Annotated in this window: 42 protein-coding genes (1 of these 42 cut by a window edge); 13 read left to right on the top strand and 29 right to left on the bottom strand. The window is 36.4% G+C overall.

The annotated features are described in order from the left end of the window. Window positions 1–66: 66 nt before the first annotated feature. The 10 genes from DRF61_RS13585 to DRF61_RS13540 form a co-directional block, all read right to left on the bottom strand. A complete protein-coding gene (locus DRF61_RS13585; protein ID WP_111957896.1) occupies window positions 67–708 on the bottom strand; it encodes a hypothetical protein in 642 nt (213 codons plus the stop codon). A 271-nt stretch (window positions 709–979) separates the two neighbouring features. Further along, complete coding sequence (locus DRF61_RS13580; protein WP_111957894.1) at window positions 980–1372, bottom strand: hypothetical protein; 393 nt, start codon at window positions 1370–1372, stop codon at window positions 980–982. Window positions 1373–1799: 427 nt separating this feature from the next. Further along, window positions 1800–2264 (bottom strand): hypothetical protein, encoded by a 465-nt coding sequence (locus DRF61_RS13575; RefSeq protein WP_111957892.1) that lies wholly within the window; start codon window positions 2262–2264, stop codon window positions 1800–1802. A 140-nt stretch (window positions 2265–2404) separates the two neighbouring features. After that, window positions 2405–2800: a hypothetical protein gene (locus DRF61_RS13570; protein ID WP_111957890.1), complete on the bottom strand. Its 396-nt coding sequence runs from the start codon at window positions 2798–2800 to the stop codon at window positions 2405–2407. After that, on the bottom strand, window positions 2797–6288 hold the full coding sequence (locus DRF61_RS13565) for a DUF6443 domain-containing protein (protein WP_111957888.1): 3492 nt from the start codon (window positions 6286–6288) through the stop codon (window positions 2797–2799). The genes DRF61_RS13570 and DRF61_RS13565 overlap by 4 nt, the downstream gene beginning before the upstream one ends. A 29-nt stretch (window positions 6289–6317) precedes the next feature. Beyond that, the gene (locus DRF61_RS13560) at window positions 6318–9935 is read right to left on the bottom strand and encodes a DUF5977 domain-containing protein (RefSeq protein ID WP_146896864.1); all 3618 of its coding nucleotides are present in this window, start codon (window positions 9933–9935) and stop codon (window positions 6318–6320) included. A 7-nt stretch (window positions 9936–9942) separates the two neighbouring features. Further along, on the bottom strand, window positions 9943–11502 hold the full coding sequence (locus DRF61_RS13555) for a T9SS type A sorting domain-containing protein (protein ID WP_111957884.1): 1560 nt from the start codon (window positions 11500–11502) through the stop codon (window positions 9943–9945). Window positions 11503–11744: 242 nt separating this feature from the next. Further along, window positions 11745–12563, bottom strand: a complete 819-nt coding sequence (locus tag DRF61_RS13550; RefSeq protein ID WP_111957882.1) for a DUF2314 domain-containing protein — start codon at window positions 12561–12563, stop codon at window positions 11745–11747. 146 nt (window positions 12564–12709) lie between these two features. After that, entirely contained in the window at window positions 12710–13348 is a 639-nt protein-coding gene (locus DRF61_RS13545; protein WP_111957880.1) for a hypothetical protein, read from the bottom strand. Between the two features lie 526 nt (window positions 13349–13874). Further along, window positions 13875–14303, bottom strand: coding sequence for a DUF4268 domain-containing protein (locus DRF61_RS13540; RefSeq protein WP_111957878.1), 429 nt, complete (start codon window positions 14301–14303; stop codon window positions 13875–13877). A gap of 131 nt (window positions 14304–14434) precedes the next feature. Between DRF61_RS13540 and DRF61_RS13535 the strand changes: the two genes are divergently transcribed. From DRF61_RS13535 to DRF61_RS13525, 3 genes are all read left to right on the top strand, one after another. Continuing rightward, window positions 14435–14842, top strand: coding sequence for an RrF2 family transcriptional regulator (locus DRF61_RS13535; RefSeq protein WP_111957926.1), 408 nt, complete (start codon window positions 14435–14437; stop codon window positions 14840–14842). 186 nt (window positions 14843–15028) lie between these two features. Next, window positions 15029–15916 (top strand): sulfite exporter TauE/SafE family protein, encoded by an 888-nt coding sequence (locus tag DRF61_RS13530; protein ID WP_111957876.1) that lies wholly within the window; start codon window positions 15029–15031, stop codon window positions 15914–15916. 87 nt (window positions 15917–16003) lie between these two features. Further along, window positions 16004–16294: a putative quinol monooxygenase gene (locus DRF61_RS13525; protein WP_111957874.1), complete on the top strand. Its 291-nt coding sequence runs from the start codon at window positions 16004–16006 to the stop codon at window positions 16292–16294. Window positions 16295–16471: 177 nt separating this feature from the next. Here DRF61_RS13525 and DRF61_RS13520 read toward each other — a convergent pair whose 3' ends face one another. Beyond that, on the bottom strand, window positions 16472–17767 hold the full coding sequence (locus tag DRF61_RS13520) for a T9SS type A sorting domain-containing protein (RefSeq protein ID WP_111957872.1): 1296 nt from the start codon (window positions 17765–17767) through the stop codon (window positions 16472–16474). 201 nt (window positions 17768–17968) lie between these two features. Continuing rightward, window positions 17969–18787 (bottom strand): T9SS type A sorting domain-containing protein, encoded by an 819-nt coding sequence (locus DRF61_RS13515; protein ID WP_111957870.1) that lies wholly within the window; start codon window positions 18785–18787, stop codon window positions 17969–17971. A 93-nt stretch (window positions 18788–18880) separates the two neighbouring features. Between DRF61_RS13515 and DRF61_RS13510 the strand changes: the two genes are divergently transcribed. The 9 genes from DRF61_RS13510 (at window position 18881) to def (ending at window position 28409) form a co-directional block, all read left to right on the top strand. Continuing rightward, the gene (locus tag DRF61_RS13510; protein WP_111957868.1) at window positions 18881–20986 is read left to right on the top strand and encodes a TonB-dependent receptor plug domain-containing protein; all 2106 of its coding nucleotides are present in this window, start codon (window positions 18881–18883) and stop codon (window positions 20984–20986) included. A gap of 12 nt (window positions 20987–20998) precedes the next feature. Further along, entirely contained in the window at window positions 20999–22108 is a 1110-nt protein-coding gene (locus DRF61_RS13505; RefSeq protein ID WP_111957866.1) for an HmuY family protein, read from the top strand. A 20-nt stretch (window positions 22109–22128) separates the two neighbouring features. Then, on the top strand, window positions 22129–23007 hold the full coding sequence (locus DRF61_RS13500) for a heme/hemin ABC transporter substrate-binding protein (RefSeq protein ID WP_111957864.1): 879 nt from the start codon (window positions 22129–22131) through the stop codon (window positions 23005–23007). Next, window positions 22991–24031, top strand: coding sequence for a FecCD family ABC transporter permease (locus tag DRF61_RS13495; RefSeq protein WP_111957862.1), 1041 nt, complete (start codon window positions 22991–22993; stop codon window positions 24029–24031). The genes DRF61_RS13500 and DRF61_RS13495 overlap by 17 nt, the downstream gene beginning before the upstream one ends. Continuing rightward, the gene (locus DRF61_RS13490; RefSeq protein ID WP_111957860.1) at window positions 24031–24804 is read left to right on the top strand and encodes a heme ABC transporter ATP-binding protein; all 774 of its coding nucleotides are present in this window, start codon (window positions 24031–24033) and stop codon (window positions 24802–24804) included. Before DRF61_RS13495 ends, DRF61_RS13490 begins: the two co-directional genes overlap by 1 nt. A gap of 2 nt (window positions 24805–24806) precedes the next feature. After that, window positions 24807–25457 carry a class I SAM-dependent methyltransferase gene (locus tag DRF61_RS13485; RefSeq protein ID WP_111957858.1) on the top strand — a complete coding sequence of 217 codons (651 nt, stop codon included), beginning with the start codon at window positions 24807–24809 and terminating at the stop codon, window positions 25455–25457. A gap of 4 nt (window positions 25458–25461) precedes the next feature. Then, on the top strand, window positions 25462–26490 hold the full coding sequence (locus DRF61_RS13480; protein WP_111957856.1) for a hemin-degrading factor: 1029 nt from the start codon (window positions 25462–25464) through the stop codon (window positions 26488–26490). Between the two features lie 132 nt (window positions 26491–26622). Next, complete coding sequence (locus DRF61_RS13475) at window positions 26623–27495, top strand: ChaN family lipoprotein (protein WP_111957854.1); 873 nt, start codon at window positions 26623–26625, stop codon at window positions 27493–27495. A gap of 284 nt (window positions 27496–27779) precedes the next feature. Beyond that, a complete protein-coding gene (gene def / locus DRF61_RS13470) occupies window positions 27780–28409 on the top strand; it encodes a peptide deformylase (RefSeq protein ID WP_111957852.1) in 630 nt (209 codons plus the stop codon). Window positions 28410–28427: 18 nt separating this feature from the next. Here def and DRF61_RS13465 read toward each other — a convergent pair whose 3' ends face one another. The 5 genes from DRF61_RS13465 to DRF61_RS13445 form a co-directional block, all read right to left on the bottom strand. Continuing rightward, complete coding sequence (locus tag DRF61_RS13465; RefSeq protein WP_111957850.1) at window positions 28428–28988, bottom strand: YdcF family protein; 561 nt, start codon at window positions 28986–28988, stop codon at window positions 28428–28430. Between the two features lie 41 nt (window positions 28989–29029). Next, window positions 29030–29752, bottom strand: coding sequence for an NERD domain-containing protein (locus DRF61_RS13460; RefSeq protein ID WP_111957848.1), 723 nt, complete (start codon window positions 29750–29752; stop codon window positions 29030–29032). A gap of 115 nt (window positions 29753–29867) precedes the next feature. Then, window positions 29868–30290 carry an organic hydroperoxide resistance protein gene (locus DRF61_RS13455; RefSeq protein ID WP_111957846.1) on the bottom strand — a complete coding sequence of 141 codons (423 nt, stop codon included), beginning with the start codon at window positions 30288–30290 and terminating at the stop codon, window positions 29868–29870. Next, a complete protein-coding gene (locus DRF61_RS13450) occupies window positions 30287–30724 on the bottom strand; it encodes a MarR family winged helix-turn-helix transcriptional regulator (protein ID WP_111957844.1) in 438 nt (145 codons plus the stop codon). Before DRF61_RS13450 ends, DRF61_RS13455 begins: the two co-directional genes overlap by 4 nt. A gap of 31 nt (window positions 30725–30755) precedes the next feature. Continuing rightward, complete coding sequence (locus DRF61_RS13445; RefSeq protein WP_111957842.1) at window positions 30756–31388, bottom strand: NAD(P)H-dependent oxidoreductase; 633 nt, start codon at window positions 31386–31388, stop codon at window positions 30756–30758. A 249-nt stretch (window positions 31389–31637) separates the two neighbouring features. Between DRF61_RS13445 and DRF61_RS13440 the strand changes: the two genes are divergently transcribed. Continuing rightward, window positions 31638–32390 carry an SDR family oxidoreductase gene (locus tag DRF61_RS13440; RefSeq protein ID WP_111957840.1) on the top strand — a complete coding sequence of 251 codons (753 nt, stop codon included), beginning with the start codon at window positions 31638–31640 and terminating at the stop codon, window positions 32388–32390. A 98-nt stretch (window positions 32391–32488) separates the two neighbouring features. Here DRF61_RS13440 and DRF61_RS13435 read toward each other — a convergent pair whose 3' ends face one another. From DRF61_RS13435 to DRF61_RS13380, 12 genes are all read right to left on the bottom strand, one after another. Next, window positions 32489–32764 carry a hypothetical protein gene (locus DRF61_RS13435; RefSeq protein ID WP_111957838.1) on the bottom strand — a complete coding sequence of 92 codons (276 nt, stop codon included), beginning with the start codon at window positions 32762–32764 and terminating at the stop codon, window positions 32489–32491. A 105-nt stretch (window positions 32765–32869) separates the two neighbouring features. Then, entirely contained in the window at window positions 32870–33823 is a 954-nt protein-coding gene (locus DRF61_RS13430; protein WP_146896859.1) for a protein-glutamine glutaminase, read from the bottom strand. Window positions 33824–34125: 302 nt separating this feature from the next. Continuing rightward, a complete protein-coding gene (locus DRF61_RS13425; protein WP_111957834.1) occupies window positions 34126–35172 on the bottom strand; it encodes a serine hydrolase domain-containing protein in 1047 nt (348 codons plus the stop codon). A gap of 178 nt (window positions 35173–35350) precedes the next feature. Then, window positions 35351–36079, bottom strand: a complete 729-nt coding sequence (gene lipB / locus DRF61_RS13420) for a lipoyl(octanoyl) transferase LipB (RefSeq protein ID WP_111957832.1) — start codon at window positions 36077–36079, stop codon at window positions 35351–35353. A gap of 80 nt (window positions 36080–36159) precedes the next feature. Further along, entirely contained in the window at window positions 36160–36894 is a 735-nt protein-coding gene (gene trpA, locus DRF61_RS13415) for a tryptophan synthase subunit alpha (RefSeq protein WP_111957830.1), read from the bottom strand. 84 nt (window positions 36895–36978) lie between these two features. After that, window positions 36979–38163, bottom strand: coding sequence for a tryptophan synthase subunit beta (gene trpB, locus DRF61_RS13410; protein WP_111957924.1), 1185 nt, complete (start codon window positions 38161–38163; stop codon window positions 36979–36981). A gap of 532 nt (window positions 38164–38695) precedes the next feature. Next, the gene (locus tag DRF61_RS13405) at window positions 38696–39220 is read right to left on the bottom strand and encodes a hypothetical protein (RefSeq protein WP_111957828.1); all 525 of its coding nucleotides are present in this window, start codon (window positions 39218–39220) and stop codon (window positions 38696–38698) included. Window positions 39221–39246: 26 nt separating this feature from the next. Further along, the gene (locus DRF61_RS13400; protein WP_111957826.1) at window positions 39247–39906 is read right to left on the bottom strand and encodes a phosphoribosylanthranilate isomerase; all 660 of its coding nucleotides are present in this window, start codon (window positions 39904–39906) and stop codon (window positions 39247–39249) included. 18 nt (window positions 39907–39924) lie between these two features. Beyond that, window positions 39925–40704 carry an indole-3-glycerol phosphate synthase TrpC gene (trpC, locus tag DRF61_RS13395; protein ID WP_111957824.1) on the bottom strand — a complete coding sequence of 260 codons (780 nt, stop codon included), beginning with the start codon at window positions 40702–40704 and terminating at the stop codon, window positions 39925–39927. Window positions 40705–40817: 113 nt separating this feature from the next. After that, entirely contained in the window at window positions 40818–41807 is a 990-nt protein-coding gene (trpD, locus tag DRF61_RS13390) for an anthranilate phosphoribosyltransferase (protein WP_111957922.1), read from the bottom strand. A gap of 32 nt (window positions 41808–41839) precedes the next feature. Continuing rightward, complete coding sequence (locus DRF61_RS13385; protein WP_111957822.1) at window positions 41840–42448, bottom strand: anthranilate synthase component II; 609 nt, start codon at window positions 42446–42448, stop codon at window positions 41840–41842. 42 nt (window positions 42449–42490) lie between these two features. Then, a protein-coding gene (locus DRF61_RS13380) for an anthranilate synthase component I family protein (protein ID WP_111957820.1) crosses the window boundary here: on the bottom strand, window positions 42491–43537 show its 3' portion. Its footprint extends 378 nt past the window's final position; the window shows 1047 of its 1425 coding nt (coding positions 379–1425); the start codon falls outside the window, past its right edge — the gene reads right to left on this strand; it ends in the stop codon at window positions 42491–42493.

Here is a 43537-nt window from a genome sequence, read left to right as displayed (position 1 = left end):
ATATAAATATTGATAATATTTTTGTAGGATTTAAGAAATTAAGTATTTTTTTCATAACTAATTAAATTATTTTGATAAAAGAAATGCACGTCCATTAAATATAGATTTTGAATCCGCATTGGTATCTGCTCTACCGTTATAAATATATTCGTAAGTATTAACTCCACCGGTTACTTCATGATTAAACAATCCAATAAATTTTGACCATCCTCCCCACATAAAGTTGCCAGCATCCATTAGGCTATAAATAGTATTCGTATTTCCAAATCTCACATGGTAAAAAGCATTATTTTGATTAACATCATTTCCTATATCTAATTTCCTTGATAAATAATGTGCTGAAAAATCTGCTTCTCCATAAGTAGATTCATAACCAATCATAGCATAAGCCGAGAGTTGGGCACTTGGAGATATTACAGTATTTCCGAGTCTTCCCTGCGCTAGCAAAGTTCTAATTTTGTTAGTATGGGGAACACTTGCTATTACCTTCAAAAATTCATTGTAATCAATTGGATAATACACTTGATCTCCTATATTATATATTTCCCCTTGAGCAAGTTTGTCTACATTCCCTGGATCATTGAAGAACAGTTCCTGATTTCCATTACCTGCATCAAAAAATCTATTCGGCTTTGAATTTCTGAATACTGTAGAAACTTTCCCATTTTTATTTAAGTATATATCGTCTTTAGGTTTCTGCGAATTCATAGAACTTTGCAATAAACTAAAAGCGGTTTGAGCATCGGCCCCGTATAAGTAACATCCAATGTTTGATTAGCATACACCTTTTCAGTCCAGGGTACTGATCTATATATCTATGATTTTCAATATTTCAGATTTCCTATCTTTAATTTTCTTCTATTCCAGTTATATAAATATCATTTCAAATTTTATGTTTTATTTAATTTAAAAAAAATAAAACATAAAATATTGATAATCAATAATGTATTTTATTAACAACATGTTTGAAATATTATCACTAATCAAATTTCATTGAATTTTGTGTTTCTATAACAACATAATATTCTTTGCTATTCTTTATTAATTTCTGGAATCTTTTTTTGGATATTTTATTATAAATATTGAAAATATTTATAATAAAATATTCTTTATTTAAATAATCTTTAGGTATTGTTATATTATATTTCAATTCTTTAACCAAATCTTGATTTACAGTTAATATTGCTGAAAATGATATTTCAAAATCTTTAGTATTACTAGATTCTAATTTATTAAAATCATCAGATTCAAGAGTTAGATCCCCTGGAATATACTTTCCTTGAATAGGTTCATTTAAAGAATTATCATCAATAGGTCTAATTTTAAAATCGTAAATGCTTTTAGAAATTTCCCGATCATTTAAAATGATCAAGTTTATTTTTTTGGTTTGCGAAAAAAAGCAACCTGAAAAGATAAGAAACGATAGTAAAAAATATTGCTTTAAATGTTTATTTTGCATTTCTATTTAGTATATTATTTATAACTTTTTTTGTTAATGTCATTATAGGTTTAGAAATATTATTTCCTCTTCTACAACAAGAACATTTTTACAGTACAAAACCCTCCTTTAGGAGGGTTCTTCTTATCTAAGTTATAAGTGTTTGTTATCTTTTGAACCTTTTTCTCAACATCTATCCCATGAAACTTATTTAAAACTTCCTGTCCTATATTATGGTTTGATGTTGTACCTGTTTAAATTTGTACTTACATTCGTAATAACACGATTAATTTGGTTGCCATTTTTTGACTCCCCATATACAAGTCTACCACGTATATAGATATGGGCAGATACTTTTGTTTTATTTAATAAAAAATTCTTTAAGTTCTCCTTTCTTTATTAAATTGATATTGTTAGGAGTTATCATTTTATAAATATATCCGTATTGAATATCCTCGTCAAATGACCCTCTATTTTTTTTATCCTTTATAAAATCATTATCAAGAGCATTCTTTTTTTTAACAATATTATATTTGGGGTTATAAGATTCTGCTATAATAACTTTATTGTCTTTATATTTAAATGCTCCTAACTTACTAAGTCGATCAATAGGAAAAACTTCATTTTCTCTTGACGTAGCTAAAACAACTAATGTATCGTGTTTTGTAAAAATGTAAAAAAAATTTAAGTTTTTATTTTCTTTATTTTCTTTCTGAATACTTCCTAATATAATAGTATATATTTCATCCGATACAAAAAATTGATTGCTGTTTTCTTTACAAGAATAGAGAAATAAGAATAGTATAATTAGAGTGATTTTTTTCATCTTTCTAATGATTTAAGATTTAAATTACCAGTGATAATCATTCCTTTATTTTTAGAGTTAATTAAAAAAATAGCGTTGAAATTAACGCTATTTTTATTATCAATATGTGGAACATGATCCAGACTTCTTATAACAGGGGATTAATCAATTATTCTGATAAGCTCCCCTAAGTACAGTTTTTTATTACTCAAATTATAATTTGAAGGAACATTTAATAAATATTCTTTTTTATTTTTTAATTTTCCTTTTCTCAAGACTATGGCTGTGTTTTCTATTCCATTATAATTCTTAATAAAATCAGATACAGGAAGGCTATCTTTATCAACAACATACAATGTATCATTAGTATGGATATCTTTTACAAGATAAAAATTTGATTGCTTTTTATCTTTTGCTGGATAATAGTACAATAGCTCAATATAAATATTTTTTTGTGGTTCAGTTAAATTTGAAAAAAATATTTTTTTTTCAGTTAAATTATCTTTTTCTTTACAAGAAAAAGCAATTAAAAATAGTGTTAAAATTATGTTTTTCATTTTTCAAGTCTAGGTTCAATTTTTCTATTATTTAATTTACCTGCCTTATATAACCTATACATTCTATTTATTTGATGTACATTCAAACCAGTAGGTTTTCGTATAGCTCCTTGTATCATAAAATTACTTTTAAGTGTTGAAAATGTTTCAGGTAAATCAAACAGAGTTTCTCTTGTTGCCATGGCTGGGTGTTGTAATCCTCCTGTATGTCCTATTTCATGTGGTAGTGTTTTGCTATTCTCTCCACTCATTAAATCATTTATATATTTCTCATTTACATAAATTTCTTTTCCATTCATAGCTCTTCCTACAACATCTGTCTTTTTGTCTTTATAAACATCGAATTCTTTAGAGGAAGAATCTTTTATTTCAATTAGTGTATCCGTACTTTTAAGATCTTCTTTGTCATCAATAGTTCTAATATTTATATTTGCAGAAACTGTAATGTTAGGATTATTATCTATTTTATTAAAAATAGCCTCGGTTTGTGACTGTACAGTACTAGCAAATTTTTTCATATCAATTTTCTTATTTGAAGAACTATTTAAAACAGCTCCTGTAAATGTTATTTGATAATGGGTTGTATTTGTTTTTTTATCATAGGTTTGAGTAATACCCCAATCTCTACCATCAGGATCTATAAAAACTATAGGATTATTTGCGGCATACATCATCGGATTTAATTCAGGATGTTTTTCCGCCAATGGATCCACAACACCCCATCTTCCAATATCCGGCATATAAAATCTCGCTCCATAATCATACATTCCCGTTTCCTGCAATTCCTTACCATTATACTTATACTGATAAGCATTTTGAGTAGTAGCAGTATAATTGTGCATTAATCCAAAAGGATAATAATTGTTTACTTCTACAATTTCACCTGGCGTCCAGTAATCTATGCAGTTGGGTGGATTCCAAGGATCCCAAGGTCCATCACATTGCTGTACACGGTATTGCCTCGGCTGTATAATTCCATCTTTATTAGTGTCAGTATAACTCAATCTAACATTTCCTAAATGATCTGTAAAATTATAGATATACGAATTGCTTAGCACATCATAGTAGCCTTCTGATGTAGGAATAATTCTGAGTTTAATTGTTGCAACTTCATTAGGATCTGGTTCCGGAGTCAAGCCTCCTCCTGAACCTTCCTCCGATGGTCTTGTAGATTTATACTGAAACCCGTCCAGATAATTGGTTTCTATATCTCCAAAGAGCTTTTTCACTTTTACACCGTCTGCTCTGTATACGTAATTTGTTACCTGAGCATTCTGGGTAATCTGTTTGGGTAAATTTAAATAATTATACTGAATTGATGAAATGCCTTTATCTTTATGATTCAGCATGTTTCCGTTCAGATCATACCCTATGATTGTGGGAGTTACTACATAGGGGTAGCCTTTACTGTTTCCAATCTGTTCTTCGCTAACTTTTGTAAGTTGGTTTCCAACATAGTCATATTTAAGATTGTCTATCATCAGTGCTGTAGTACTGCCTGGCAGTAATCCCTCTGATCTTTTTAATCGGGTGATGTTTCCATTAAGATCATATTCCAGCTTTTCAAAATATTCCCTTCCTGTCTCATTTCCTGAGCTCTGATAAAAACCTGCTGTCAGCCTGTTTATAGGATCATACACATAACCATATCTTTTCAAAGGCTCATTTTCCTGAGTTAGTGTTTTCCAAGATACTTCAGCTATATTCCCATTGTATTTGGGTTTTACCATGAGTCCTGTGTCAGAAGCATCAGGAACTTCCAGTCCTTCAACCTGGTTGTAATTAATTTTATATCCAAACAAATCGGTTCCTAAGTTTGCCGGATCATTGATATTGGTCATCCAACCTCTGATATTGTACTTGTAATCGATGGTCTGTAAAGGGGACGCCAATGATACTCCGCCGACTTTTTTGGACTCCAGCTGAGAAAGCTCATTATACTTATTCTGAGCCAGATATTCAACAGGGTTGCTGCCTATCTGATGGGTATGGGTCAGAAGTCTGTTCTGGTGATCATAGGTGAACTTTTCTGCGATGCCCTTTTCAGCATCTGTGCTAAGTCTTTTGTGATAGGTATTGGTCTGAAGGACCATTCCCGCAAAATCAAGCTTATGATTAACGACAGTATATCCTCCCAAATGGTTGTTACTTCTTGAGCCTATATTTCTTCCTTTGGTATCATACCAGATAAAGTTCTTTGTCCATTGGTCATCTTCTATATTTTTGACATAGGAAGCAGTAAGCATTCCTTTAGTGGTTCGCGAATTGGACGGGTTATCTGTCAAAAGCTCCTGTGCAAATACATTGGTGACTGTTGGAGAGCCTGTGGGATAGGTGTCATAGTAGTTAACACTTAATAGTTTAGTAACAGAACTTGGATAACTGAAGGAACCATTATCATAGTAAACATCCAATCCACTGTTGGTAAAGCCTGCCGTAGAGGTTCTGGTTACATTGTTACTGCCTTTGGCATCTGCCAAGGCCTGTTCTGCTGCTCTTCCTGCCACACCATAAGCCTGGGCACTGGTGTATATTCCCGTGTAGGCTATTCTTCCAAACTGGTCATATTTGGTAAACAGCCACTGTTTTTGAGCTCCCATTACAGCATCCTGTGTCATGATCAGCCTGTCCTGTTTATCATAGACCATATATTCCCAGCCTTTTCCGGGGAGCTTTTTAAGCACCAGCCTGTTTCTCCCGTCATACCGGTACATATAGCATAAGCTCCCCAGTACTGTGTTGAGATCCGCAGTGGCAGATGCCTTAGGTGGAATCACAAAAGCCAGTTGGTTGTATTCATTATATACATAGTAAGTGTCAGCATTTTCTGTACTGCTTACCACTTTTCTGACCAATAATACCTGTCCCTGTCCGTTTTTAAATTCTATGGTTTTATTGCCGTCTTCATCGGTTATGGTATTTTTATACAGCTGGCTGGCTCCGTAGGTTCCTGATAATGTTATAGCGGAAGAAGTGGCACCTGCGGAAGTAGCAATATATCTCTTTACTTCGCTATCTATATTGGCATCATAGTCAAAATTTATGGGCTTCCCAGTCCAGTCATTTCCAACCTGGATCTGCTGCTGGATTCTGTCCAACGGAGAGTTTTCAAGTATTTTCTCAGCATAGATCTTTTCCGAGCCATAAATTCCGGGCTGGGTAGCATTGGCCAGAGGGGTAGGAACTATGGATCCATTTAAAGTTTGAGATTGTGGAACGGGTAAGTAATCTTTTACCTTTCTTCCGAATTGATCATGTTCTATGTGGGTGACAATGTCTCTTCCCAGTGGTGAGGCTTTGACATTAACGATTTGTTTTGGTCTTCCGAGTCCGTCAAAATACTGAACGGTTTCGGAGGTTTTAGTAGGGGTAGTTCCGTTATAGTCTAAATAGGTTTTGGAATAAACATAGTTTTCTGTAGATGAAAGCTGTGCATGGGCTAAACTCGTGACGAGCAAAGCTCCGATCGGGATTAATATCTTTTGCATTTAATGAGTGTTGTTTTAGCGATTGTTAATTAATAGGTAAATATTAAATCTACATTTGCCGATGCTGTTCCGCCTGTATTACCTTGATATTTCAGGGTTACCTCTCCCAAAGTATTTATGGTTACTGCCCATCTTCTGTTCAGTTCCGGTATATCAGTTAAATTTTTAATGACTGTCGGGACACAGCTTCCTGTAATCTTTCCAATTACCAATCCGGTGGTTAACTGATTAAGCAACACATTATCCTGATAAGGAAATAAAAAATTAAAACTGGCTTTTGAAGTGGTAGATGATATTTTTGTAATTGAACCGGATAAGTATTGGATAGTTCCTGTAGAACTGAATCCACATGCATCAGGAATACATGCTCCGAATAGGTTTGCTTGTGCTTGTCCATTGGTGATTAAATCATTGAAAGCCTTTTGATTCGCATCTGCCAGATCAATAGTTGAACTGTACTTTTCCTCAGGAACAACATACAGATATTGATCTCCCATAGAACCTGCAGGGCAGTTCTGTTTGGTATAATACATGATTTTCTCTTCACTATAATAAATCCCGGCAGTAGGTTGTGCAAAATGATTTTTAAATTCTTTTATAATTTCATTATCCTTAGTAGCGATTTTTTCGAGCCTGTTGCTGTCAACTTCATATTTATATAGATTACGTAGTCCCCCAGGGGAAGTAATGCTTGTAATTCCTATTAATGGATTATACGTATATGTCGTAACAAGATAACTCGCTATAGATTGATTCTTTCTGAAATTATCCAAAGCATTTATAAAGGTCTGTTCTGTCATTTCATCCACATCAGCTATGGACTTGGTCTGCAAATCGGAAACAGCAGCCGATATAGCCGGAAGTGCCATCAAAGAACCATAAGAAATTCCCTCGATTTTTGCGATAGGCAAAGTCTCATCATACCCCCATATAAGTGAAGTGGTTCCTGATTTTGTGGTATATTGAAGCAGATTGCCTTTCGCATCATATTGGTCATAGGTTATTTCGTTTTCTATATTTTCCGTAGCCGTATCAATCGTACCGAGTATAACTGATTGAATTTGTTTCGGAAGTAATCTGCCGGCAGCGTTTAAAGCATACTGATTATTTGTTTTAGAAAACGGATTATTGTTTTTATAAGTAGTTGTCTGCAAAGGAATACCTATCATATTTCGCTGAATAAAATCTCCGGATCCTGCTATATCTGATGCATACTTATAAGAAGATTTTACTTTTGTCATATCGGCAGAAGTAGATTCTTGTGACAGAAGATTATTGTTTCCTATGGTGTTATACTGGAATTCATTTCGCTCTTCTACTGCAGTACCGTTTAAATAGTCGGTGGTGATGGTAGAGGATAGCAATTGTTGATTCAATTTTATTTTATAAAAACGATCCATTAAGAAGTTAAATTTTGTAGTAGTAACAAAAGGATCTTTTGAGTTTAATTTTAGTTTGGTATAAATATTTTTTACAACTTTCAGAGAATCGCCATTCTCTCCAAAATAAACCGTCTTTAATAATCTACCCCTGTAATTTCCATAGTCAGTATAGGGCATATCTAAATTTTTTGCCATCTCATTAGGAAGATATGGATTAGTATAAAACGGCTGTTGTCTGTCAACGAATCCATCAGGTTCTTTTCTAAGATCAGAGAAAAAATATTTTTTTTGAAGCTTATTATTGACCAGCTCACTAACTTCCGAATAATTTACAGGAGTTGAGCTAAAAGTATTTGGAGTCATGCTTGAAGAATTTTCGACCAGCCATTTATCGTTACCTGAAACTGCGAGGTTCAGGTCTTCATCCTTGTACTTAACCATAACATAGGAAAAGAAAGAGTTATTGATTCCACTACTTGTAACTGAAGCTGAATTTTTAAAATCTTTAATATATTTGAAATCTCGAGTTATATATTTTTCACGGTCAAAATCGATAATTTTTTTGATTCTTGCCCCTCCCGTAATACCCGATTGGATTTTGATATATTGGTAAAAATTTGAAGATGCATCTCTTGCTATCGTTTCGGAATACGAAGGGGGTTCATAGTAAAAGGATGAGTACCCGCCAGTAGGATATTTTATTTTTCTCAAAAGTCCTACATCAAAAAGACCTGTGTTGGGGTTCCTTGAATCTCCGAAAAAATCAACATTTTGGTTAGTATCAGCATAGAAAGCATAGTCAGGAATCAATTTGTTGGTCTCTTCAGATCTTCCGTTCCAATATCCCCAATAATCTACTCCCAAAGTCGTTTGTTCGGGAAGATTATTGGTCTTATAATAATCCAGGGTGTATTGCTTATCATTATCCGTTACGGATGTAAGAAAGAAGTAATCCTTATTCCGATTATACCTGAAGCTTATACTTTTTATTTTCTTTTGCTGATTATTGTAAACTTGTATATCACTTACTTTATATGATTTGTATCCGTAAAATTTTGGTTTTGTAAAGTCGGTTCCTGTACTGTACTTGTCAAATTCGGAATAGTTAAATTTAATGGTAGCGACACTATCTACAATGATTTTATCAGGATATACTTTTTTTACCATATTCATCTGATATTTTGAAACATTATTCGCTATGGGACCATAATGAATAGGATGGGTGATCATATTGTTTGCCCATGGCTGCTCACGGTATAAATAGGGATAATGTCCGAAAATGTAAAAATTTAGGTCGAAAAATTTTTCATTAATACCATTGGAACTCAGACCGTCAGAGGGGGGATATGTATTGCTGTGGCAAAAAGACGAACTATCTAAATCATAAAAACCATTCAGGTATTTCTTATTTTCTATAACGATAAATCGGCCATTGCTATATTCAACTTTAGTAAGATACCAACCCATAATATTAAAAGATGGGGTCTGTGAAGAAGGGGGTGTAGATCCCATTACACCTAAATTATAAGATATCTCCAGATTGTCTGAGCTTCCTCCGAAATAGTATTTATTTCCTTTTCCATCGGTAATAATGATTTGTGAATTGTCTGGCTCACAATTTGTTTTATACTGTGAAGGAATACCCGTAATGTCAATTTTTAAATTAGTATCATTGGATACTATAACGGGTTTCAAATCAAACCCTATATAGAAGTAACCTGATATACCCATAAAATTAAAGTTAAACTTATCTGGAGCAAGTTCCCCAAACGTGTTCTGGAGACTGAAATAAGGTAGCCATCCCTCAGATTCCCGATTAGGATAATTTCCGTTTAAAATATCTTCACTAGTTAGACCTGATCCTACTGCTAAACGTGCTGTTGTCAGATATCCAGCTCTTGTAGAAGGACCTGATAAATCACCGGGATAAATGCGGTCATCATCTCCCTTATAATTAATTTCGCGGGTAATAGCTCCTCCATAATTCAAAAACCAATTCAGCCCAACATAATTAGACTTTTTGGCAGGCATAAATCCTGAAGAGTTATAAGCCAGATTCATATTAAATACATCTCCGACGCCGGGAATATCAGTTGAAAACAAAGGAATATTAGCATCAATTGCTCCTGCATAAAGATTGACGGGGATATTACCGAATCTTTCCATCTCATAACTTTGTGGAGATTTTAGGTTTATAGGAGTATATTTGTCCTGGGCATTTACGATTATTAATGGGATAAACAATAAAAAAAGTATTTTTCTCATCAGTATTTTATTTCTTAATTAGTTTTGCACTTGCTGTTTTATTTGTATCCGTTTTTATTGTCACCAGATAAGCTCCCTGTATCAAATTCTGAGTATTAATTTTAGTAATCTTATTCTTAGTTTTCAAACTCTGAAGCTGTCTCCCGCCCATATCGTACAAAGTAATATCAGCTTCTTTAAAATCAAAACCAATTTCTACATATGCATAATCTGAAACAGGATTCGGATAGATTTTAATATCCTGTTTTTCAATCAGCTGATCAAGCTGTTTATCTCCCAGCTTCACAATCTTCCAGTTCTCTTTTCCAAGTTCTTCTGCACTGGTTCCTGCTAAAATGATTGAGCCGTCTCTATTCAGTTTTATATCAGAGAGTCTTTCTTCTCTTTTCCTGGATTCTCCTTTTATGTGTTTTCTCCACTGCTCGTTTCCATCAGTATTGAGATAAAGCATCCAGAAGGTTTCATCATCTGCTTCAATCCTTCCTTTTGCCTGGGTATAACCTCCCAAAAGAATTCCTTTTGTGACATCTTGGTTCTTGGCTATTGAATCTTGACTCTGGATTACACTCGTTCCCATCAGAATATCTCTGTTCCCAAAATTGTAGGATTTTTGCCAGATTTCTTCACCTCTTTCGTTTAAAGAGATCAGCCACAAATCTGTTCCTTCTTCTATGCCTACGCTTTTATTTCCTGACCTCTCAGATCTAGATTCCCCGCCAATTAAATAACCTGAAGAGGTTAAAGCGAGTGTTCTTAGATGATCATCTGCTTTGCCCCCAAAGCTCTTTTCCCATTCTGTTTTTCCGGTTTTATCAAGCTTGATCACCCAGTAATCTCCTTCACCAAAATTTTCGGTTTTCTTTGATCCGCCTATAGTACTTCTGGAATAGATGCCTAGCAAGGCACCACCATCTTTAGTGGGAATCATTTTCTCTACTTCATCAAGACCTTTTCCTCCTAAAATAGACTGAGAGAGTTCTTTTCCATCTTTATCGAGTTTTACAATTAAAATATCTTTGGAACCATAACCTTTAGCTGAGTTTTGAACATTTCCTGCTAAGAAGAATCCTAAATCTGTAGTCTGAATAACTGATCTCGCTTCTTCATCCGATGCTGATCCTAAAGTTTTCTGCCACAGTTCGTCTCCGAATTCGTTGAGCCTTATCAACCATAGGTCCGATCCACCTTTTGATTCGTCTTTCTTATCCAGACCCTTCCCTGAATAGGATGTTCCTGCTATAAGAAATCCTCCTTCTTGAGTGGCTACAGATGCGGACAGGTAATCATGGTTGTTTCCCGAGAAATATTTTTCCCAGACCTCTTCGCCTTGTTGGTTAAGCTTTACTAAATGGAAATCGTAACCGTTGTTTTGCTTACCAGCTTCTGTTTGAAGTTTACTACTCCGAATGGAGCTTCCTGTAATGAGATACTGCTGATCTATTGTTGTAGTTACCTGGCTTAAGAAATCCTGGGTAGAGGATTTGATGTCTTTCTGCCATAATACTTCCTGGGCCGACAGGCCCAAGATTGTGCATATCATAAATGCACTCATGTAGAGTTTTCTCATCTATTTGTGATATTAGTTCTTATAATTTTTGCAAATTTAACATTTTTAACGCTCACAAAAAGTCTCATTACTGAGATTTAATATGAATAATATCACTTGTGGGTGTTTTTATAATGTTATATTCATTTTATAAAAGTAAAGGTACTTTCGGAGAACGACAGAACATGACGTATAATAATTAAATCAGAAAAGAGAAACCTAAAGGCTTCTCTTTTATATTATGAAATATTTAATAAATTATACTAACCTTCCAGAACCGGAATAATATGTTCCCACTTCAGATGTTTCACATAGTCCAGAGCGGTTTTTCCGTTGTTAGATTTTATATTTTTATCTGCACCGGCTCCCAATATAATTTTTACAGAGGTAAGATTTCCGGCGATGGCCTCTCTATGGAGAAGAGTAAGTCCATTTTCATCTTTGTTGGTAAGTTCGTCGGGGTATTCCTGAAGGAACTTTAGGAATTCTCCTTCCATATTTTTACTCATCGGATGCTCTATAAGATTTTCTGGTTTTTCCTTCTGTTCATTCACTACCTCTATATCATTGAAGTCTCCGAAATCAAGCTGCCATGCGTCGTCGTGCTCTTTTCTTTCATCTTCAGGCATATCAGCTCGCATTTTATGAATGGTAAATCCGCCATAGGCTTTTGGTAAAGGATTGGCGGGTGAAGAAAATAGTTTGGAGAGTCCTTTGGGCTTCTTAGCAGTAGGAGTGATGGCAAAAAGCCAGTCGCTGATCTCATTCAGTGGAATCTCAAAATAATCTCCGGCCTGGATGTTGGTAAGGTTGTTGGGATTGTTAATCAGGAATCCACTTACCGTATCACCGTCAAAATCAATCTCGTTGATCCACATGTGTTCTACCGTATTTTCTCCTGTTTCAGGATCTTCTTCACTGAATGCTGCCTTTACGCAGGCAAGGTTAAGACCGGGAATAATTCTTCTGTTTTCCCAGGACTGTTCCCGCCAGAAATATTTAAAAGTTTCTCTTGCTCTTTCATATGCTTCGATCATTTTAGGATCCTGTCCATCAGTAAATATAAACGAATTCTCTTCCATTGTGATTGGTAATTGATATTAATATTTGATCATGATGAAGAGTTTAAAAGTATTGTATAACACTGTTAAACCCGACATTTTTATTTTATTAAAAAATACGAAAAAATGTAAACGGTTGTTTGATTTTTGATGCAATAAAGATTTTATTATTCTTGCTCTACAGGCTCAGGAAGCAGACGGGCGGTCTTATAATAGGCTATATCAGTTGGAATTTTATTCTGCAGATCCTTAAAAGTAGAGTATTCATAATGTTCCCATTCCAGGTCATTATCAGGGTTAGGTGTTTTATCTATAGCAAGTTCAAGTTTTCCGTCTTCCTGATAACTGAACTCTATAGCAGCATATTTTTCGCCGTTTTCATCAGAAGTATACCAGCATTTTGTTGTTCTTTCCGGGATAGGTTTCAATGTTTCAGTGTCCAGGATCTGGGAACAGATAAAATTTTCAGGATCATCGTGATAAAAAACCGTTTTTGAGATCAAAGGCTTTTCATCTACGGTTAATGAATATATTTTGTTGGTGGCAATGATGAAGTCTCCGGCAAATTCCCTCTCTTCAATATCGAAAAGGTCAGATTTCTCTTTCAGATAATTGATAATCTGCTCTTCATCCTCATCGTGACTCATAAAATAATTAATGTTGTATATCTCATCCTCAGTGAGAAACTCAATTTCTTTCAGGATCTCGGAATCTTTTTCATAATAATATAAATGATAATCGTCCAGTTTCTCAGCTTTTGCTTTTGAAATCACTTCTCCAAAAATGTTTTTATATACTTTTTTCATGGTTAGTAGTTAATATATGTTGTGTTATCAGTGTATTGGTTTTTGCAGTTTTTAATCCTTATTATATTGATGATAAATAATTTAAAATTTATTGATGCAGATTTATAGTACTGCATTTTCAGGGCCATTTTTTATATTCCGTAATGTTTCTTATAATTTCACAATTTCTTTATTCATATACCAGGAGGGCACAAGGAAGCGGTCAGAATGAGGTTGCTTATTGTTAGGGTTTGGGTAAGATAAAAATGCCTGTATCATCTGAGTTTTCTTCACAGGCATGCGAATGGTCTTTGAGCTTGAAATTCTCATCTCTGTATTCTGTTTTCATGGGTTAGTTTTTGTAAGTGCAAATATATTTAAAATCAGAGAATTACAGAATTATATCTGGGCTTTTATAATAAGAATTTTTTGTTAAGAAATTGCGAACAGCAGATGCAAAAAATTGTATTGAGCTATAGCAAATATTCTTATCAATAATACAAAACTATTTATATGAGGATGATTAGTGTCGGCATTATGTCTGAACTTAAACATCCTTTATAAAATCCTCATATTCATAATAAAACCTTTCAAAACCATCCATTTTTTCCCGGAAAAATTCAAAAGTTTCCTGCCATGTATTTTTATTGAATATAGAAACGTTATGTTTTTCAACCCAGATTTTGCTGATCATTTTTCCGTTATCAAGGGTAAAATGCTCTTCCTTTTGAAAGTCGCCTATAAAATCTTTCAGGATGTCTTCCAGAGACCATATCTTTTCATAATAAGCATTCCGGAAGATCTCGTCTTTCATTTCTATATCCAATGAAACTGCTGCTTTTTTGTTGTCGGCATAAAACTTAAATGACAAATCCTTGATCTTGGTATCATACAAAATCCATTTTCTTGGAAAAGATTTTCCAAAAGCTGTCCAAAACTCCTTTTTTAACTGTTGTGCTTCTTGCTTACTGAACATATGAGCAAACTTAAGAATTTAATGGGAAAGGAACAACGTTATGAAAGTTAATGTATCAATTAGAGAAATTAACTTTTACGATCATCATTCTCCATTTATCTAATTCAAACTATTTTCTTATTTTTGCTGTAATGCTTTCAAAAAAATCCCAATATGCTTTTAAAGCGCTTTCATACCTTGTAGAAAAAAGGAATGATGGCCCGGTCCTTATTTCCGAAATTGCGGAACATAAGAAGATCCCTTTGAAGTTTTTAGAAAATATTCTGCTGGAATTGAAAAAAGCGGATATCCTTGACAGTAAAAAAGGAAAAGGAGGAGGGTACTTTTTAAAAGGAAATCCTGAAAATGTAAAACTGGCAAAGATCATCCGTCTCGTAAACGGGCCTATTGCCATGCTGCCGTGCGTCAGCTTAAATTTCTATGAAAAATGTGAAGACTGCAATGAAGAGCATTGCGGACTGCATGATGTACTTATAGAAGTCCGGGATGCCTCTCTGAATATTCTTGAGAAAAAAACTTTGATGGATCTGGTTGACTAACCCGGTCCTTTTTTTGAATAATTAGTCTACTTATTTGGTAGGATAATATTTTTATTTGATATTTGCAGTAAGCCAAATGCTTTAATCACAAGAATACCGCTTTATTTCAGTTTTTAGATTCTGGAATACAGATGATACAAATCTCTGAATGAAACGGTAGACCAGGAGCTGTAATGATATTGTACTATGATAATTTCAAGAAAAATCCAGATAAGACTCAATATATTCTTTATTACGGCTGCAGTATTGCTGATCACTATTTTATCCATGTATGAAATGGGTTATCTGGATGAGCTGCTGAATGTTCTTGCCAAAGACAATTATATTTTTTATTGGATGATGCTGGTCGGTGTATTTGCTGAGATTGTAGCCGGATCAATGGGAATGGGGTATGGCGTGATCTGTACGACAACGCTCTTATTCCTGAATATTCCGCCTCATATCGTAAGTGCCAGTATTCATTCCGCTGAAAGTTTTACCACAGCTGCGGGAAGCTTAAGCCATATCAAGCTCAAAAATGTGAGTAAAAGTTTAGTGAAGAAACTTGCTGTTCCGGCAGTTATAGGAGCTATTATTGGGGCGGTAAGTCTGACCTATTTAGGTGAATATTATGCCAAAATTACAAAAACACTTATTGCTTTCTATACTCTTTACCTCGGTATTCAGATCCTGTCCAATGCATTTAAAGATAAGCAGAACAGGGCAATGAAAAGAAAAACCAATCTGACAAGGCTTGGCGTGATCGGAGGTTTTATAGATTCGTTTGCAGGAGGAGGCTGGGGGCCGCTGGTTACGGGAACCCTTATTAAAAATGCTTTTACACCCAGATTTGCGGTTGGAAGTTCTACCGTTGCCAAATTTATCCTGACGATTACTGCTGCCGTGACTTTCTTTTTTACCCTTGGGATACAGCACTGGAATATTATTCTTGGTCTTCTGATAGGAGGGATTATCACCGCTCCTTTTTCTGCGATGCTTACAGCAAAACTTCCCGTTAAAAAAATGTTTCTGATTATCGGAATCCTTGTTATTGTAATGAGCTCCATAACTATTTATAAATCAGTTTTCAAGTAAAATTTATGTGCTTTGCAAAAAAATAAATGCCTCAAAAACATGTTTAGCTTTGAAAATATTCTACTTTTACACCCTAAATATTAGAACATGAATTTGCATATAGTAGCGCTTTTTAAGTTTAACGAAAACTACCTGATGGACGCTGTGGAACTGTTTCAGAACCTTGTAAAAGAGACCAGAAAAGAAGAAGGATGCCTTCAGTACGATCTTATTGAAGACAAAGATAACAAAGGAACCTTCTTCCTGATCGAGTTGTGGGAAAGTGTTGATCATCACAACAGACACAACGGGCAGGATCATCTTCTGGATTTCCGCAAAGATGCTTCAAAAATCATGGAAAGCTCTGCAGAAGTATATAAAGGGTTTAAGATTTATTGATTTTAAAGATTTAAACATTCAAGCATTTAAAAATTGAAAGATTCAGGGTTACAGAAATTGTAGTCTTTTAATATTTTAATCTTTCAATCTTTGAATTAAAAAAACATATAAAAGGCGGTCTCAGAATACTGAAGCCGCCTTTTGATTAGAAAAAATAGAAAGTATTAAAATTTTGAGTTATTTTACGATAAGTTTTTTCGTTTCCGTACTGCCTCCGAAAGTGATTTTTACTAAATAATTTCCTGCAGTAAGATGGGATAAGTTCAGATCCTGCTTGTAAAAACCCGTCTGGTTGGTCAGTTCAGCAGTGTGTACTTTTTTTCCTGTAAGATCATAAACCTCGATGCTTCCCTTATTATTGGCCTTTTCTTTTACATCAAAAAGTATAGTCACCTTTTTGTCCGCTGTTGTAGGGTTGGGATAGATCCCGAAAGATGCTTTTTTGCTCACTTCCGTTATTCCCAAAGTAGCTGTGATTTTTTTGTATTTAAAATACATATCTCCGGTAGAAGCACCTCCGTTGGTTGTGAAATACATCCTGTAATAGTCATTACCTTTTTTCACGTAATACACCACATTATTGTAAACGTTTCCGATCCCCTTCCATGAATGACCTATTGTGGTAATGTTAGAAGAGAAATTGGTATCAGCAGGTGTGGAGAAAGCAGCTGTTTCCTGTGTTTCAGGCTGTACCTTTGCTACTTTTACACTAGGCCCCTGGATGGCTCCTGTAAGCGGATACATCATCATATTGTTATAGAAAGTGTAATACTTCGTAAACATAAAGTCCCATGCACTTTTAGAGGGCTCCATATTAGGAACTTTTGCACCTGTAGTAAATGAGAAGTAATTGAAATAGGCATCATCCGATCCGTTGGCTAGAGTTCTTGTCTCAGTAGGCCCCCAGGCAGTTCCGTTCCATTTGGAATATTTGAAGGTATATCCACCAAAAGCATCTTCAATGGCAAATTTCACATAAGTATTGGATGTGGTATATTTTAAGACAAAAATAGCCTTTCCTTCAATGTGATGAGTTAAAGAATTGTAAACTCCCCAACCTGTTGATGGAATGTTAGGATTAGGGGATGTAACGGGCCCCTGCTCAAAAGCTCCCTGGCTGATATCAGTCGTTTGGTCAGGGTTGTATAGAGGCTCACCCCAGTTTGCGATATTGTTGATATTAATAGTATCCCAGTCTGCCAGGTTGGTAGAAGCTGTATACACTTCAATATTCAGAGCATCGTTAACTCTTGAACCGAATGCAAAATTGGAATTTCTGTAAAAAGCGACATCCCAGGTATTTGCCGGCTGAGAAACCATATTACCATTTGCAAGATTAAAAAACACACGATTCTGGTAGGAAGGTCCCATCGTCATATTTGCCTGCGTGTATCCTAATGCATCAGTTTGTGCCAAAACAGTCTGTTGAACAGAAAGAGCCAGTACCGAAGCCAATAATAGTTTTGTTTTCATAACTTATTTTTAAATTATTATTTAGAATTATTCCACAAAAGTAGATAATTATTTTTAATCATTCTAAATAAAAACATGATTTATATCTTGTTTTACAGCTATTATTCTGTGAAAATAACGGGTTTGCTACAAAAAAGAACCGGCCGGAAATACTTCCCGCCGGCTTCAAAGGCATCATACTAGTCTAATAATAATAAAACCTTATTTCTTGATGAACTTGGATTTCACTACGGAGCCTTCTGCAGTTTCTACCAGCATGTAGTAAACACCGGTCTGAAGTCCGCTGATATCAAATCTCTGTCCTTTTAATTGTCCTTCGGCTGTTTTTTGTCCTGCAGCAGAATAAATCTCAATCTTTTTTAGTTCCGTTTTGGTAACAAATTCCAATGCAGTTTGGTCAGTATTAACGGTAAACCTGAAGTTTTCTTTAGATTGGGCAGTATCGCTAACCCCTAGAGTAGTAGAAGAGTTGTACACCACATCATCTATTTGTATCGCAACATGGGCAGCGCTTGGAGTGAATTTAAATACAATATAAGAACCTGTAGTTGAAGGAATATTAATACTTATGTTTTGAACCACTCCAATTGTAGTTACGTTGATAGGATTTCCTACCCCCACAAAAGTCGACATATCGCTGGCGCTTGTCGCTAATCCGATCTGGATTGTTCCAGGCCCTGGCGATGGGGATACTAATGTAGTTTTAAATTTTAAAACACGGTCTCCTGTAAGATTCTCAATCATAGGCGTAATAAGATATGAAGGAGCTGTCGCATTATTGCCGGCATAAGACTGGATAAACCTCTGTGTATTGTCGTTTTCAAGGGCTGCTACAATCATTCTAGGGGATGCCGGAGGAAATGCTCCTGTTATAGGGGCAACCACAGCAGACCATCCATTTTGAGGAAAAGTAGTCGTTCCAATAGTAAAGTTGTTGAAATTTTCATTAAGCGTCGCTACTTGTGCATGCGCTGTAGCAGCCGTAAACATTAATGTTCCTAAAAGTAGTTTTAATTTCATAACGTTATTTTTATTTAGAATTATTCCACAAAAATAAGTATTTATTTTTAACTATTCTAAATAAAGCATTATATTTGCCAAAATTTTTGCTTTATGAAGAAGAAAGTGCTTTCCGTTCTATCATTGTCCATTGCCTTTTGGATGACTGCACAAGAAAAAGATTCTCTTAATAAAAATAAAATAGAGGAAGTTGTCATTACAGGACAGTACACGCAGCAGTCTATCAATAAATCAATATATAAAGTTGAAGTTATAGATGCCCAGCAGATAAAAAATATGGCTGCTACCAATGTTGCAGATGTTTTAAATCAAAGTCTTAATATCCAGATTACTCCGGACACCCGTTCGGGAAACTCTACGGCCAATATGATGGGGCTTGATGGCAATTATGTAAAAGTACTGATAGACAATATCCCTGTAGTAGGTGATACAGGATTAGGAAGTAATATTGACCTTACGAAACTTTCACTGAATAATGTAGAGAGAATTGAAGTGGTAAAGGGAAGCATGGGAGTGGAATATGGTAACGGAGCAGTAGCCGGAGTTATCAATATTATCACCAAAAAAAGCAATACAAAAAAGGTAAGTGTAAGAGCTTCTCTGCAGGAAGAAACCGTAAGGGATAATTACGACCTGAAGAAAAAAGGAAACGGAAGGCATATTCAGAACCTTAATGTAGACTATAATATTGATAATAACTGGTTTGCCAATATCAGCTTTAATCATAACCAGTTTATGGGCTATGAAGGGGAGAGCAAAGGTTATAAATATTTTGAAAGAGATAATAAAAGAGGCTTTGAATGGAACCCTAAAGATCAGTACGATGCCTCTGCATTAATACGGTATTCAAAAAATAAAACGTCTTTCTACTACAAACTGTCTTACCTGTACGAAAAATTCAATTTCTACAATCCGGAAGTTAACAGGATTCCCCTGAACGATGGAATGGGCGGTGCACTTTACGAAAGTATAGACCGGGAATATAATACCAAACGATGGGCCCATCAGTTTAATATTCAGACTAATATTGGGAATATCCGCTATATGGGAGATTTTTCTTACCAGAACCAGGATAGAAAATACCATGACTATAACTATGATATTCCCAACAGATCTGTCAGGATCAGCAGAGAAGACAGATCTTATTACAAGACAGATGTCATCTATTCAAGAGGAATGTTCAGTAATTTTCTCAATAATAAGACATTCGATTTTCAGCTTGGATACGAATTGGATTATACCAATGGATATGCAGCGCTCATTGCCGGAGATTTTTTTGGTGAGGCGGTAAAAAGAAAGATTTTTACCTATTCCAACTTCCTTTCTGCAGAATGGAATATCTCAGATAGATTTTCTGTAAGGCCGGGTGCAAGACTATCCGTCAGTGAAAATTTTGACAACCAGTTTAATTACTCACTTTCAGCAAGATATAAAACTTCTGAAAATTCCAATTTAAGGGCTGTGGCAGGTACTGCAAACCGTTTCCCTACCTACGATGAGCTTTATACGTATTTCGTGAATATCAATCACGATGTACAGGGAAACCCTGATCTGAATCCTGAAAAAGGCTTTTCAGCAGGCGCTTTCTGGGACCAGAATTTTTCAGCAAACGACTGGAAAATTGGGTACAGTGTTAATGCATTATATCTGGACGTACGGGACAGAATAGAAATGGTACTCGTAAAAGATCCTTCTACCTACAAGTATATGAATATGGACAAGTACAGAAATATGCTGTTCTCTGCCAATATAGACTTTAAAAAAGACCAGCTGGCCTTATCCTTAAGAGGATCTGTAAGCGGAACTTCAGTATCCCTGAATTCATTAAATCATACATCACCTACAGATTACCAATACCTTGTTCAGGCAGGAGCGTCGGCAAATTATAAATTGAAAAATACCAAAACGGGTTTTGCCCTTTACTATAAATATACCGGTCCGGGAAGAAATTATGTGCTGGAAAGTGAAGGTACAGGCTTCAGACTGGGAAAAACAGATGATTTTCATATGATGGACTTTATTGTAAGCCAGCCTTTCTGGAAAGATCATATGGAACTTTCTGTAGGAGTGAAAAATATATTTGACGTAACGACTATTAATACAACCGCTACTGCCGGAACTGCCCATAACGGAGCGACTGACCGTCTTAATCTGTATTACGGAAGAAGCTATTTCGCGAGATTAATCTATCAATTTTAAAAAGCTACCCTTATGAACTATTTAAAAATATTCGCCCTTTTCTCAGCTGTTGCTTTACAGTCCTGTGTTTCTGCTGATGAAGATCCTGTTCCGGCACCGCCAATTACCGGATCTGTAGTAGAAGTAAAGGTAGGAGGCGCTACCGAACCCAATCAGGTCTGGATAGACTTAAGTGATTATGAAAAGCCTTCTATCAATAAAAGAACAGACTGGGATCTTGGTTTCTATACCGGAGATGGATTTCATGTAGTGATCAACAGTTCTCTTGCTATGACAGTGGCAAAAGTACCTAATAAAACGGATATTAAAACAGTAACAGAAGCCGACGTTGCCACCCTTAAAGGAAGCATAATGGTTGGGACATTTGATCCGGCCAATATGCAATACATTGATCATCCGGACGGCAATTTCCTTACCCAGACCTCAGGAATTGAACCTATTAAGGAAAATGATGCAGAAAATCCTGTGTATCTGTTAAACCTTGGAAGAGATATTCCGTCTTCTGATAATATCGGGCCAGGCTCAGTTAGTTTATCCGGTGCGGCCAGAGGCTGGAAAAAAATTCAGATTTTCAGAGCCCTGAACGGATATAAAATACGTTACGCTGATGTAGGAAATACAGCAAGTTACAGTGAATATTTTGTACCAAAGGATACAGATTATAATTTTACTTTTTTCAGTTTTAATACAGGTACAGCTGTGAAAATTCAGCCTAAGAAAAAAAATTGGGACCTTGGTTTTACCACGTTTACCAATGAAGTGTTTACAGCGCCCGGTGTAAGTGCCGGAAGTTATTTCTTTGCGGATTTTGTGGTAACAAATACCCTTAACGGAGTAGGAGTATACCAGGTAACTGCGGCAGGGAATCTTGATCAGGCTTACAATTCATTTAAATTAGGAGATGTGGATCAGTCAAAGTTTATATTTAATGATCAGAGGGCTCTTGGGGATAAATGGAGAACCACTACGGGAACAACAGATAACCCACAGCCTCATGTTTACGCAGACCGCTTTTTTGTCCTGAAAGATGCAGAAGGATTTTACTTTAAGTTAAGATTTAATACCATGAAAAGCGAAGACGGACACCGCGGCACTACCAATTTCGAATTTGACCCTTTATAATAATCAAATAATAGTATATCATGAAAAAATTAATCCTTGCAGCTTCCATTCTGATGGCAGTATATTCATGCAAAAAAGCAGAAGATGCTAAAAAAGAAAATACAACAGAAACCTCTTCTGAAGCTCCGAAAACCAATAACAAAATCGTTACCCTGAGCGGTGGAATTACAGAAATTGTAAGCGCGCTGGGTCACGAGAAAGAAATTGTAGGAACAGATGTTACCAGCACCTATCCCTCAACGTTGAAAACGACGGCCAAAGATCTTGGACACGTAAGATCCATGACAATCGAGCCGATTATGGCGGTAAGTCCAACTTTGATTTTAGCTTCAGAAAAAGATATCAACCCTGAATTGATGGCTAAAATCAAGTCTTCAGGAATCAAAGCTGAGGTTTTCAAACAGGAATACACTGTGGAAGGAACTAAAAAACTGATCGCTGACGTAGCCAAAGCAGTAGGAAATACAGATTATCAGAAACTAAACGATAAAATCGATGCTGATCTGAAACAAATTCAGCCTATCGCTAAAAAGCCAAAAGTATTGTTCATCTACGCAAGAGGAAACATGCTGATGGTTTCAGGTAAAAATACCCCTATGGCCTCTCTGATCGGTCTTGCTGGTGGAGAAAATGCTGTGAACGATTTTGAAGATTTCAAGCCATTGACACCAGAGGCTGTTGTAAAAGCTAATCCTGATATTTTATTCTTCTTTGAAACAGGACTTCAGGGTGCCGGCGGAAACGAAGGAGCTCTTAAAATGCCGGGCGTAGCACAGACCAATGCAGGTAAAAACAAAAAGATCATTGCAATGGACGGAGGATTGGTTTCAGGTTTCGGACCTAGACTGGGAGAAGCAGCAGTAGCATTAAACAAACTTTTAATTGAGAACACAAAGTAAACTATACTTTTATCTGACTATAGGTGCCGTACTGCTAGCTATTATAGCAGTACTGGCACTTAATACAGGAGTCTACGATTTTGGAGGAACATCAGCCTTCAAAGTTTTATGGCACTATATAAAAGGTGATCCGGGCTTATCTTTAAGCGATCAATATGTGATTTGGGAGGTAAGAGCATCCAGAATTGTCATGGCCATTTTAGTAGGAAGTATGCTTGCTGTTTCAGGGACAAGTCTGCAGGGGTTGTTTAAAAATCCGTTAGCAACCGGTGAAGCAATAGGTTTAACTTCCGGAGCTACACTACTTGCGGCAATTGCCATTGTTTTAGGAGGGCATTTCAAACAATATCTTCCTGAAGTGGTTCAGTTTTCACTGGTTGGTATTTCCGCTTTTTTAGGTGCTTTATTAGCCATGATGCTGGTGTACAGGATTTCCACAAGCGCCGGAAAAACCAATGTTGTCATGATGCTGTTAAGCGGTGTGGCCATCACATCCATCGGCTTTTCTATTACAGGATTCCTTATTTATATATCAAAAGATGAACAGTTAAGAGATCTTACGTTCTGGAATATGGGAAGTTTAGCCGCTGCCACCTGGACCAAGAATATTGTTTTGGCTGTAGTGATTGTTATTTCTTACTCAATTTTGCTTCCAAAAGGAAAAGCCCTGAATGCGATGATGTTAGGAGAAAGAGATGCCCAGCATTTAGGAATCAACGTTGAAAAACTGAAAAAGCAGATTGTGATTATTACCTCTTTGATGATAGGAACCTGTGTGGCATTTTCAGGAACCATTGGTTTTGTAGGTCTTATCGTACCTTATATTTTAAGACTTTTATTTAAATCAAATTATGTTTTCATTTTACCGTTGTCAGCTGTTTTGGGAAGTGTTTTACTGTTGATAGCTGATACATTCAGCCGCAGCATTGTGGCACCATCAGAATTGCCCATCGGTATTTTGACCTCCCTGATCGGAGGACCTATTTTTATCGCTATTTTAATTAAATTTAAAAAATCACTCTAATGATAAAAGCGCATCAGATCAATTATCTTCACAAGGATTTCCATATTCTTGAAGGCGTTGATGTCTCTTTAGGGTATGGCGAATTCTTAGCGATTGTAGGTCCCAACGGAGCCGGGAAGTCAAGCCTTCTCAGTGTTTTGGCTAATGAAATAAAACAGGGAAAACAGGAGATTTTATTTAAGGAAAAATCCATTTCAGACTGGGAAGTGAAAGTATTATCTCAGCATAAGTCTAAATTTTCACAGCATAATTCCAACGAGATTCCTCTGGATGTAAAAGACGTGGTCATGATGGGACGTTATCCTTACTTTGATTCACAGCCACGTAAAGAAGATTTTGAGGCGATGAATAAAATGATGTACGAAACAGACGTTTATCACCTGAAAGACAGAGAATATAATACACTCTCCGGAGGAGAAAAACAGCGTGTCCATCTTTCAAGAGTAATGGCCCAGCTGGAAAATGAGATTGCCCACAAACTGGTATTTCTGGATGAGCCTTTGAATAATTTAGATATAAAACATCAGTACAAAGCTTTAGAGATTATTAAGAATTTCACTAAAAAGGCCAACAGTGCTATTGTTGTATTGCATGATCTGAACCTTGCTGCACAATTTGCAGATAAAATTTTATTAATGAAATCAGGAAAAGTTTCCGCATACGGAACGCCACAGGAAGTATTTACTGCTGAAACGATCAGCCAGGCGTACAATTTCCCGTGCACCATTTGCGGACATCCTATTACCAATAACCCAATGATCATTTTTGGATAACCATGGAAAAAGATGAATTAAAAATCCTTGCGCAGAATCTCGCCAATCCACAAGGAGAAAAAGGCATAGAGATCGGCGAGATGATGAACGCTACCAATATCAGCATGACATTGGAAAGCATTAAAACGCTTTTAATAGAAGATGATGAACATATCCTTGAAATAGGACACGGCAATGCCGGACACCTTAAAAATATTTTAAGCAGAGCCCAAAACCTGAAATATACAGGAGTAGATATTTCTGAAACCATGTATAATGAAGCCAGAAAGCTGAACAAAGACTTTGAAAGCCAGGCTGATTTTGTGCTGTATGAAGGAACAAAACTTCCTTTTGAAGACAAAACTTTTGATAAGATATTTACTGTCAATACCGTGTATTTCTGGGAAGAACCAGTTGAGTTTCTCAATGAGATCCACAGAGTTTTAAAGAAGGACGGAACTTTCGTTCTTACGTTCGGACAGAAAAAATTTATGGAAACGCTGCCGTTTACAGAATATGATTTTACCATGTACAGCAACAGCGAAATGGAGCAGCTTGTTTCCAAAAGCCACTTCAAGAGAATGAAAATATCTGAAAAAGAAGAAGATATACAAAGCAAATCAGGAAACGAAACCATCCATAGAATTTATACAGTTTTAACCATAAAAAAATAAAATAATGAGCACATTAGTTAATGATTTAAAGGAAAAATGGGAAGCTCTGAAAGCAGACAATCCACATATAAGAATAAGAAATGCTGCAACACAGCTGAGCGTAAGTGAAGCAGAACTACTGGCAACAAGCATAGGCGAAGGAGTAACGGTACTTAAACCTGAATTTCCTGCTATCCTTACCGAAGCAGAACAGTTAGGTAAAGTAATGGCGCTTACCCGCAATGACGAATGTGTGCACGAAAGAAAAGGAATCTACCAGAACGGTGATTTCAGTAGTCCTCATGCACAGCTTTTCGTAGGAGAGGATATCGATCTTAGAATATTCCTTAACCACTGGAAATCTGCGTTTGCTGTAGTGGAGGGAGACAAAAAAAGCCTTCAGTTCTTCGGAAAAGACGGTCTTGCCCTTCATAAGATTTATCTGACCAAAAACAGTGATGAAGCTGCTTTCGATGCCATTGTAGAAAAATTCAGAGCAGAAGACCAGAACCAGGTGTTCACTATTGAAGCTGTGGCTCCAAAAGCTCCTGAAAAGGCTGATTCCGAGATTGATGCTGAAGGATTCAAAAAAGCGTGGACGGAATTAAAAGATACCCACGATTTCTTTATGATGACAAGGAAATTCGGGGTAAGCAGAACCCAGGCACTGAGACTGGCTCCGGAAGGATTTGCTAAAAAAATTGATAATTCTAAAGTGGTGAATGTTCTGGAAGACGCTTCAGAAAAGAATATTCCGATCATGGTATTCGTTGGAAACAGAGGAATTATCCAGATTCATACAGGAAACGTGAAGAAAACACTTTGGCACCAGCAGTGGTTCAATGTCATGGACCCGGATTTCAACTTACATTTGGATGTTACGAAAATTGCAGAGGCATGGATCGTTAAAAAACCTACTGAAGACGGGGAAGTAACGGCTATTGAAGTGTTCAACAAAGAAGGGGATTTCATCGTTCAGTTCTTTGGGAAAAGAAAACCTGGAATTCCTGAATTGCAGGAATGGAAAGATCTTGTGGCAGAATTAGTGAAATAAATAGTTAGATGATTTTTAATGGACCGTTTTGTTTTAAATTCAAGGCGGTCCTTTTTATGAGAGGATAGAGCAGAAAATTTGTGATATTTGTGAAAGAAACATTTGTACAATTCGTGATTAAATAAAATAAAAATGAAAAATATTTTCATCGCCGTTTTGCTGGCAGTTTTTTGTTCGTTAAGCGGACAGGATTTCAAAGCCTACCAGTTTTATGACAAGAAAGGAAAGGAAGTAAAAACAGATAAGCTGATCAAAGAGCTGGCTGAATATGATGTTGTTTTCTTTGGGGAGAATCATAACAGCTCTATCAATCACTGGCTTCAGCTGAAAATGACGGAAGGTTTATTTCAAAAGAAAAACGGACAGATTATTTTAGGGGCAGAAATGTTCGAAAGAGATAATCAATTGCAGCTGAACAAGTATCTGAATGGGAGTTTTGATGCTAAAACATTAAAAGACTCTGCCAGATTGTGGAATAATTATGCAACAGATTACAAACCGCTGGTTGATTTTGCCAAAACTAAAAAACTGAATTTTATCGCGACCAATATTCCAAGGAGATATGCATCTCAGACCGCAAAAGAAGGATTGGAATCTCTGAATAAATTAAGTGATAAAGAGAAAGCATACATTGCACAGCTCCCGATCAAGGTAACTTTGGATACGCCGGGGTATCAGGAAATGAAGGCAATGATGGGTGATCATGCCGAAGGAACCAAAGTGATGAACTTCATTTCTGCCCAAGCTACAAAAGATGCCACCATGGCTGAATCTATCCTGAAGAGCATGCAGGCCGGGAAAACTTTTATCCATTACAACGGAAACTATCACAGTAAGGAATTCGGTGGAATCTATTGGTATATCAAACAGAAAAACCCGACCCTTAAAATGGCGGTGATCTCAGTTTTTGAATCTGAAGATCCGGAGCTGAAAGTACCTGCGAAAGAATATATTCCGACAGATTTCAACCTGATCATTCCGGCTGATATGACGAAAACATTTTAAAATTCTTAGATTCTTTTTGATGACCAGATTTTTTATAACAAAATAGAGGCTTCGACTCCGCTCAGCCTGACAGTCGATACTATTGTGACTAGTATTAGCGTTGTCAGGCTGAGCGGAGTCGAAGCCTTTCAGATTATAACTCATGATAACCTATATAATGATTCTTTTAAAATTCAATAGAAACGGGCTTTAGCCCGTTTAATGTATAAAAATAGCCAAACAGGGCTTCAGCCCAATTATATGTTTGAAACACATTAGCTATCTTTGTATAACAAATAATAAAAATGAAAAAAATATCTTTTCTGTTTATCTTTTTTATCGGCTTCATGAATGCTCAAAAATTGACTTCAAACGAAACCTCAATTATTAATCAGGGAGATATTACTACAGCATTACCGATTTATCAGACTACAGATTCTCATCAGCATAAAACCTTATTAAGTCTTTCAACAGAAATTGATCCGGTTGATTCCAATACCGCAACTTTGGTCAAGAGAATGAAAGAATCTCTTTTATCAACAGACGGTGGAGTGGGAATTGCGGCGCCACAGGTCGGGATCAACAGAAAAGTGATCTGGGTACAGCGTTTTGATAAAGAAGGAAATCCTCTGGAATACTTTATCAATCCTGTGATTGTGTGGAGATCAGAATTACAGAATCTCGGCCCGGAAGGAGATTTATCCATTCCAGAATTCAGAGATCAGTTTTACAGAAGCAAAGTGATCCAGTTAGAGTATGTTGATCTGAAAGGACAGAAATATTCCGAGATTGTAGAAGGTTTTACGGCTGTGATTTTCCAGCATGAAATCGACCATCTTTTCGGAATCCTGATTTCTGATAAAAAAGAAAAGGAGAAAAATGATTCTTATAAAAAGGTGGATGCTTTTAAAAGGAGTGATTCTACAACGAGATAATTTGTCATTTGTAATATCTTATCCTATATAATAAGCCACAAATTCTCTCAATAACGAATATATGTCTCTCAATTCAAAATATTGAGGACTTACACTGCTTACATTTTCAAAATGTTGCTTTCTGAATAACATTTTAGTTCTTGTCAAATGAAAATATTGAGAAACGACAATTAAACTTTGAAAATGTAAACTGTCTTTTAATTTAAGGGTGTTGTTCACGGTTGCAAGTGTGTTGTTGCCAAAATTGTCGACAATTATAACGCTGTCAGGTACTTTGTTTTTAATTAAATACCCTTTCATTTTGTCACCTTCGTAAAATCCTTCTTTTCCAAGTCCGCCACTGACTAATATTTTTTTCACTCGTCCATAACGATAAAGATTAAGTCCACATTCCATGCGTTTTTCAAGTCTTTCTGAAAGTGTTCCGTCTTCATTGACTGTATTGCCTAAAACCACAGCAATATCTGCGTGCATATTTTTGTCTGTCAAACCGTCAACAATTATATAAATCAAATGTCCACATAACCATAAAAGCAGAATGGTAATAAATATTTTGAATGTTCGTTTAAGGGTTTTCATAAATGACTATTCATTTTTACAATACAGTTTTAATAGAATTGTTACTTTTTATTTCTCGTATACTTACATCTGGGAAAATTATTACAGCCCAGAAAAGTTCCATATTGACCATTTCTCTCAATAAGATTTCCACCACAATTCGGGCATAAGGTATTTTTATTCATACCAGAATTAACCTGGAGTTTTTTATCTTTATTTCGGCTGTTTGTTTTTGCCGTTAGAATTATTGCAACAATTTCATTCTTAGTGTGTTCGTTAATATAATACGAATCATATTTTTTTATTGTTCTGACTAACCTGTTTATATAAACAACATCGGTATATGTTTTGGTTTTAAGCGTTGCTCTTTTTGTAAAGGTAATTATTGAATAATATCTCAGATATTTATAATTTTTCAATACATGTTTTAAAGCATAAATATGTCCTTGGTTTTGTAAAATAGGGTTGTAAAACTTACGTCTGTATTTATAAATAGCCTGAGTCCAGAATTTGTCTTTTTCATAGCCTAAAATCCAGCCTTTGTAGTTCTTAGTTTCAATAACAAATATCCCGTAATCTGAAACAATGATGTGATCTATTTGTGAAGTGGAGCCTTTAATATTTAATTCAATATTATTCAGAACAATGTATTTTTCATTGTTGAGCCTTTTTAAAGCTTTCGAGGCTTTATTCTCACCAATTAATCCCTTTATTTTTGGAGTGTAGTATTTAATTAATAAAATACACAGAGCTAATAGAAAAATAATTAAAAAATTACTATCCATACTATTTGTATATTATTTCTGTTAATGCTTCTACGCTTATTGGGTTGGTTGCCATTGGTAAATAAAAAAATCTGCCTCCAAAGAAACAGATTTTTTTATAAAAAAGAAACTAATCTTAGTTATTCGTCACCGAAAGCTTCACCTCCATATTACCTCTCGTCGCATTAGAATATGGGCAAATCTGGTGCGCTTTTTCAGTTAATTCTTGTGCTTCTTCAATAGAAACTCCCGGAATATTCACATCCAGTTCAGCAGCCAAACCAAATCCTCCGTTTTCCAGCTGACCTAAACTGATCTGTGCTGTAACTGTTGTTTCACCGGTTTTCACCTTTGAAAGGCTGATCACCCTGTTAAGAGCGCTGTCAAAACAGGCTGAATATCCGGCTGCAAAAAGCATTTCAGGATTAGCGAAGTCATCATTGCCGCCACCTAAAGCTTTAGGCATTCTTACCTCAAGGTCCAAAACTCCGTTTTCACTTTTTACATGACCGTTTCTTCCGCCTTGAGCTGTTACTTTGGTTGTATATAATGTTTTCATTTATTTTCTATTTTGTTTAATATTTTTAAGATGATTTCTTTGAGATGGAGCAGATCTTCTGTTTCTACCCCGATTTTAGTCTGTATTTTTCCGGGAATTTCACAGGCTTTCTGTTGTAGTTGTTTTCCGGCTTCGGTTAAAAATACTTCAACTACTCTTTCATCCTCTTTTTTTCTCTTTCTGGAAATGATTCCCTTACTCTCAAGCCTTTTCAGAAGAGGCGTTAAAGTTCCGCTGTCCAGAAACAGTTTCTCTCCGATATGGTTCACTGCAAGACCATCATTCTCCCATAATACCATCATCACCAGATACTGCGGATACGTAATATCGATTTCGTCAAGAAATGGACGGTAAAGTCCTGTGATCTCCTTGGCAATAACATAAAGCGGAAAGCAGATCTGGTTTTCTAATTGTAGTGATTTTGAATTTTCCATAAAGCTGAACTTGAGAGTGGTAATAAATATATTACTTTTTGATGATGAATTCCTCCATAGGAACTCTTACTTTTTTCATTGTGGATAGCCAGTCCTTTTCTTCATCCCTGTAACCAAGGTATAAAAGGCTGACACTTTTTAATCCTAGTTCTTTTAATCCAAGAATTTCATCCACTATTTCATTACTGAATCCTTCTGCAGGGGTACTATCGATCTTTAATTCTGCAGCCTGAGCCATAGCTAAGCCAAGTGCAATATAAGTCTGGCGTGCAGTATGGGCAAAATGTTCTGCGGAAGTCTGAGCTCCGTACATTTCTTTAATCTTATCAGTATAGCTTCCGAAACGACCTCTTGGCAAATCTCTTACATCGGTGTGATAATCGTAAACCTTATCGATTTTTTCGTTAGAATAACTGTCCCAGGCAGCAAATACTAAAACATGGGAACTGTCTCTCATTACTTCAGGGTTTAGGGCACCCTGTACCATCTTTTCTTTTAATTCCTGATTTTCTACAACGATAACGCGGAATGGCTGCAGCCCTGATGAAGTGGGAGCCAGTCTTGCCGCTTCTAAAATAGTGTTAAGATCTTTTTCTGTTACTTTTTTTGAAGGATCATATGCTTTTACGGCATGTCTCCATTGTAAGTCTTCTATTAATGACATTGCTATTATTTTAAATTTATACTTTTTGTGTTTTCATCACTTTTAAAGGTGGTGATTAAATTCTGATACAAATGTAGGATTAATTAAATTGTGCACAATTTAATTTTGATAGATTTAATTGATGCCAATTTTAGAAAAAACAAATTAATACAGTAAAATCAAGCCTGGTTTCTCTGTTTCAACAAGAATCGGATTTTTTATGAAACTCTTTATTTGAAACTTTGCAGGAGAATTTATAATAAAAAAACAATGCAGAGATTTAAAAACAAAACAGCCCTGATCACAGGAGGAACTAATGGAATGGGATTCGCAACAGCACAGCAGTTCATTGGTGAAGGAGGACGTGCCATTATCACAGGCCGAAGCGAAGAAACGGTTAGCAAAGCATTAACCAAACTGGGCGATCAAGCATCCGGGATTGTTTCTGATGCAGGAAATATGAAAGACCTTATGAATCTGCAACAGGAGATAAGAAAATATGCAGAAACTATCGATATGCTTTTCGTTAATGCAGGTTATGGAAAGTTTTTTCCCATTGAGCATGTGGATGAAGGTCATTTTGATGAGCTTTTCAACGTGCTTGTAAAAGGTTCTTTCTTTACGGTACAGCAACTATTACCTTTAATGGACAAAGGAAGCTCAGTCATTTTCAATACTTCTGTGGCCACTGAGATTGCAATGCCTAATTTTTCAATTTATTCTGCTGCTAAATCAGCGGTGCAGTCTTTTATTAAGACCTTCGCTGTGGAGCTTACGGAAAGAGGAATACGGGTCAACGGGGTCAGTCCGGGACATATCAAAACCAATATTTTTAATAATACAGGTTTGAATGCAGAACAGATTGAAAGTGCCGTTCACGATATTATTCCCACTATCCCTTTTAAAAGGCAGGGAGAGCCGGAAGAGATTGCGAATACAGTTCTGTTCCTGGCTTCAGAAGAGGCTTCTTACATTCATGGAACAGAAATTAAGGTAGATGCTGGAATTTCAGTGATACGATAAATGGAAATCCCCATCATCAGTGATGGGGATTTGAAGGAAATCATTTAATGTTGTTCAGTCAATTTTTAAGTACATTATTTTTGCAGAAAGGAAATCTATTATGGAATTTCATTGATTTGTTTTATAATATTCGTATTATTTTCAATACCTATATTATAAGCTTTTCCTCTTTTATGGCTTTGGTTTGTTTTTTCAAGAAGCGCTTTATAATTGGCTCCTTTTTTAGACAAGTAAAAAATCTGTGGGCTTATTCCGATGGATATACGGGTGAACTCTTCCGGTTTTTCAGGGTCTTCAGTTACATTGGTGATCACTGAATTATTATACCAGGTCAGGTTCTGTGAACTTGAGCTGCCGGAACAGGATGTGATCATAAATAATATTATTAGTATATAAGTCCAGATTTTCATAAAAAAATATTTGGCAAACAGCTTCTGCCACTAAGTTATGATAAAAAATGGCAGAAGCGTTTATGTTAATTAGAATCCACAGCTTGCAACACTTGGAGCCGGTGATGGTGAGCATCCGGAATATGGTGAGAATATCGTCAGGACGCAATTCGTGTTCACTAAATTATTGTCATACAGATAAGAATTGGTAGGACTTCTGTAATACACATTTCCTGCTGTATTCGCGTAAGAAGAAACCGATGCAGATCCACAGCTGGTGTTGATACATGCATTTCTCCATGCCGTATCCGTAACAGGTCCGCTAGGGAAAAGGGAAGGATCTATGATTCTTTTTTCTGTAACACCCGATGCATTTTTATAGCTTACAAGGATTGCAACATGATAGCTCCATGCTACACAACAAGTACCTGTAGAGGCTTTTAAGTTTCCGTATACAAACTGCTTCTCACAGTCGTAGCCGTTATTGATCAGGATCTGTCTCATTTTGTGAGCTCTGGCATAGCATCCGTCTACCGGGTATCTGAATGTAATGCATGGTGAAGAGGCTGTAGAAGTACCGCAAGCCTGGTTTTTGATCAGGGCAAACATGCTGTTTAATGTTGCTACATTGGGAAGAACACTTGTTAATTTGTTCGTTTCACTTTTAACCTCTTTGGTATAAGCAGATTTGAAAAAGCGGATATCCTCCTCACTTCCTTTTTCTACTTTCGCAATTTCATGCGTGTTAGGCTTGATAAAAACCTGGATTGGAGCTTCATTTTTTACCGCTTCCCTGATCAGGCTGATGTACTTTTCATTTTCTTTCGTAGGCGTTATCGTATAGAATTGGGCCGTAACAATGAATGATACTTTCAGGGTACCGTTCTCGTCGTCTATCCCTACCGGAACTGTTTTTCCCAGATCCGTCAGGTTTTTGTTGCTGGTTTCATTCTGACTCATCTGCTGTTCTGCGCTGGAGTCTGTACAGGAATTCAGTGACAGGGCTGTCACAAATACCATCATTGATAACAAAAAATTTCTCATAATTCTCATAGTTTGGTGGTTAGTAATATATTGCTCTAAGTTTTTGGTGTGTCATCTTTTGAGCTGAATCTATTATAAAATAGTTCACTTTATTGTGATATTAAAAGTAAATAAAAATAAAATACCAGCAAACTATTTTTCAATAAAATGTTAATTATTTTAACATAAGTTTGAATTATATCTGTGTTTAAGGGTGTTTGAGTGGGTTTTCATTATCAATATATAAAAACAATTCCGATAGTCATAAAAATTGAAAATCCCGCACAGTAGAATGAGCGGGATGATTTTATTTTAAAAATTAATTATTTCTTTTTGATCAGGCTGCTTTCCAGAACAATATTTCTGATCAGTGCTTCCTGATAATAATATAAATTACTGTCTTCACTCATTTGATTTTCCATAACAATAATGCTTACATCGGAGCCGGGAACATAGACATTCAGAGATGCGAAACCATCACCAAGACCTGTATGTCCCAAATAAGGAATGCCATTATATTTCACAATACGCATATTATAACCGTAACCGGATTTTTCTTTTCCAAACACATCGTGTTGTGACAATGTGGAAGGTGTAGTCATGAGCTTATAACTTTTAGAGCTCAGAATTTTCCCCTTATGAAGAAGTGAATTCCAGGCTGCCATATCTTCTGCTGTGGTAATCACACCGTCAGCAGGCATATTTTCATTGGTAATAAATGAATTCTCAACAGGAGTAAAATTATTATCCTTATTCATATGTCCCGAAACAAGATTTCTGCGGTTATCTTTAGAATAGCAGAATGTGTTTTTCAGATGAAGTTCTTTGAACAGATCAGTAGCCTGCCGGATATAGGATTTACCAGAAGTCTTTTCAACGATCTTTCCTAAAAGAATATTAGACAGATTTCCATATTTGAATTCTGTACCGGGCTTAAACAGTAAAGGCTTTTCTAAATCAACAATTCCATGGGTGTGATTTAAGAGCTGATGAACAGTAACCGAATCCGCCCATGGCTGTGTCAGGGAAGGAAGATATTTTTTAATCGGAGCCTGCAGATCTACTTTTCCTTTTTCAAATTGTTTTAATACTAATACAGAAGTGATCTGTTTGGTATTGGACATGATCTCAAACTGGTCATCTATTTTCAAAGGAACTTTCGTCCGGCTGTCCTCGAAACCATAGGCTTTTGAGTATTTTATTTTTCCGTTTTGCGTGATCAGAACGACCCCGTTAAATGGCCTGGGAGAAGTTGGAGATTGTATTAAACTGTCAATGCGTCTGGCATAGTCATCTTTGCTTTGGGCATACGATACGGATGCAGAAAAAAGAAATGCTGTAACGCAGAAGATTCTGATAACTGGTTTCATTGGACTTAAAAGTTTGGGCTTGGTTTGATATTATAAGAAACCAAAAATAAGTTTTAAAATAATACAGGATCAGAAAACTTTGAAATAAAAAACGTTAGAATTTAGAATAATGATTCATCTGTAAATAAAAAAACCGACTGTAGAATTACGGCCGGTTTTATTTCTGGTAAAATTTTTATTATTTATGGACAAGTTCAGCTCCGAAAACTTCTGCAAAGTGCTTTCTGATCTTTCCTTTCAGGTCTTCCATTTCTTCAGGTGAAAGTTCTCTTTCAAGCTCTCTTTTTACAGAAGTCACCTGCTTGTCTTTAATACCACATGGAATAATGTATTCAAAATACCGCATATCCGTATTCACATTCAATGCGAAACCATGAAGGGTAACCCATCGCGAGGCTTTTACACCCATCGCGCAGATCTTTCTGGCATAAGGTTTTCCCACATCCAGCCATACACCGGTTTCTCCCGGCGAACGCTCACCTTTAATACCGAATTCACCAATGGCCCGGATGATCACCTCTTCGAGATTTCTCATATACAAATGAATATCTGTAAAAAAGTTTTCAAGATCCAAAATCGGGTAACCAACGATCTGTCCGTATCCATGATAAGTAATATCTCCGCCACGGTTCACTTTCACGAAAGTAGCATCTATTTCCTTCAGTTTGTCAATACCCGCAAGCATATTTTCTTCATGACCGCTTTTTCCTAATGTATAAACATGAGGATGCTCTACCAATAACAGGTGATTTGGAGTCGTGATGTGTTGTTCTGCAGGCAAATCACGGTTTTTTATCTTGGTATCAATGATGTTTTTCATCAGGCTTTCCTGATAATCCCAGGCAGGCTGATATTCTTTTATACCAAGATCTTCAAATTCTATCGATTTATTTTGATGTGTATTCATACGTTGATGTCTGTTTTCTTGCAATGGTTATATGAAATTATAATCTCATACCATTTTTTGACATACAAATTTAGTGAATTTTACCCTTTTACAGCATGGATAAAATCTATGGCAGCATTCTTCCAGTCTTTATGGTTCAGAAGGGTATTGACAAAGGCAGTTCCTATAATTCCGCCGGATGCTTTTTCTGTTACATTCTCAAAATCCTCCTTGGATTTTATACCGAATCCTATCATCACCGGATTTTTTAAATGTAGTGACGTCAGACGTGAAAGATAATTTTCATTTTTAAGAACAGCATTGTCATTTCCTGTAGTTGATGAGGAACTTACCGCATACAGAAATCCGGAGCTTAAAGAATCTAAATACAGAATCCTTTCATTAGAAGTTTCAGGAGTGACCAGAAACGTAAAATTAAGGTTGTATTTTTTTAAGATCTGCTGGTAATTATTTTCAAATTCAATAGGAGGCAGGTCAGGGATGATCAGTCCTGAAACACCACTTTCCGAACATTCACGACAAAACTCTTCAAATCCAAAACTCAAAACAGGATTGATGTATCCCATCAGGATAATCGGAATATGAATATCATTTTTCACTGTTTTCAGTTGAGAGAACAGTTTTTCAATGGTCATTCCGTTTTTTAGTGCCAATTCGTGGGCCTGTTGGATCACCGGACCGTCTGCTACGGGATCTGAATAAGGCATCCCGATTTCCATCATATCAGCACCAGAATTTTGAATGAGTTTTATAATATCAGCGGTATCTTCCAATTGCGGAATTCCTGCTGTGAAGTATATATTTAGTTTTTTCATTGTTATAATAGATGTTAGAAGTTAGAGATTAGAAGTTAGAGAAGTATTATAAATTGAAGCTGTCAAAAGACTAATTTCTAATCTCTAACTTCTAATTTCTCTTAAATACGTTTCCATATCCTTATCCCCACGTCCGCTCAGGCAGATCACGACAATGTCTTCTTCACGGAATTTCTTTTTGTCTAAAACGGCCAGCGCATGTGAGCTTTCCAGTGCAGGAATAATTCCTTCCAGTTTTGTAAGCTCAAAAGCAGATTGTAAAGCTTCCTCATCATTAATACTGAAAAACTCTGCCCGTTTTTCCTTAAACAAATGAGCATGGAAAGGCCCGATTCCCGGATAATCAAGACCTGCAGAAATAGAGTGGGGTTCGATCACCTGACCATCTTCAGTTTGCATCACAAGACTTTTGCTTCCATGAAGAACACCTAAGGTTCCCAGAAAAGTTGTGGCTGCTGATTTCCCGGAATCAATACCCAGTCCGCCGGCTTCCGCAGCAATGATCTTCACTTCTTTTTCTTCTACAAAATGATAGAAAGTTCCTGCTGCATTGCTTCCACCGCCTACACAGGCAATCACATAATCCGGATTTTCTCTCCCGATTTTCTCTTTAAGCTGCTCCCTGATTTCCTTTGAGATAATGCTTTGAAATCTGGCGACCAGATCCGGAAAAGGATGAGGTCCCACCACACTTCCAATCACATAATGTGTTGTCACCGGATTATTGATCCAGTCTCTTAGCGCTTCATTCACTGCATCCTTCAGGGTTTTTGAGCCTGATGTTGCCGGAATAACTTCTGCACCCAGCATTTTCATTCTTGCTACATTAGGAGCCTGTCTCTGAATGTCAATTTCTCCCATATAAACGATGCATTCCAGGCCAAGCAGGGCACAGGCTGTTGCGGTGGCCACACCGTGCTGCCCGGCTCCGGTTTCAGCAATAATTCTGGTTTTACCAAGACGTTTTGCCAGTAAAACCTGTCCCAGGGCATTGTTGATCTTATGGGCTCCGGTATGGTTGAGGTCTTCTCTTTTCAGGTAAATCTGAGTATTATATTTCCGGCTTAAATTTTTCGCGAAATAAAGGGGGGTAGCACGCCCTACATAGTTTTTAAGCAGGTCCTGATACTCATCCTGAAACTCTTCAGACTCTATGATCTTAAGATAGTTTTTCTGCAGTTCCTCTACATTCGGATAAAGCATTTCAGGGATGAAAGCTCCTCCGAATTCTCCATAATATCCGTGTTCATCAGGGTTTTTATAATTCATTGTATTGTTTTTAGTTATTAAATAAGCATTTTTTTCCGGGTTAAGCTGTCTGAGGAGCTCCCTGGTTTCTCCGGAACCATTAAAAATCAAAATATCATCGTCTTCAGAGCTGATCCATCTGTTTTCACTATTTTCAAGAATAGCTTTGGCCTTGTTTTCCAGAATTTCAATATTACATTGTTGATAAAAGGGGCGAAGATCAGCAAAACAGAAGCCTATGGTTTCAATTTTCCTTTGAATCAGATTTTCCTTAAAAGACTGAACCAGCTGTGATCCATATCCTCTTTTTTTCTGAGCAGAAACCAGTCCTACAGCCTCAGCAAAAGAATACTGCTTTCCTGAAATCTCTAAGAAGAAATCAAAGTTAAGGCGGACTATTGCTGGTATTTCATCTTCAGAACCTGATATAAAATGAAATTCTGAATTTTTAAAAAAACTGCGGAAATCTGACGGAGTCATCCCACTCCACTCAGGGACTTCCCAAAGGCTTAAAATATGTTGTGTTTCGTGATCCGTTAATTCACTTGACTTTTTAATTTGATAATTCATCGGTTAAGCTGTTGATAAATTGTATATAATAATTCCGTTGCTGCCTGGTGATCAGTTTTTTATGATGCAGTAATTCAATTTTACTGATCAGGTCAATTAAGGTGGCAACATCTATTTTTGAGTCGTACATGGTAACGGCAATTTCCAGATTGTCAATTAAGAAATAAGGATCGGAATCTTCATAAAGCAGAAAAATTTTAGCATAAATCTTTCCCAGGTCATATTTCACATTTGTTTTGACGTGAATATCTAAAAATTTGTCAGAAATTATCACGAGATAATAGCTGTTCCAAAGACCTATTCTTTCAAAGAAATACTGGATATCATCACCGTTAAAAATTTTGATAATGTCTATAAACTCCTGTAACTGTTTGTCCATAGTCCAGTTCTCTGCATCGCTGTCATTCTGTGAAACAAAATTGTACAGAGCCTGAATTTTTTCATTCCCGAATTTAGGCGGAAATAAGGTTTTATAAAATGTTTTTTTTAGCAGATGGATGTTCATCATCTTATGTGTATTTTTTAGCCGTTCTTTTAAAACGGTTTAGAAATGAATTTTCTTATTTTTTCCAGGTCTTTAATTCCCGATTCCAGTTCAAATTTTGAATTGATATCTATGACAAAAGGCTTCTTATTCAAAAGACTGATGCCTTCAATATTTTCCTCTGAAATACCACCACTCAAAAAATAGGGAAGTGGAATCTCAAACTCATTCAATAAGGTCCAGTCGAACTGCTTTCCCGTTCCTCCGAATGCTTTACTGTCCGTATCAAAGAGAAAATAATCAACAAGTGAAACGTGAGAGCTAATTGTTTTTTCTATTTTTTCCTTTGTTTCCTGATCATTATTTCCGATCCTGACAGCCTTTATGATTTTAATCTCAAGTTTAAGGTTTTGTTTTAAGCTGATCATAAAATCTTCGTTTTCATCGCCATGAAGCTGAATCATATTCAACCCTGCTTTTTCTACGATATCGGTAACTTTATCAATGGTTTCATTGACAAAAACTCCTGTTTTTCCCAAATGATTGATTTGCGAAATATCTTCCAGACTCAAATGATTCAAAACATATCTTGGTGATTTTTCATAGAAAATAAAACCGAGAAAATCTGTTTTCAGGGAAATCAGCTCATGAATTTGATTTAATTGGGTCAATCCACAAACTTTTAGCTTTGGCCGCAGGTTTTTATTCATTGCTAGATTGATAAACTGTTATATGGCTACATTAGAAACAAATTCAGCGAATTTATTTGCCGGATCTTCATTTTTCATAAAATATTCTCCCATCAGAAAACCGTCGAATCCTTTTTCCTTTAAGTACCTGAAATTTTCTGTACTGTAAATGCCGCTTTCTGCGATGGATAAGACATCTTTCGGAAGCTGGTCTTTTAAAAGTACGGAATGCTGAAGATCAACCTTAAAATCCTTTAAATTTCTGTTGTTGATACCGACAAGATCAATTTTAGAATTGAAATGATTCAGCTCATCTTCTGTATGAATTTCCAGAAGGACTTCCATATCCAGCTGATGGGCAAGCTCTGTAAATTCCAAAACCTGATCTGGAGAAAGACAGGCTGCGATCAGTAGAACGGCATCGGCACCGATACTTTTGGCTTCATAAAACTGGTATTCATCCACCATAAAATCTTTCCTGAGAATAGGGATATGGATATGATTTCTTACATTCAAAATATCATCAAAGCTTCCCCCGAAAAAATCCGTGTCAGTCAGAATAGAAATTCCGGATGCTCCAAAGTTTTCATAGGCAGAAACGACTTTTAAAGGCTGAACCTGATCGTTGATAATCCCTTTTGAAGGAGATTTTCTTTTAAATTCAGCAATAATTCCGCTTTTATTTTTGACAGATTCTTTCAGGGAAAAACTTTTTCTTCCAAAAAAATCAGAATTCTTCAGATGATCAATTGAAATTTTTGCTTTTGAAACGGTAATTTCTTCCTTTTTTCTTTCAATAATTTTATCAAGTATTGTCATTGTTTAACTAGAAGTTAGAGGTTAGAAATTAGAGGTTAGATATGCCGGAGAAGAGTTTAAATTTTTATTATCAACTAATAACCAGCAGCTAGCAACTAATTAATTATCAAATATTAGCCATTTACCAGTAATTCAAGGCTTCTTAGTGCCTTTCCACTTTCCAGACTTTCCTTTGCCAGTGCAAGGCAATCTTCATAGGTTCCGAATTTTTTTGTGTGGAAAAGAGCAGTTGATGCATTGGCAAGAACCACAGCGTTTTGTTGTGCCGAACCTTTTCCTTCCAGGATATTCCTGAAAATCTTAGCTGATTCCTGAGGGGTTTCTCCCGATTTAATGCTTTCCGGACTTACAGAATCAAATCCCAGATCCCGGGCAGAATAAATTTCTTCACCATGTTTCGTAATAATCTTGCTGTCCTGGGTAAGGCTTATTTCATCATATCCATCCAGGCCATGTACAAGGATAAACTCGCGCTCTTCTTTCTGCAAGAGGTATTGGTAAATTCTTGCAATTTCAAGGTTATAAACTCCAATTACGGAATATTTCGGTTTCGCAGGATTGACCAACGGACCCAACAAATTGAAAAACGTTCTAAGTCCTAAGGCTTTCCTCAAAGCACCTACAGATTGAAGAGCAGGATGAAAATACGGAGCGTGCAGAAAACATATATTGGCTTTTTCAAGGTCTTTATTCAGCTGGTCTGAAGTATTTTTGAACTGATAACCAAGTTCTTCCATGACATTGGATGATCCTGTGGTAGCAGATGCCCCGTAATTTCCGTGTTTGGCAACTTTCTGTCCAGTTCCCGCAACGACAAAGCTTGCCAGCGTTGATATATTGATCGTATTTTTGCCATCGCCTCCGGTTCCTACAATGTCCATCGTATCGTGATGGTCAAGATGTACGGGAACGGCCATTTGCAGAAGTGCTTCTCTGAAACCTTCCAGTTCTTTTAAGGTAATATTCCGCATCAGAAAAACACTGATAAATGCAGTGACTTCTGCAGAATTGAATTTATTCTGTGCGATCTCGATCATCGTTGCCTTTGCTTCCGATTTGGACAAAGTCTGATGATTGAACAGGTATTGGAGGATTTCTTTCATCTGGGGTGCTTTTATAGGTGTTTCTGTAGTTTTCAATGTAAAAGAAAGTTTTTGATTATCACTTCCCCGTCAGGAGTTAAAATGCTTTCAGGGTGGAATTGTACCCCATGTACATCATAGGTTTTATGCTGCAGTGCCATGATCATTCCATCTTTGTCTACGGCTGTAATTTCCAGTTCTTCAGGAAAGCCTTCCGGGTTGACGGCCCAGCTGTGGTATCTTCCCACTTCCATTCCTGAAGCTAGGTTTTTGAAAATTTTAGTGTTTTCTTTAACCAGTTCGGCAGAAGTAGCCACCCCATGAAAAATTTCAGAAAGATTGATCAGGCTTCCTCCAAAAGCTTCAGCAATAGCCTGTTGTCCGAGACATACGCCTAAAATACTTTTGGTAGGGGCGTATTCCCTGATCAGATCCAGTAAAATTCCTGCTTCTTCGGGAATTCCGGGACCTGGCGAAAGGATAATTTTATCATATTTCCCGATCTCTTCCAAAGTGATCTGATCATTTCTTACGACATCTACTTTCTGATCCAGAATTCGTTCAATGATCTGGACAAGGTTGTAAGTAAAGCTGTCATAGTTGTCAAAAACCAGAACTTTAAGTTGATTAGGAGTTGCTGGTTGGTTTATATCGTTGCTCATTTTTTGTTTTTTTTATTGTTGGGTAGGAGTTGAAAGTTGCTGTTAACTCAATACTATTTTACCTGCTTTGTCAACTGCTTTTTTCAGCGCATTTAATTTATTATTCACTTCCTGCAGCTCATTTTCAGGGACAGATTTTGCCACCAGTCCGGCTCCGGCCTGATAGTAAAGGGTATTGTTCCTGCTTAAAAAAGTACGGATCATAATGGCCTGGTTGCAGGTTCCGTTTAATCCGATCATTCCGATGCATCCTCCGTAATAACCTCGGGAGTCTTTTTCATACTGATCGATAAGCTGAAGGGCTTTATGTTTGGGAGCACCACTTAGAGTTCCCTGTGGAAACGTAGCGGAAACCATATCAAGAGGATTGATGTTTTCCGGAAGATCGGCAGTAACTTCGCTTACCATATGGATGACATGAGAGAAAAGCTGGATCTCTTTCAGTTTGGTAACAGTTACATTTTTACCTAGTTTGCCAAGGTCGTTTCTTGCTAAATCTACCAGCATGGTATGTTCTGCATTTTCCTTCGGATCATTTTTTAAAGCCTCAATAGACTGAAGATCAGTTTCAAGATGTCCGGTTCTCTTGAAAGTCCCTGCAATAGGGTGAATGACAGCTTTGTTGTCTTTGATGATCAGCTGGCTTTCTGGACTGGAACCAAATAATTTATAGTTTCCGTAATCGAAAAAGAAAAGATAGGGGGAAGGGTTGATATTCCTAAGGGCACGGTATACATTGAATTCGTCCCCTTTGAATTTCTGCTCAAACCTCCTGCTTAAAACCAGTTGGAAGACATCACCTCTCATACAGTGTTTCTGGGCTGTTTTTACCAGTTCGATATATTCTTCATCGGTAAGATTAGAAGTTTCGCTGTCAATTTTTTCGAAAGGATAGACCGGAGTATTCTGATTTCTGATCAGGTTTTCCAACAAATAAAGTTCAGATTTTAACCCAGGGATTTGGTTTTCGATAATGTGCATCTCATCATTGTAATGATTGATGGCAATAACGTATTGATACAGTCTGTAACGAAGAATAGGAATTTCTACTTCAGGACTCTGTGGCTTTAAGCTGATGTCTTCAAAAAA

It is taken from the genome of Chryseobacterium lathyri (assembly GCF_003290185.1).
GTDB classification, from domain to species: Bacteria; Bacteroidota; Bacteroidia; order Flavobacteriales; family Weeksellaceae; genus Chryseobacterium; species Chryseobacterium lathyri.
This window is presented reverse-complemented; position numbering and strand designations above follow the sequence as displayed.

Bases quoted from the DNA above. Each gene is read 5' to 3' on its own strand.
- DRF61_RS13570 (WP_111957890.1), bottom strand. From the start codon at position 2,800: ATGAAAAACATAATTTTAACACTATTTTTAATTGCTTTTTCTTGTAAA.
- DRF61_RS13525 (WP_111957874.1), top strand. From the start codon at position 16,004: ATGAATTTGCATATAGTAGCGCTTTTTAAGTTTAACGAAAACTACCTG.
- DRF61_RS13460 (WP_111957848.1), bottom strand. From the start codon at position 29,752: ATGGATAGTAATTTTTTAATTATTTTTCTATTAGCTCTGTGTATTTTA.
- DRF61_RS13400 (WP_111957826.1), bottom strand. From the start codon at position 39,906: ATGAATAAAAACCTGCGGCCAAAGCTAAAAGTTTGTGGATTGACCCAA.
- trpA (WP_111957830.1), bottom strand. From the start codon at position 36,894: ATGAAAAAACTAAATATATACTTCACAGCAGGAATTCCGCAATTGGAA.
- DRF61_RS13550 (WP_111957882.1), bottom strand. From the start codon at position 12,563: ATGGAAGAGAATTCGTTTATATTTACTGATGGACAGGATCCTAAAATG.
- DRF61_RS13540 (WP_111957878.1), bottom strand. From the start codon at position 14,303: ATGTTCAGTAAGCAAGAAGCACAACAGTTAAAAAAGGAGTTTTGGACA.
- DRF61_RS13450 (WP_111957844.1), bottom strand. From the start codon at position 30,724: ATGGAAAATTCAAAATCACTACAATTAGAAAACCAGATCTGCTTTCCG.
- DRF61_RS13515 (WP_111957870.1), bottom strand. From the start codon at position 18,787: ATGAAATTAAAACTACTTTTAGGAACATTAATGTTTACGGCTGCTACA.
- DRF61_RS13565 (WP_111957888.1), bottom strand. From the start codon at position 6,288: ATGCAAAAGATATTAATCCCGATCGGAGCTTTGCTCGTCACGAGTTTA.
- lipB (WP_111957832.1), bottom strand. From the start codon at position 36,079: ATGAATACACATCAAAATAAATCGATAGAATTTGAAGATCTTGGTATA.
- DRF61_RS13425 (WP_111957834.1), bottom strand. From the start codon at position 35,172: ATGAAACCAGTTATCAGAATCTTCTGCGTTACAGCATTTCTTTTTTCT.
- trpB (WP_111957924.1), bottom strand. From the start codon at position 38,163: ATGAATTATAAAAACCCTGATGAACACGGATATTATGGAGAATTCGGA.
- DRF61_RS13475 (WP_111957854.1), top strand. From the start codon at position 26,623: ATGAAAAATATTTTCATCGCCGTTTTGCTGGCAGTTTTTTGTTCGTTA.
- DRF61_RS13510 (WP_111957868.1), top strand. From the start codon at position 18,881: ATGAAGAAGAAAGTGCTTTCCGTTCTATCATTGTCCATTGCCTTTTGG.
- DRF61_RS13440 (WP_111957840.1), top strand. From the start codon at position 31,638: ATGCAGAGATTTAAAAACAAAACAGCCCTGATCACAGGAGGAACTAAT.
- DRF61_RS13490 (WP_111957860.1), top strand. From the start codon at position 24,031: ATGATAAAAGCGCATCAGATCAATTATCTTCACAAGGATTTCCATATT.
- DRF61_RS13560 (WP_146896864.1), bottom strand. From the start codon at position 9,935: ATGAGAAAAATACTTTTTTTATTGTTTATCCCATTAATAATCGTAAAT.
- DRF61_RS13530 (WP_111957876.1), top strand. From the start codon at position 15,029: ATGATAATTTCAAGAAAAATCCAGATAAGACTCAATATATTCTTTATT.
- DRF61_RS13535 (WP_111957926.1), top strand. From the start codon at position 14,435: ATGCTTTCAAAAAAATCCCAATATGCTTTTAAAGCGCTTTCATACCTT.
- DRF61_RS13430 (WP_146896859.1), bottom strand. From the start codon at position 33,823: ATGAGAAATTTTTTGTTATCAATGATGGTATTTGTGACAGCCCTGTCA.
- DRF61_RS13520 (WP_111957872.1), bottom strand. From the start codon at position 17,767: ATGAAAACAAAACTATTATTGGCTTCGGTACTGGCTCTTTCTGTTCAA.
- DRF61_RS13455 (WP_111957846.1), bottom strand. From the start codon at position 30,290: ATGAAAACATTATATACAACCAAAGTAACAGCTCAAGGCGGAAGAAAC.
- def (WP_111957852.1), top strand. From the start codon at position 27,780: ATGAAAAAAATATCTTTTCTGTTTATCTTTTTTATCGGCTTCATGAAT.
- DRF61_RS13585 (WP_111957896.1), bottom strand. From the start codon at position 708: ATGAATTCGCAGAAACCTAAAGACGATATATACTTAAATAAAAATGGG.
- DRF61_RS13445 (WP_111957842.1), bottom strand. From the start codon at position 31,388: ATGTCATTAATAGAAGACTTACAATGGAGACATGCCGTAAAAGCATAT.
- DRF61_RS13575 (WP_111957892.1), bottom strand. From the start codon at position 2,264: ATGAAAAAAATCACTCTAATTATACTATTCTTATTTCTCTATTCTTGT.
- DRF61_RS13480 (WP_111957856.1), top strand. From the start codon at position 25,462: ATGAGCACATTAGTTAATGATTTAAAGGAAAAATGGGAAGCTCTGAAA.
- DRF61_RS13405 (WP_111957828.1), bottom strand. From the start codon at position 39,220: ATGATGAACATCCATCTGCTAAAAAAAACATTTTATAAAACCTTATTT.
- DRF61_RS13435 (WP_111957838.1), bottom strand. From the start codon at position 32,764: ATGATCACATCCTGTTCCGGCAGCTCAAGTTCACAGAACCTGACCTGG.
- trpD (WP_111957922.1), bottom strand. From the start codon at position 41,807: ATGAAAGAAATCCTCCAATACCTGTTCAATCATCAGACTTTGTCCAAA.
- DRF61_RS13465 (WP_111957850.1), bottom strand. From the start codon at position 28,988: ATGAAAACCCTTAAACGAACATTCAAAATATTTATTACCATTCTGCTT.
- DRF61_RS13545 (WP_111957880.1), bottom strand. From the start codon at position 13,348: ATGAAAAAAGTATATAAAAACATTTTTGGAGAAGTGATTTCAAAAGCA.
- DRF61_RS13500 (WP_111957864.1), top strand. From the start codon at position 22,129: ATGAAAAAATTAATCCTTGCAGCTTCCATTCTGATGGCAGTATATTCA.
- DRF61_RS13385 (WP_111957822.1), bottom strand. From the start codon at position 42,448: ATGAGCAACGATATAAACCAACCAGCAACTCCTAATCAACTTAAAGTT.
- DRF61_RS13485 (WP_111957858.1), top strand. From the start codon at position 24,807: ATGGAAAAAGATGAATTAAAAATCCTTGCGCAGAATCTCGCCAATCCA.
- trpC (WP_111957824.1), bottom strand. From the start codon at position 40,704: ATGACAATACTTGATAAAATTATTGAAAGAAAAAAGGAAGAAATTACC.
- DRF61_RS13505 (WP_111957866.1), top strand. From the start codon at position 20,999: ATGAACTATTTAAAAATATTCGCCCTTTTCTCAGCTGTTGCTTTACAG.
- DRF61_RS13555 (WP_111957884.1), bottom strand. From the start codon at position 11,502: ATGAGAAAACTCTACATGAGTGCATTTATGATATGCACAATCTTGGGC.